Origin of the sequence: Streptomyces sp. SID12488 (genome assembly GCF_010548275.1) — a bacterium.
Lineage (GTDB): Bacteria > Actinomycetota > Actinomycetes > Streptomycetales > Streptomycetaceae > Streptomyces.
Window position 1 is genome coordinate 1 of record NZ_JAAGLT010000015.1, and the last position, 57671, is coordinate 57671.

The following is a 57671-nucleotide window of genomic DNA, read 5'->3' on the forward strand; positions in this document are numbered from 1 at the left end:
ACCCAGGCCCGCCACGAGGCCCTGGCGCTCGGCCTGCGCCGCAAGGACGGGTCGGGCGCGCTGCTGGCCGCACAGGACCGCCTCACCGGGCTGCTCGGCCCGGCGGCGGAACTGCTGACGGTCACCCACGGTCACGAGGTCGCCGTGGCTGCCGCCTTCGGTGCGGGGGCGGACGCGATCGCGGTGACGACCCCGGCCGCCGCGGCAGCCGCGATCCGACTGCTGCGCAAGCAGGACGCGGGACGCGCTTCACTGCTGCTGGCGGGGGCACCGGAGGACGCGGAGGCACCGGCAGCGCCGGGGGGCGGGCCGCAGCCGGGTGGCCCGGTGGGGGAGTGGGACGAGGGCGCACGTGGCTCGGTGGGTTCCGGCTCGGGGGAGCAGGGCGGTCCCGTGAGCGACGGCCGGGCGGGTGCTTTCGGCGTGGGGCAGTGGCCGTCAGCGCCAGCGCACCCCGGCGCCGTGGGCGTGCGCGGTGCCGATGCCCTGGGGGAGGCGGGCCCGGGGCCCGGAGGTCCGGGCGGGGGAGTGGCGCCGGGCGACGGATCCGGCCCGGCCGGGGATGCCGCCTCCGGCGGCGCCGACGCCTCCGACGGTGCCGACGGTGCTGGCGATGCCGGTGCTGTCGACGGGCAGGGCTCCGCGCCCGGCGATCGTCCGGGAGCCCGGGGACGCGGGCCGAGCGGGCCGCCCCTCGCCGCCGACCTGGTCCGTGGCCCCGCCGAACTCATGCCCGCCGTACGCCGGTTGCTGCGCGGGATCGTGGTCGTCGGGACACTCGAAGACGCCGAGGAACTGGTGTACGCGCGGCCGGAGTTGACAGCCGTGACCGCAGAAGGGGACCTGCTGGGCGCCCACTTCGCGCACGGCGGGTCCGCAGGGGCGCCGAGCCTGCTCGAGGTGCAGGCCTCCGTCGACGAGGCCGCCGCCGAGCTCGATGAACTGGCCGTGCGGTGCGAGGAGTTGGCCGAGGCGCAGCGGCTCGCCGGGGAGCGGCGCAAGGAGAGTGCCGCGTTCGTCGAGGAGCTGGGGGAGCGGCGCCGGGCCGCCGACCGGGAGAAGTCGGCCGTAGCCCAGCAGCTCGGGCGGCTCGCCGGGCAGGCCAGGGGCGCCGCCGGAGAGGCCGAGAGGTCCACCGCGGCTGCGGCGCGGGCACAGGAGGCGCTCGACAGGGCCGTACAGGATGCCGAGGAGCTCGCGGAGCGGCTGGCCGTCGCCGAGGAGATGCCCGTGGAGGAGGAGCCCGACACGGGAGTACGGGATCGGCTCGCCGCCGACGGCGCCAACGCGCGCCAGACCGAGATGGAGGCCCGGCTCCAGGTCCGTACGCACGAGGAACGGGTCAAGGGGCTGGCCGGACGGGCCGACTCGCTCGACCGGGCCGCGCGTGCCGAACGGGAGGCACGCGCGCGTGCCGAGGAGCGGCGGGCGCGGCTCAGGCATGAGGCGGCCGTCGCCGAAGCCGTCGGCTCCGGGGCGAGGCAGCTGCTCGCGCACGTCGAGGTCTCCCTCTCCCGGGCCGACGAGGAACGCACCGCGGCCGACGCCGCCAAGGCCCGGCGGGAGCAGGAGCTGACGGCTGCTCGCGCCGCCGGCCGTGATTTCAAGGCCGAACTCGACAAGTTGACGGATTCAATGCACCGCGGGGAGGTACTCGGCGCTGAGAAGAGGCTGCGGATCGAGCAGCTGGAGACCAAGGCGCTGGAGGAACTCGGTGTGGAACCGGAGGGGTTGGTGTCCGAGTACGGCCCGCACCAGCTGGTGCCGGCCTCGCCCCCCGCCGAGGGCGAGGAGTTGCCCGAGGACCCGGAGCACCCGCGCAACCAGCCGAAGCAGTTCCACCGGGCCGAGCAGGAGAAGCGGCTCAGGGCGACCGAGCGGGCCTACCAGCAGCTCGGCAAGGTCAATCCGCTGGCCCTGGAGGAGTTCGCGGCACTGGAGGAACGCCACAAGTTCCTCAGCGAGCAGCTCGAGGACCTGAAGAAGACGCGGATCGATCTGCTTCAGGTGGTGAAGGAGGTCGACGAGCGCGTCGAGCAGGTCTTCACCGAGGCGTTCCGGGACACGGCGGTGCAGTTCGAAGGTGTCTTCAGCAGGCTGTTCCCCGGTGGTGAGGGACGGCTGATCCTGACCGATCCCGACAACATGCTCACCACGGGCGTGGACGTGGAGGCGCGGCCCCCGGGCAAGAAGGTCAAGCGGCTGTCGCTACTCTCCGGCGGCGAGCGCTCGCTCACCGCCGTAGCGTTGCTGGTGTCGATCTTCAAGGCCAGGCCGAGTCCGTTCTACGTGATGGACGAAGTGGAGGCGGCCCTTGACGACACCAACCTTCAGCGGCTGATCCGCATCATGCAGGAGCTCCAGGAAGCCTCGCAGCTCATCGTGATCACGCACCAGAAGCGGACGATGGAGGTCGCCGACGCGCTGTACGGCGTCTCCATGCAGGGCGACGGCGTGTCGAAGGTGATTTCCCAGCGGCTCCGTTAGTCCACCTCGGCTTCGCCGGCCGTCGTCCAGCCGTCTCTTCTTCCCTCTTTTCCTTCTTCAATAGTTGAACGCAAGTTGGCTGTTTATGCCTTCTATCTCACATCGACCGCGCTCTTGACTTGGGAACTTGAAGGCATAGTCTCGGCAATGTCGTTTTTACCTTCAGGTACCACGTACCTGGGAGGGTCCCCCACCCGGCGGCGTTGCCGGTGGCCCGAGGAGTTGTAGTGACCAGCGCTGAGCAGACACTCAAGTCAGGAGCCGGAGCGGCTCATCCCGAGCATCTCGGGCATGTCATCTTCATCGCGGCGGCGGCCGCGATGGGTGGTTTCCTCTTCGGCTACGACAGTGCCGTGATCAACGGCGCAGTCGAGGCCATCCGGACCCGCTACGACGTCGGCTCAGCCGCTCTGGCTCAGGTCATCGCCATCGCGCTGATCGGCTGCGCCATCGGTGCCGCCACCGCGGGGCGCATTGCCGACCGCATCGGCCGTATCCGCTGCATGCAGATCTCCGCCGTGCTCTTCACGATCAGCGCCGTCGGCTCCGCGCTGCCCTTCGCGCTGTACGACCTCGCCTTCTGGCGGATCATCGGCGGCTTCGCCATCGGCATGGCCTCCGTCATCGGCCCCGCCTACATCGCCGAGGTCGCCCCGGCCGCGTACCGGGGGCGGCTCGGTTCGTTCCAGCAGGCCGCGATCGTCATCGGCATCGCCATCTCGCAGCTGGTCAACTGGGGCATCCTGAACGCGGCGGGCGGTGACCAGCGCGGCGAGCTGCTGGGCGTCGAGGCATGGCAGGTCATGCTCGGTGTGATGGTCGTACCGGCGGTGCTGTACGGGCTGCTCTCCTTCGCGATCCCCGAGTCGCCGCGCTTCCTGATCTCCGTCGGCCGGGACGAGCGCGCCCGTGAGGTGCTGCGTGAGGTCGAGGGCGACAGCATGGACCTGGACGCCCGGGTCGCCGAGATCGAGCACGCCATGAAGAGCGAGCACAAGTCGACCTTCCGGGACCTGCTCGGCGGCACCTTCTTCTTCAAGCCGATCGTCTGGATCGGCATCGGGCTCTCGGTCTTCCAGCAGTTCGTCGGCATCAACGTGGCCTTCTACTACTCCTCGACGCTCTGGCAGTCGGTCGGCGTCGACCCGACGGAGTCGTTCCTCTACTCGTTCACCACGTCGATCATCAACATCGTCGGCACCGTGATCGCCATGATCTTCGTCGACCGGATCGGCCGCCGGCCGCTCGCGCTCATCGGTTCCGTCGGCATGGTCGTCGGGCTCGCACTGGAGGCCTGGGCCTTCTCCTACGACCTCGTCGACGGCAAGCTGCCCGCCACACAGGGCTGGGTCGCCCTGGTCGCCGCCCATGTGTTCGTACTCTTCTTCGCGCTGTCCTGGGGTGTCGTCGTCTGGGTCTTCCTCGGCGAGATGTTCCCGAACAGGATCCGCGCCGCCGCCCTGGGCGTGGCCGCCGCAGCCCAGTGGATCGCCAACTGGGCCATCACCGCGAGCTTCCCGTCACTGGCCGACTGGAACCTCTCCGCGACCTACGTGATCTACACGATCTTCGCCGCGCTCTCGATCCCGTTCGTGCTCAGGTTCGTCAAGGAGACGAAGGGCAAGACGCTGGAGGAGATGGGGTAGTCCCACTACCCCGCTACCCCTGAGACTCGGGGGGAAGGGCCAAGTCCCCGCTGCCCTTCTCCCCGTATCCACCGCCGCTTCCGGCTCGGCCACTGCCCGAGCCGGGAGCGGCTTTCGGCAGGTGCGTCAGGCCGCCAGTGCCGGCACCACCCGCTCGCCGAACAGCCGCAGGCTCCGCCACCCCTCCTCCACGGGCATCCCGCCCGACAGCGGATGCAGCACGTAGTTGTCCAGCCCCTGCGCCACGCACTCCTCGGGCGTCAGCATCCGGTAGACGCCCTCGGTACGCAGTTCCCCGACCGTCGTGGCCGCCGACTTCACGGCGGACCGTATGTCGCCGGACTGCCAGGAGGCGTACGTCCGGGCCTCGTGCAGGAAGTGGTGGCCGTACTCGGCCCACGCCCGGTCCGGGTCCTCGGTGATGTGCAGCAGCGGGGTCTCGGCGGCCGGCATCATCGTCCAGCCCTCCGTGCCGTACTCGACCAGCCGCTCCTTGTAGTAGGCCTCCAGCTCGGGCAGGTGCGCGCTGGGGAAGAGGGGGAGCCCGAGACGGGCCGCCCGCCTGGCCGCCGCCTTCGACGAGCCGCCCACCAGGAGCAGCGGGTGCGGGTCGGTGCACGGACGCGGAGTGACCCGTACCGTACGCCCCTGGTACGTGAACTCCTCCCCGGTCCAGGCCTTCAGGAGCGTCTCCAGCAGCTCGTCCTGGAGCTTGCCGCGCCGCTTCCAGTCGGCGCCGAAATAGGCGTACTCCTCGGGCCGGTATCCGATCCCGGCAACCGTGACCAGCCGTCCGCCGCTCAGCAGATCGAGTACGGCGATGTCCTCGGCGAGCCTCAAGGGGTCGTGCAACGGGCCGATCACCGCCGACACGGTCACCGCGATCCGCCGCGTCGCCCCGAACACCGCCCCCGCGAAGGCGAACGGCGAGGGCAGCCAGTTGTTGGCGACGCCGTGGTGCTCCTCGGTCTGGACGGTGGTGATGCCGTGGGTGTCGGAGTACGCGGCCATCTCGATCGCTGCCTGGTAGCGGGCGCGGAGATCGGCGGGAGTGGCGTCGGGGGCGACCAGATTGAAACGTACGACGGTGACGGGCATGGGACCGATCCCCTTCGTCGGCGGTGTGGAGGGGACGGTAACTGACACATCGTCAGGTGGCCAGGGTGTGGGCGTGCGAGGTGCCGAGCGCTGTCGGCGGGGAGGACGGGGCGCGGCCCGCCGGATGGGGCGTTGCCCACTCTGGGGAAGCTGGTCCGCGTACCCGGGCTGCGGCCCCGCGTGGAGAGCGAACGCCTGCGCGGGAGGTCACGCCATACTGGCAGCGTTATGGAAACCATCATCCTTGCTGTAGTCATCGCCGTGGTCGTGCTCGGTGTGCTCGGTGGGCTCGTCGTCGGCAGCCGCAGGAAGAAGCCGCTGCCCCCGGCGCCCCCCACGACACCCGACCTCACCGCCCCTCCGGCCGAGCCGCACATCGGCGACGAGGCCGAGACGCCGCGCGACGAACCGCGCCGCACGATAGAAGAGGTGGATCTCCCGGGGAGTGCGGACGGCTCGTCCGTCGCCGTCGAGGAACCTCCCGTCCCCGTCATCGAGGTGCCGGAGCCCACCGCCGGGCGGCTGGTCCGGCTGCGCGCCCGGCTCTCCCGGTCGCAGAACGCGCTCGGAAAGGGGCTGCTCACGCTCCTCGCGCGCGAGCATCTCGACGACGACACCTGGGAGGAGGTCGAGGACACGCTCCTCACCGCCGACGTCGGCGTCCGGCCCACCCAGGAACTCGTCGAGCGGCTGCGCGAGCGCGTGAAGGTGCTCGGCACCCGTACGCCCGCCGACCTGCGCGCGCTGTTGCGCGAGGAACTGCTCCAGATCCTCGAACCCGGGTTCGACCGGACCGTGAAGACCGACTCGAACCTCGACACGCCGGGCATCGTGATGGTCGTCGGCGTCAACGGCACCGGCAAGACCACCACCACCGGCAAGCTCGCGCGTGTCCTCGTCGCCGACGGGAAAAACGTTGTTCTCGGCGCAGCCGACACCTTCCGGGCCGCCGCCGCCGACCAGCTCCAGACCTGGGGCGACCGCGTCGGGGCCCGTACCGTGCGCGGTCCCGAGGGTGGTGACCCCGCGTCGATCGCCTTCGACGCGGTCAAGGAGGGCATCGAGGCCGGTGCCGACGTCGTGCTGATCGACACCGCCGGGCGGCTGCACACCAAGACCGGGCTCATGGACGAGCTCGGCAAGGTCAAGCGCGTCATCGAGAAGCACGCCCCGCTGGACGAGGTGCTGCTCGTGCTCGACGCCACGACCGGGCAGAACGGGCTCGTCCAGGCCCGCGTCTTCGCCGAGGTCGTCGAGATCACCGGCATCGTGCTCACCAAGCTCGACGGCACCGCCAAGGGCGGCATCGTCATCGCCGTACAGCGCGAACTGGGTGTGCCGGTGAAGCTGATCGGGCTCGGCGAAGGCGCCGACGATCTGGCGCCGTTCGAGCCGGAGGCGTTTGTTGACGCTCTTATCGGAGAGTGATCACGATCTTGATCACCGCCTCCGAAATTTCGTAGGTCCGGGAAGAGTCCTACGAAGAGGTCCACGAAGAGGCGCCCGCCCCCAAGGTGCAGTTGGGGACGGGCGCCCTGCTGTGTCGCCGGCGGTCCGGACCCGGGCGCTACGCCCGCGACCGGTGCGCCACGTACGCCAGCGTCCCCAGCAGCAGCCTGGCCGCCGGAGGCCTGGTCGCCGTGTCCAGGGCGGGCGGGCGCAGCCAGGTGACCGGGCCGAGGCCGCCCCGGTCGGAGGGGGGCGCCGTGAGATACGTACCGGCGCCCAGGCCGTGCAGGTCGAGGGCCGCGTCGTCCCAGCCCATGCGGTAGAGGAGTTCGGGGAGTTCGGCGGCGGCGCCGGGGGCGACGAAGAACTGGGCGCGGCCCTCGGGGGTGGCGGTGACCGGGCCGAGGGGGAGACCCATGCGTTCCAGCCGGACCAGGGCGCGGCGGCCGGCCGGTTCGGCGACCTCGATCACGTCGAACGCGCGGCCCACGGGGAGCATGACCGCGGCGCCGGGGAACTGGCCCCAGGTGTCCGTGACTTCGTCGAGCGTGGCGCCGGCCGCGACCCGGGGCGCGAAGCCCAGCGGGTGGGCGCCCGGCGTGGGGCAGCCGGTCAGGCCGCAGGAGCAGGCGCCGCCCGCCGCGCGGGCGCCGGCGACCACGTCCCAGCCCCAGAGGCCGGTGTACTCGGCCACGGCGGTGCACTCGGACGACCGGCCGCGGCGGCGCGTGCCGGGCCGGATCTCGCGGATACCCCGGCTGCTGCCGATCGTGAAGCCCATGCCCCCTCCAACGGGTCCGACGCACCGGTGGTTACGAGTTGCGACCAGAACGTAACCCTGCGTTTCCGACTGCCCGTCACTCCCGTCCGCCCTCACCCGCTGGGGTCGGCGCCCAGAAGTGCCTCGGGTAGTGCGCTCGGCGGCGTGCGCCCTCGAGTGCATCGCTCCGCTCACTCCCGGCCGTCCTCTGTCAAGTGAATCCTGCGTAGCCGCCCGGGAGTTCATTCGAAGGGGTGGCGAATGGTGGCGTTTCCTGGATCCCCGTGGCCGGAGCCGTGATCGTAGGATTACTTTGAGTGCACGAGGCCTGGGAGCACATGCGCTTGTGGGTATGCCGGAGGCAAGTCGGCTTCCCGTTCGAAGGGTGAGAACTGTCGGACACGGAGCCTATTTACCGGCATTCTGATAGGGCTTGGCGCACTCGGCGACAAGTGGTCTCAGGGATGGGGGCGTTCCAGTGGGCGGCAACGGCGGAAGCGCGACGACACCGGCTAGCGCCGACAAGCGCCCGAATGAGCTGCTCGGCTCGTGGTTCGTGCGCAGCGGCTGGTCCAAGGGCGAGCTGGCGCGCCAAGTGAACCGCCGGGCACGTCAGTTGGGCGCCAACCACATCTCGACGGACACCTCGCGGGTCCGGCGCTGGCTCGACGGAGAGAACCCGCGCGAGCCGATTCCGCGCATCCTGTCCGAGCTGTTCTCCGAGCGGTTCGGCTGTGTCGTCTCCGTCGAGGACCTGGGGCTGCGCGCCGCCCGCCAGTCGCCGTCCGCGTCCGGTGTCGACCTGCCCTGGACGGCCCCGCAGACCGTGGCGCTGCTCAGCGAGTTCTCGCGCAGCGACCTGATGCTGGCGCGGCGCGGCTTCCTCGGGACCGCGCTGTCCCTCTCCGCCGGCCCCACCCTCATCGAGCCCATGCAGCGCTGGCTCGTCCCGGTGCCCCCGGCCCCGCCCGAGGAGCCCGAGCACCCGTCCGCCGCGCGCCGGGCCGGCCGTCTCTCCAAGCCCGAACTGGAGCTGCTGGAGTCCACCACCGCGATGTTCCGGCAGTGGGACGCGCAGTGTGGCGGCGGCCTGCGCCGCAAGGCGGTGGTCGGACAACTGCACGAGGTGACGGACCTCCTCCAGGAGCCCCAGCCCGAGTCGACCAGCCGCAAGCTGTTCAAGGTCGCCGCCGAGCTGGCCGAACTCGCCGGCTGGATGTCGTACGACGTGGGGCTCCAGCCGACCGCCCAGAAGTACTTCGTCCTGGCCCTGCACGCGGCCAAGGAGGCCGGCGACAAGCCCCTGGGCTCGTACGTCCTGTCCTCCATGAGCCGCCAGATGATCCACCTCGGGCGGCCGGACGACGCCCTCGAACTGATCCATCTCGCGCAGTACGGCAGCCGTGACTGCGCGAGCCCCCGCACCCAGGCCATGCTGTATGCGATGGAGGCGCGCGCATACGCCAATATGGGACAGCCCGGAAAGTGCAAGCGGGCCGTGCGGATGGCCGAGGACACGTTCGCGGACGTACACGATTGGGACGAGCCCGATCCCGACTGGATCCGCTTCTTCTCCCGGGCCGAGCTGTACGGCGAGAACTCCCACTCGTTCCGTGACCTCGCCTACGTCGCCGGCCGCAGCCCCACCTACGCCTCCCTGGCCGAGCCCCTGATGCGGAACGCCGTCGACCTGTTCGCGAAGGACACCGATCACCAGCGGTCGTACGCACTGAATCTGATCGGCATGGCCACGGTCCACCTCCTTCAGCGAGAGCCCGAGCGGGCCACGGTGCTGGCCATGGAAGCCATGGAAATCGCCAAGAAGGTGCGCTCGGAGCGCGTCAACACTCGTATCCGAAAAACCGTCGACACGGCCGTACGCGATTTCGGGGATCTCGCCGAGGTCGTGGACCTGACCGACCAGCTCGCGATCGATCTGCCCGAGACCGCCGAGGCGGTCTGAACCCCCGGAACCCCGGCCGCGGCAGGCCTTCCCGACAGCCCGACTCGGCTCCCCCGCCAGGTCATCGGAAGGTCGGCCGCGGTCGGCCCGCGGCCACGGGTGAAGGTTGCGCCACGATAACGATCGGCGCGTCCAACATCCGGCAGTTCATCGATCCGTAACACGCAAGGCACCTTCGTCACTGCGGCGAAACATCGAGGGGCGTCGACCGAAACGGCGCTGCGTCAATGTCTGGCGCATAACCGGCCCACCCCTCAATCCGCTCAGGCTTCGCCCGCACGGGGCCGTACCAATGACGAGGAGACGCCGATGGCATCAGCCGCCATCACGCTAGCCGCAGAGGCTCCCAAGCTCTCGGCCGCCAACACCGGGTTCATGCTGATCTGTTCGGCCCTGGTGTTGCTCATGACCCCCGGACTCGCCTTCTTCTACGGAGGCATGGTCCGCGTCAAGAGCACCCTGAACATGTTGATGATGAGCTTTATCAGCATCGGCATCGTCACCCTCCTGTGGGTGGTGTACGGCTTCTCGATGGCCTTCGGCACCGACAAGGGCGGCTTGATCGGCTGGACCTCGGGTTGGGTCGGTCTCAGTGACATCGGCACGACCGATCTGTGGGACGGCTACAACATCCCGATCCTGACCTTCATGGTCTTCCAGATGATGTTCGCGGTCATCACCCCCGCCCTGATCAGCGGCGCCCTCGCGGACCGCGTCAAGTTCTCGGCATGGGCGCTGTTCGTCGCCCTGTGGGCCACCGTCGTGTACTTCCCCGTCGCCCACTGGGTATGGGGCGCGGGCGGCTGGGCCTTCGAGCTCGGTGTCATCGACTTCGCCGGTGGTACGGCGGTCCACATCAACGCGGGTGCCGCGGCACTCGGCGTGATCCTGGTCATCGGCAAGCGCGTCGGCTTCAAGAAGGACCCGATGCGCCCGCACAGCCTCCCGCTGGTCATGCTCGGCGCCGGTCTCCTGTGGTTCGGCTGGTTCGGCTTCAACGCCGGCTCGTGGCTGGGCAACGACGACGGCGTAGGCACGCTGATGTTCGTCAACACGCAGGTCGCCACCGCCGCCGCCATGCTCGCCTGGCTCGTCTACGAGAAGATCCGCCACGGCGCGTTCACCACGCTGGGCGCCGCCTCCGGCGCGGTCGCCGGTCTGGTCGCCATCACCCCCTCGGGCGGTGCGGTCTCCCCGATCGGCGCCATCGCGGTCGGCGCCATCGCCGGTCTGCTGTGCGCCATGGCGGTCGGCCTCAAGTACAAGTTCGGTTACGACGACTCGCTCGACGTCGTCGGTGTCCACCTCGTCGGCGGTGTCGTCGGCTCCCTGCTCATCGGCCTCTTCGCCAGCGGCAAGGGCCAGTCGGAGGTCGAGGGCCTCTTCTACGGCGGCGGCCTCGACCAGTTCTGGAAGCAGTGCGCCGGCGTCTTCGCCGTCCTCGGCTACTCCCTGGTCGCCTCCGCGATCCTCGCCTTCCTCCTCGACAAGACGATCGGCATGCGCGTCTCCGAGGACGACGAGATCGCCGGCATCGACCAGGCCGAGCACGCCGAGACCGCATACGACTTCAGCGGCGCCGGTGGCGGCGCGGCCCGTACGTCCGTCACGGCGGCCGTCGGTGGCGAGAGCAAGAAGGTGGACGCATGAAGCTCATCACCGCCGTTGTGAAGCCCCATCGGCTCGACGAGATCAAGGAGGCCCTCCAGGCCTTCGGGGTCCACGGTCTGACGGTGACCGAAGCGAGCGGCTACGGTCGTCAGCGGGGCCACACCGAGGTCTACCGCGGTGCCGAGTACACGGTCGACCTGGTTCCCAAGATCCGTATCGAGGTCCTCGCCGAGGACGACGACGCCGAGGGTCTCATCGACGTCATCGTCAAGGCGGCCCGGACCGGCAAGATCGGTGACGGCAAGGTCTGGTCCATCCCGGTCGAGACCGCCGTCCGGGTCCGGACCGGCGAGCGCGGCCCGGACGCGCTCTGAGGCAGGAAAGAAGAACAGGAGTCGCTGGGTGACGAGTACGGACGTGCGTAAGGATGCAGAGGACTCGGGACCCAGCGGCTATGCGGCGGCCCGGCTGCGCCTCCTCACTGAGGGGGCGCGGTCCGGGCCGCCGCGCCGTGCGGCCCTGGCCGAACTGACCGACGAATGGCTGACCGGCCTGTTCACGGCGGCGACCGAGGGACTGCAAGGACTGCGCGGAGTCTCCCTGGTCGCCGTCGGCGGCTACGGCAGAGGTGAACTCTCCCCACGCAGCGACCTGGACCTGCTCCTCCTGCACGACGGCAGCGACTCCGCCGCTGTCGCCGCCCTCGCCGACCGCCTCTGGTACCCCGTCTGGGACCTGGGCCTGGCCCTGGACCACTCCGTCCGGACACAGTCCGAGGCCCGGAAGGTGTCGGGCGAGGACCTCAAGGTGCAGCTGGGTCTGCTGGACGCCCGCCACCTGGCCGGCGACCTCGGGCTCACGGCCGGCCTGCGCACCGCCGTCCTCGCCGACTGGCGCAACCAGGCCCCCAAACGCCTCCCCGAACTCCAGGAGCTCTGCGCCGAGCGCGCCGAGCGCCAGGGCGAGCTGCAGTACCTCCTCGAACCCGACCTCAAGGAGGCCCGCGGCGGCCTGCGCGACGCCACCGCCCTGCGCGCGGTCGCGGCCTCCTGGCTGGCCGACGCCCCCCGCGAGGGCCTCACGGACGCGCGCCGCCGCCTGCTGGACGTCCGCGACGCACTCCACCTCACCACCGGCCGCGCCACCGACCGCCTCGCCCTCCAGGAACAGGACCAGGTCGCCGCCGAACTCGGCCTCCTCGACGCCGACACCCTCCTGCGGCAGGTCTACGAGGCGGCACGCGTCGTCTCGTACGCGAGTGACGTGACCTGGCGCGAGGTGGGGCGCGTGCTCCGATCGCGCGCTGTACGTCCGCGCCTGCGCGCCATGCTGGGCGGCGGCAAACCGGCGCCGGAACGTTCCCCCTTGGCGGAGGGCGTCGTGGAGCAGGACGGCGAGGTGGTCCTCGCCCGCGCCGCGCGCCCCGACCGCGACCCCGTACTCCCGCTGCGCGCCGCCGCGGCAGCCGCCCAGGCGGGCCTCCCGCTGTCCCTGCACGCGGTCCGCCGTATGGCGGCGGCGGCCCGACCGCTGCCGACCCCGTGGCCGGCCGAGGCAAGAGAACAACTGGTCACGCTGCTGGGCTCGGGCCGCCCGACCATCGAGGTCTGGGAAGCCCTGGAGGCCGAGGGCCTGATCACCCACTTCCTCCCTGACTGGGAGCGGGTCCGCTGCCGCCCGCAGCGCAACGCCGTCCACATCTGGACGGTCGACCGCCACCTGATCGAAACGGCCGTCCGGGCCTCCGAGTTCACCCGCCGGGTCAGCCGCCCCGACCTCCTCCTCGTCTCCGCACTGCTCCACGACATCGGCAAGGGCTGGCCCGGCGACCACTCCGTCGCGGGCGAGATCATCGCCAAGGACGTGGCCGCCCGCATCGGCTTCGACCGCGCGGACGTGGCGGTGCTGGCCACGCTCGTACGTCACCATCTGCTGCTCGTCGACACCGCCACCCGGCGTGACCTGGAGGACCCGGCCACCGTGCGCTCGGTCGCCGAGGCGGTCGGCACCCAGAGCACCCTGGAACTCCTCCACGCGCTCACCGAGTCCGACGCACAGGCGACGGGCCCGGCCGCCTGGTCGACCTGGCGCGGTTCACTCGTCGCCGACCTGGTGAAACGGGTCGGCGCCGTCCTCGCCGGGGACGCCCCCGAGGAGCCCGAGGCCGCCGCACCCACCGCCGAACAGGAACGGCTCGCCATCGAGGCGTTCCGCACGGGCGGCCCGGTGCTGTCGCTGCGCGCCCAGACGGAGTCCCCGGCGGAGGCGTCGCCGGAGGAGTCCCCGTCGCCGGACTCGGGGGAACCCGAACCCCTCGGCGTGGAACTCCTGATCGCCGTACCGGACCAGCCGGGCGTGCTGCCCGCCGTGGCCGGTGTCCTCGCCATGCACCGCCTGACCGTGCGCACCGCCGAACTGCGCGCTCTGGACCTTCCCGACGGCGTCGAGGGGGCGGTCCTGCTCCTCGACTGGCGTGTCGCCGCCGAGTACGGCTCCCTGCCCCAGGCGGCCCGCCTGCGCGCCGACCTCGTACGGGCGCTCGACGGCTCCCTGGACATCGCGGGCCGCCTGGCCGAGCGCGACGCGGCGTACCCGCGGCGCCGGGGCGTCGTGGCGCCGCCGGCCCGGGTGACCGTGCATCCGGCCGCGTCGCGGCTGGCCACGGTGATCGAGGTGCGCGCGCAGGACGCCCCGGGGCTGCTGCACCGGATCGGGCGTGCCCTGGAGGACGCGGGGGTGCGGATGCGGAGCATGCACGTCAGCACGCTGGGTTCCAATGCCGTGGACGCCTTCTACGTGACCAGTCGCAAGGGCGTGCCGCTGCCGGGCGACGAGGCGTCGACGGTGGCGCGGAAGCTGGAGGAGACGCTGCGGGCGTCGTGACCACGCGCGCGGGGATTCCCGTCCCCGTCTGCTGATTCAGCAGGCGGGGACGATTTGCTTGCGGGGCCGGATACCCTGGAGAACAGCCCACTCTGCCCCCTACTCCGAGGACCGACGCCGCCGTGTTCGATACTCTCTCCGATCGCCTCTCAGCGACTTTCAAGAACCTGCGCGGCAAGGGGAGGCTGTCCGAGGCGGACATCGACGCCACGGCCCGCGAAATCCGCATCGCGCTCCTCGAAGCCGACGTTGCCCTGCCGGTCGTGCGGACGTTCATCAAGAACGTCAAGGAGCGCGCCCTCGGGTCCGACGTCTCCAAGGCGCTGAACCCCGCCCAGCAGGTCCTCAAGATCGTCAACGACGAACTCGTCACGATCCTGGGCGGCGAGACCCGGCGCCTGCGCTTCGCCAAGCAGCCGCCGACCGTCATCATGCTGGCCGGTCTCCAGGGTGCCGGTAAGACCACCCTCGCGGGCAAGCTGGGCAAGTGGCTCAAGGACCAGGGGCACTCGCCCCTCCTCGTCGCCGCCGACCTCCAGCGCCCCAACGCCGTCAACCAGCTCAGCGTGGTCGCCGAGCGCGCCGGGGTCGCGGTCTACGCGCCCGAGCCGGGCAACGGGGTCGGTGACCCGGTCAAGGTCGCCAAGGACTCCATGGAGTTCGCGAAGACCAAGGTCCACGACATCGTGATCGTGGACACCGCCGGCCGGCTCGGTATCGACGCCGAGCTGATGCAGCAGGCCGCGGACATCCGGGACGCGGTCTCGCCCGACGAGATCCTCTTCGTCGTCGACGCGATGATCGGCCAGGACGCCGTCAACACGGCCGAGGCCTTCCGCGACGGCGTCGGCTTCGACGGTGTCGTCCTGTCGAAGCTCGACGGTGACGCCCGTGGTGGTGCCGCGCTCTCCATCGCCTCCGTGACCGGCAAGCCGATCATGTTCGCGTCGAACGGCGAGAAGCTCGACGACTTCGACGCGTTCCACCCTGACCGGATGGCCTCCCGCATCCTCGACATGGGTGACCTGCTCACCCTGATCGAGCAGGCGGAGAAGACGTTCAGCCAGGAAGAAGCCGAGGCCATGGCCTCCAAGCTGGCGTCCAAGAAGGGCCAGGACTTCACCCTGGACGACTTCCTGGCCCAGATGGAGCAGGTCAGGAAGATGGGCAGCATCAGCAAGCTGCTCGGCATGCTGCCCGGCATGGGTCAGATCAAGGACCAGATCAACAACCTCGACGAGCGCGATGTCGACCGTACGGCGGCCATCATCAAGTCGATGACCCCGGCCGAGCGCCAGGACGCGACGATCATCAACGGCTCGCGCCGCGCCCGTATCGCCAAGGGCTCCGGTGTCGAGGTCAGCGCGGTCAAGGGCCTGGTCGAGCGGTTCTTCGAGGCCCGCAAGATGATGTCCCGCATGGCCCAGGGCGGTGGCATGCCGGGGATGCCCGGGATGCCGGGCATGGGTGGCGGCCCCGGCCGTTCCAAGAAGCAGCCCAAGCAGGCCAAGGGCAAGCAGCGCTCCGGCAACCCGATGAAGCGTAAGCAGCAGGAGCAGGAGGACGCCGCCCGCAAGGCCGCCGGCGCCCAGGGCGCTCCGGGCGGCGCGTTCGGTCTGCCGGGCCAGCAGGCCGCGCAGGACTTCGAACTCCCGGACGAGTTCAAGAAGTTCATGGGCTGAGAAGTCGACCGGCCGGGAAACCGGCCACACGATTCGAGACGTCGGTACGCCGTGCGGGGCGCCTCTCTCCGGAGGGGCGCCCTCGCGCGTTCCGCGCAGCGGCTGCCGCGGGTCACCTCACGCGGTACGGGCGATGAGGTACCGGAAGACGTTCGGCATCCAGATCGTCCCGTCCCGCCGCTGATACGGATGCAGCGCCTCCGCCAGCTCCTTGTCCACCTGCTCCTGGCCGGCCGCCGCGATCGCCGAGTCGAACACTCCCGTCGACAGCAGCCCTCGTACGGCGCTGCCCATGTTCGCGTATCCGAACGGGCAGGACACCCGCCCGGAGCCGTCCGGGCGCAGACCCGCCCAGTGGGCCACCTCCTCCAGGTCGTCGCGGTGCGCTGGGCGCCAACCGCCCGCGCCGCGCAGTGGATCGGCGAGCCTGGCCGCGACCCGCAGTACCGCCGACGTGGCGCAGCGCTCCGGTGGACCCCAGCCCACCAGTACCACCGGCGAGCCCCGCCCGATCGACGGCACCGCCGCCGCGAGCGTCCGGCTGAGCCGCTCGGAGTCGCCCGCGAGACAGCCGATCGGCTCGAACGCGGTCACCAGGGTGTATGCGGGGGAGTCCACCTCCTCGGGGAGTCCCGCCACGAGCTGGGTGTCGCCGCGCGCGCGTGTGAGCGCCGGTTCGGGCAGTAAACGCTCCCGTGCGAGGCTCAGCCGCTGCGGTGAGGATGCCTCGACTCCGGTGACGGCGGCGCCTCTTGAGGCCGCCATCAACAGGGCCAGGCCCGAGCCGCAGCCGAGGCCGAGCAGTCGGGTGCCGGTGCCCACTTCCAGCCGCTCGTAGACGGACTCGTAGAGCGGTACGAACATCCGCTCCTGGATCTCCGACCAGTCACGCGCGCGTGCGCACAGGTCCACGCGGGTCGCCGGACCCGCGTGAGGCAGGTGCTGCCGCACGAGTGTAGGTGTCATCGAAAGCGCCCCAATCCGCCGAGAGTTGCCCTTGTTTCCGATGTGGTGGCCCCCGTGCAGTGCGCGCTCGCACTTCCCCCGTATGCCAGGTAACTCCGCACCCGAGCCGCCGTCCAGGGGTTGTGGGGCTGAGGTTGTGTGCTCGCTGTGCTCACGAAAAGAATTCACATGCCGGCAACGTGAGCCCGTAGCATCCCGCCATGGCAAAGGCACCCGTACTCACGCCGCAGGCAAGTGACTTCCCCCGCTGGTACCAGGATCTGGTGGCCAAGGCCGAGTTGGCCGACAACGGTCCGGTGCGCGGCACCATGGTCATCCGGCCGTACGGGTACGGGCTGTGGGAGCGGATGCAGGCCGAGATGGACACGCGGATCAAGGAGACGGGCGCGCAGAACGCCTACTTCCCCCTGCTGATCCCGGAGTCGTACTTCGCCAAGGAGGCCGAGCACGTCGAGGGTTTCGCGCCGGAGCTGGCCGTGGTCACCCACGGCGGAGGCAAGGAACTCGAAGAGCCCGCGGTGGTGCGCCCCACCTCCGAGATGATCATCAACGACTACTTCTCGAAGTGGGTGCAGAGCTACCGCGACCTGCCCCTGCTGATCAACCAGTGGGCGAACGTGGTGCGTTGGGAACTGCGCCCCCGGATCTTCCTCCGTACGACGGAGTTCCTGTGGCAGGAGGGCCACACCGCGCACGCCACTCACGAGGACGCCCGCGACTTCGCCGCGCACATCCACCGTGACGTCTACGAGGACTTCATGGTGAACGTCCTGGCGATGGACACCGTTCCCGGCCGCAAGACGGTCAAGGAGCGCTTCGCGGGCGCGATCAACACCCTCACCCTCGAAGGCATGATGGGCGACGGCAAGGCCATCCAGATGGCCACCAGTCATGAGCTGGGCCAGAACTTCGCCAAGGCGTTCAACACCCGCTACCTGTCGAAGGAAGGCAGGCAGGAACTCGTCTGGCAGACGTCCTGGGGCTCGACGACCCGCATGATCGGCGCCCTGGTGATGGCACACGGCGACGACAACGGCCTGCGGGTCCCGCCGCGCCTCGCCGCGATCCAGGCCGTGGTCCTCGCGATCAAGGGCGACGAAGCGGTTCTGGCCAAGGTCCGCGAGATCGGCGACCGGCTGAAGGCGGCGGGCGTACGCGTGCACGTGGACGACCGCACGGACGTGCCCTTCGGCCGCCGTGCCGTCGACTGGGAGCTCAAGGGCGTACCCGTACGCATCGAGGTCGGCCCCCGTGACCTGGAGAGCGGCACGGCGATGCTCGTCCGCCGCATCCCGGGCAGCAAGGAACCGGTGAGCCTCGACGCGCTGGTACGGCTGCTGCCCACCGTCCTCGAAGAGGACCAGGCGCTGCTGCTGGCCCAGTCGCGCGAGCGCCGGGAGTCCCGTACATCGGACGTGTCGACGTTCGAGGAGGCCGTCGAGGCGGCGACCGCCGGCGGCTGGGCACGCGTCCCCTGGGCGGTGCTCGGCGAAAAGGGCGAGGCCAGGCTCGGTGCGCACGCGCTGACCGTACGGTGTCTGGTCGCGGCGGACGGGTCGGTGCCCGACGCCGACGACGCACCCGGTAACGTCGCCATCGTCGCCCGCGCCTACTGAGGCAGGAACGAGAGCGACCGAAACGCCTCTTGCGTACCGGGCGAGCACAGGTGCCCCGGCGTGCGGACAGCGTCTACGCGCCGGGTCGTACGTGGGGCTACGCACCGGCTTGGTATGAGCTGTGAGGCTTCTCCGCAGATCAGCGCACCCGCCCTCGTCCGGACGCATCAGCGGCAACTGACGGGTACGTGCAAATTATTTGGGATGGCCCGGAATCGGAACACAGCGGCACTCAGGCTCGTTGTCATTACGTGAGCACGACACAGACACCACCTGTACTCGCCGCAGAACTGGCGCAGGCGTGGGCCGATATTCAGCGGTACCACCCCGAGCTGCCCGATCTTGCCGCGCCCGAGTCCCTGATCGGAGAGTCGTCGTCCGCCTGCGGGCACGCGCTCTCCTTCGAGCGACTGCTTCATGAGGCAGTCCATGGCATCGCCGCCGCCCGAGGAGTCCGCGACACCTCCCGGGCCGGCCGCTACCACAACCGCAGATTCCTCGCGATCGCCGAGGAGCTGGGTCTGGACCACCCCGATGAACCGCATCCCAGCAGCGGCTTCTCGCTGGTCACGCTCAACCCCGAGGCCAAGCGGCGCTACCGCCCCACCATGGAGCGGCTGCAGCGCGCCCTGAAGGCGCACACCGTGGCCACCACCTCGGACACGACCCGCACCTTCCGCGGTCCGGCCGCCCGCCACGGCTCCTCCGGGGGAGGGGTGCGCGTGAAGGCCGTCTGCGACTGCGGTCGCAACGTGCGCGTCGTCCCGTCGGTGCTGGCACAGGCTCCGATCGTGTGCGGCGGCTGCGGCAAGCCGTTCCGCATCCCCGAGATCGTGGGCGCGGGCGTCGCCTGATCCCCTGCTCCGATGCGTGATCGAGCCCGGCATCTCGTGGGTGCCGGATGAACACGTGGGGGAGTGCGCGGTCCGCAGGCGGTCGCGTGTATGGGCACCCGGAGTGCCGGGTGCCCATACAGGCTTGACCAAGTGATGCCCGGGTTCGGTGCGACCCACCGGGTATGGCAGAATGGCCAGCTGTACTCGACAGCCGCACAGGAACCCTCTCGCCTCCGGCTGACGCGTCCATCGGGCACTCGGGTACCGCAACCCCACGCGGCAATCTCGCCGTGCCCAACCACGTCAATTCCAGGAGAATCCACTCCCGTGGCAGTCAAGATCAAGCTGAAGCGTCTGGGCAAGATCCGTTCGCCTCACTACCGCATCGTCGTCGCCGACTCCCGTACCCGCCGTGATGGCCGGGCCATCGAGGAGATCGGCCTGTACCACCCGGTGCAGAACCCCTCGCGCATCGAGGTCGACACCGACCGCGCGCAGTACTGGCTGGGTGTCGGCGCGCAGCCGACCGAGCCGGTTCTCGCCATCCTCAAGCTGACCGGCGACTGGCAGAAGTTCAAGGGCCTGCCCGCCCCGGCTCCGCTGCTCGTGGCCGCTCCGAAGCCCCCGCGTCCGTTGTTCGAGGCCCTGGGCGGCGACAACGAGGGCAAGGGTGAAGCCATCACCCAGAAGAAGAAGGCCGAGAAGAAGGACGAGGCTCCGGCTGAGTCCTCTGCGGCTGCGCCGACCGAGGCCTGAGCATGCTCGAGGAGGCTCTCGAGCACCTCGTGAAGGGCATCGTCGACAACCCCGACGAAGTGCAGGTCGCCTCGCGCGATCTGCGTCGCGGGCGCGTTCTGGAGGTCAGGGTTCACCCCGACGACCTCGGTAAGGTGATCGGCCGTAACGGCCGCACCGCACGCGCCCTGCGAACCGTCGTGGGTGCCATCGGCGGACGCGGTGTCCGTGTCGACCTCGTCGACGTGGACCAGGTTCGCTGATCACCACGTAGCACCGGCTCGGGCCGGGGAGGGCCACTTGGGCCGTCCCCGGCCCGTAGTCGTCTACGGAGTAATGCCGTAGGCACACGACAGGAGATTCCAGAAAGTGCAGCTCGTAGTCGCGCGTGTGGGCCGCGCCCACGGCATCAAGGGCGAGGTAACCGTCGAGGTACGTACCGACGAGCCGGAACTCCGGCTCCCGCCCGGCGCCGTCCTGGCCACCGACCCCGCCACGGCGGGACCGCTGACCATCGAGACCGGCCGCGTCCACAGCGGCCGGCTCCTGCTGCGCTTCGAGGGCGTGCACGACCGGACCGGCGCGGAGGCACTCCGCAACATCCTGCTGATCGCCGACATCGACCCCGAGGAACTGCCCGAGGGCGAGGACGAGTACTACGACCACCAGCTGATGGACCTGGACGTGGTCCTGGTCGACGGCACCGAGGTCGGGCGCATCACCGAGATCTCGCACCTGCCCTCCCAGGACCTGTTCGTCGTGGAGCGCCCCGACGGCAGCGAGGTGTACGTCCCGTTCGTCCAGGAGATCGTCGTGGAGATCGACCTGGAGGAGCAGCGGGCGGTCATCGATCCGCCGCCGGGTCTGATCGACGACAGGGCCGAGGTCGCCTCTTCCAAGGACGGCGAAGACTCCTCGGATGACGAGTCGGATGACGAGGACTCCCCGGGAGCCGACGTCTGATGCGTCTCGACGTAGTCACGATCTTTCCCGAGTACCTCGAACCCCTGAACGTCTCGCTCGTCGGCAAGGCACGCGCGCGTGGACAGCTGAATGTGCATGTGCATCATCTTCGGGACTGGACGTACGACCGCCACAACACGGTCGACGACACACCCTACGGCGGCGGCCCGGGAATGGTCATGAAGACCGACCCCTGGGGCGACGCGCTGGACGACGTACTGGCCGACGGATACGAGACCGGCTCCCAGGCACCCGTACTGGTCGTGCCCACGCCCAGTGGCCGCCCCTTCACCCAGGCGCTCGCCGTCGAACTGTCCGAGCGGCCGTGGCTCGTCTTCACGCCCGCCCGTTACGAAGGCATCGACCGGCGTGTCATCGACGAGTACGCCACGCGGATGCCCGTGTACGAGGTGTCCATCGGCGACTATGTGCTCGCCGGCGGCGAGGCGGCCGTACTGGTCATCACGGAGGCCGTGGCGCGGCTGCTGCCCGGGGTCCTCGGTAACGCCGAGTCGCACCGGGACGACTCCTTCGCGCCGGGTGCCATGGCCAACCTCCTGGAGGGGCCCGTCTACACCAAGCCGCCCCAGTGGCGCGGCCGGGAGATCCCGGACGTGCTGCTCAGCGGCCACCACGGAAAGATCGCGCGCTGGCGCCGGGACGAGGCGCTGCGCCGTACGGCGGTCAACCGGCCCGACCTGATCGAACAGACCGACGCGTCGGCCTTCAACAAGAAGGACCGGGAGACGCTCTCCATCATGGCGTGGCGGCCTTCCGGCGACGGCCGATTTTGGCGCAGGCCAGAGGGCGTGGAAGAATAGGTCGCTGTTGTGCGTCGTCCGGCGTGCGCCCCTGCCACGGGGGGACACGACGCCCGCCCCGGCACGGACAGCAACCTTCCGAGATTCAAGCTCCCGTTGATGACCTGTGGCATCAGCGAAGAAAGCAGACAAAATGTCCAACCTGCTCGACTCCGTCGACTCCGCGTCGCTGCGCGACGACATCCCGGCCTTCCGCCCGGGTGACACCGTCAACGTCCACGTCCGCGTCATCGAGGGCAACCGCTCCCGTGTGCAGCAGTTCAAGGGCGTAGTCGTCCGTCGCCAGGGCGCCGGTGTCCGCGAGACCTTCACGGTCCGCAAGATCTCGTTCTCCGTCGGCGTGGAGCGCACCTTCCCGGTGCACACCCCGATCGTCGAGAAGATCGAGCTGGTCATGCGTGGTGACGTGCGTCGCGCCAAGCTGTACTACCTCCGTGATCTGCGGGGCAAGGCCGCGAAGATCAAGGAGAAGCGCGACAGGTGAGCATTCGGTGAGCCCGATATAAAGAGGGCTCACATCGGGGCCGGATAACATCCTGCCCCGATGGACACCGCAGCACAGCCGACGGAGCGCGACCGCTCCTCCCGCCCTGTTCGATCCGAGGAGATCTCGGACACCGAGGGGCCGGAGGACCGGTCGCGTTTTGCGTTGGTGTCCCGGGCGGCCGAGTGGCTCCCGGGCGGGCGGATCACCCTGACCGTGCTGCTTTTCCTGCTCTTTCTGCTCCTCTTCAGCCGATTCGTCATCCAGCCGTTCGAAATTCCCAGCGGCTCGATGGAGCGCGGATTGAGGATCGGGGACCGCGTTCTCGTAAATAAGTTCGCGTACCGTTTCGGTGCCGAGCCGCAGCGCGGTGACGTCGTCGTCTTCGACGGAACCGGCTACTTCGGGCACGCCGACTACATCAAGCGCGTTGTGGGTGTGGGGAGAGACCACGTGGTCTGCTGCGACAAGGAGGGGAGAATCGAGGTGAACGGCCGGTCGGTCGACGAGTCGACGTTCCTTTACCCCGGTGACAGCCCGTCCACGGTGTCCTTCGACGTCGTGGTGCCCGAGGGCGGACTCTTCGTCCTGGGAGACCACCGCAGTGACTCCAGGGACTCCCGGGACCATCTGGGTTCGCCGGGCGGCGGCATGGTCCCCGTGGGCAGGGTGATCGGCCGTGCCGACTGGATCGGCTGGCCCCGTGAGCACTGGACCCGTCTGGACCGACCTGGCGCGTACGCGCGTGTGCCCGCCGCGGACGGTGTCCATGGGTAACCGCGGCAAGCCGCGCGGGGCGCCCAGCACCGTCGCCGACCAACTGCTGCCCACCGGTTCGCGCCGAGCCTCCGGTGCCGCCGCCAGGCCGGGCCGGGCCGAGCGGCGCAAGCTCCAGCGCAAGGTCAAGGCGCGCAGACGGCGTTCGGCCGTCAAGGAGATACCTCTTCTGGTGGGTGTCGCGGTCCTCATAGCGCTGGTCCTGAAGACGTTCCTCGTGCAGGCGTTCGTGATCCCGTCGGGTTCGATGGAGAACACGATCCAGATCGGCGACCGGGTCCTCGTGGACAAGTTCACCCCCTGGTTCGGCTCCGAGCCCCAGCGTGGTGACGTGGTCGTCTTCAAGGACCCCGGCGGCTGGCTGGACGACGAGCCGACCACCGCGAAGGGCGAGGACCCCATCGTTGTCAAGCAGGTCAAGCAGGGGCTCACCTTCATCGGCCTGCTGCCCTCGGACAACGAGAAGGACCTCATCAAGCGGGTCGTCGCGGTCGGCGGCGACACCGTCAAGTGCTGCGACTCCGAGGGCCGCGTGACCGTCAACGGCATGCCGCTCAACGAGACGACCTACATCCACCCCGGCAACAAGCCGTCGTCGTTCACCTTTGAGGTGAAGGTTCCCGAGGGGCGCCTGTTCGTGATGGGCGACCACCGGGCCAACTCCGCCGACTCCCGCTACCACCGCACCGAGGCGTACAGCGGCACCGTGTCCGAGAGTTCCATCGTGGGCCGGGCCATGGTCATCGCCTGGCCGTTCGGCCACTGGACCCAGCTGGAGGAGCCGGACACGTTCTCCTCGGTGCCGGGTGGGTCGGCCACCGCCCTCGGCTCGTCGCATAGGGTGGCTTCCGCGGATCGGTATGGATCGATCCCGCTCCCGATCCCTGCGGAACTCCCGCTCGTTATGGGAGTGGTGGGCCTGCGTCGCATCCGGCGCGGGCGGCGGTTCGGAGTGAGGAGTGGGTGTGGGGGATTTGGCGGTCGGCGCACGGTCCGGGCAGGACGGTCCCGAGGAACAGCGCCCCGCGCAGCCGGTTCCACCGGCCGCAGAGGACGCGGTCCCCGCCGCGAGTGACCCCGGGGCCCCAGGGCTCGCGGGGAGTGGCCCAGGGTTCTCCGGGGCGGGCGGCGGTGACTCCGGGGATTCCGGGGACGACACCGCGCAGGACCTCGACGAGCCCGGCCACAAGCCCAGGAAGCAGCGCTCCTTCTGGAAGGAGTTGCCGCTGCTCATCGGCATCGCGCTGGTGCTGGCGCTGCTGATCAAGACCTTCCTGGTCCAGGCGTTCTCCATCCCCTCGGACTCCATGCAGCACACGCTGGAGCAGGGCGACCGGGTACTGGTCGACAAGCTCACCCCGTGGTTCGGCTCCGAGCCCGAGCGCGGTGAGGTCGTCGTCTTCCACGACCCCGCCGACTGGCTGGCCGGCGAGCCGACCGTCGAACCGAACCCCGCGCAGCGGGTCCTCGGCTGGATCGGCCTGATGCCGTCCGCCAACGAGAAGGACCTCATCAAGCGCGTCATCGGCGTCGGCGGCGACACCATCGAGTGCAACGGCACGGGCCCGCTGAAGGTCAACGGCAAGGCGCTCGACGAGCCGTACGTGTACGCGGGGAACACCCCGTGCACGATGGACGACCAGGGCGGCCAGTTCAAGGTAACGGTACCCACAGGCAAAATCTGGGTCATGGGTGACCACCGGCAGAACTCGCTGGACTCCCGGTACCACCAGGAGGACAAGAACGCGGGCTTCGTCCCCGTGGACAATGTCGTCGGCCGCGCCATCGTGGTCGCCTGGCCGCCCACCCGCTGGAACACGCTGCCGATTCCCGACACCTTCGACCAGAACCTGAGCGCCGCCGCTCCGGGCGCGCTGGGTCTCGCGGGCGCCGTCCCGCTGGTCCTGTGGCGCAGGCGCCGCGTGGTCGGTCGTACGACTGCTCCCGTTACCGTCGGAAACTCCGGTGTTCCCGGGTCGGGTACCGCCGGGTAGGGTGCCGTCCCAGACAGCCGATCTTCCGTGGCCCGGCCAGTTGGCGCAGGGGCCACGGGGATCGCCTCTCCGAGCTGGGAGAACACTGGGATGAGCAGCACGACGACACGTACGGACGAGGGCCGTGGGCGGCTCGGCAGCAAGCTGTCGGGACTGGTCATGGCCCTCGGCTGTGTGCTCTTCCTCGGCGGCTTCGTCTGGGGCGCGATCCTCTACCGGCCGTACACCGTCCCGACGGACTCCATGTCGCCCACCATCGTGGCCGGCGACCGGGTGCTGGCCCAGCGCGTCGACGGCGGCGAGATCAAGCGCGGTGACGTCGTGGTCTTCAGGCAGGAGAGCTGGGGGGGCGACATGGCCCTGGTCAAGCGGGTCGTGGCCGTGGGCGGCGACACGATCTCCTGCTGCACGGACGGCAAGTTGGTCGTCAACGGCAAGCAGATCCAGGAGTCCTACCTGCGCAAGGGCCAGGACGCCGAGCTGACCGGCATCCCGTCGATCACAGTCCCCAAGGGGCGCCTGTTCATGCTCGGCGACGAGCGCACCGGCTCCCTGGACTCCACGGCCCACCTCACGGAGGCCTTCAACGGCACGGTGTCGCGTGGTTCGGTGGACGCCCGCGTCGACGCCGTGGTGTGGCCGATGAACGGCATGCTGGCCCGTCCCACGGGCTTCGAGTCCCTGGGTGGCCTTTCCACGCCGGGCCCGCTGCGGCTGCTCACCGTCGCGATCGTGCTGGGCGGGGTGCTCGTCCTGGGTGGCGGCGCCTACGGGGCGATCGCCGACCGGGCGGCGAAGAAGCGGCGCGGTGCCCCGGTGGCGGAGCCGGCCGGTGCCCGCTGAGGTGGTGGGCACCGCGGACGACTCGCACGCCGGCGGTATGCGCGAGGTGTCCCGGCTGGTGCTCCTCGATCCGCGGGACCGGATCCTGCTGCTGCACGGGCACGAGCCGGACGATCCGTCAGACGCCTGGTGGTTCACTCCCGGCGGCGGTCTCGAGGGCGACGAGACGCACGAGGAGGCCGCGCTGCGCGAACTCGCCGAGGAGACCGGCATCACCGAGGTCGAACTCGGTCCGGTGCTGTGGCGGCGCAGGTGCTCCTTCCCGTTCGCGGGGCGCCGCTGGGATCAGGACGAGTGGTACTACCTGGCCCGTACGGACAGAACGGAGACCCGGGCCACGGGTCTCACGGAGCTGGAACGGCGCAGTGTCGCCGGAGCGCGCTGGTGGACGTGCCAGGAACTGACCCAGGCACATGAGACGGTGTATCCGACCAGACTCGCCGAGCTCCTGCGCAAGGTGCTCGACGAAGGTCCCCCGGCCATGCCCGAGGTCCTCGAAACGGAAATCGTCTAGAGGCTCGCGGCACTGGCGCACAATAGGGGGACGCACGGCTGAAGGGGAACATGCCATGAGCGCCGAGGACCTCGAGAAGTACGAGACCGAGATGGAGCTGAAGCTCTACCGGGAGTACCGCGATGTCGTCGGTCTGTTCAAATATGTGATCGAGACCGAACGGCGCTTCTACCTCACCAACGACTACGAGATGCAGGTGCACTCGGTCCAGGGTGAGGTTTTCTTCGAGGTGTCCATGGCGGACGCCTGGGTGTGGGACATGTACCGGCCGGCCCGGTTCGTGAAGCAGGTGCGGGTGCTCACGTTCAAGGACGTGAACATCGAGGAGCTGAACAAGAGCGATCTGGAGCTCCCTGGCGGCTGACCGTCACCCGTGCGGGTGGCGGAGTTATCCACAATGCCGAGGTTGTCCACCAAGATCCAATAGCTCGCTGAACTGTCCGCATTGTTGGCGCCGGAGGTGGTGCCGACATGAACACACGCCATGAACAAGGCGGCGGACGGAGCGGTGCGCGGGGCAACGCGCAGCGCGGAGCACTGGGCAGGTACGGCGAGGACCTGGCCGCGCGGCGGCTGACCGAGGCCGGGATGACGGTCCTGGACCGCAACTGGCGCGCCGGCCGGACCGGCGAGATCGACATCGTGGCCCGGGACGGCGACGCGCTCGTCGTCTGCGAGGTCAAGACCCGCCGGGCGACCGGTCCGGCGGGGGCCTTCCAGCACCCGATGGCGGCCGTCACGCCGGTCAAGGCGGAGCGGCTGCGGGGCCTCGCCGAGCGCTGGGTCCAGGAACACGGGGGAGCGCCACCCGGCGGCGTCCGCATCGACCTGATCGGCGTTCTGCTGCCCGAGCGCGGCGCGCCCGTGGTGGAACACGCGCGGGGGGTGGCGTGATGGGGTTCGCCCGTACGTGTTCGGTGGCCCTGGTGGGTGTTGAGGGCGTGGTCGTCGAGGTCCAGGCGGATCTCGAACCCGGAGTCGCCGCGTTCACCCTGGTGGGACTGCCCGACAAGAGCCTGACGGAGAGCCGGGACCGGGTCCGGGCCGCGGTCGTCAACTCGGGAGCCGCCTGGCCGCAGAAGAAGCTCACGGTGGGGCTCAGCCCGGCATCCGTGCCCAAGAGCGGCAGCGGGTTCGATCTCGCCGTCGCTGCGGCCGTGCTCGGGGCCGCTGAGCGGATCGACCCGCGGGTCCTCGCCGACATCGTGATGATCGGGGAGCTGGGCCTCGACGGCCGGGTGCGCCCGGTCCGGGGCATCCTGCCGGCGGTGCTGGCGGCGGCCGACTCGGGATACGAACAGGTGGTCGTACCGGAGTGCTCAGCCGCCGAGGCCGCGCTGGTCCCCGGGGTGTCGGTGCTCGGAGTGCGCAGCCTGCGGCAACTGATCGCCGTCCTCACGGACGAGCCCGTACCCGAGGAGGAACCGGACGAGCACGGCCGCCCGGACCCGCTCATGGCGGGCCTGCGGATGCCGGGCACCGGGGCGGCCACGGGCATGCGCAGCATGGGTTCCGCCCAGTACGACAACGGCCACGACCTGGCCGACGTCGTGGGCCAGCACTCGGCGCGCACAGCGATGGAGGTGGCTGCGGCCGGCGGTCACCACGTCTTCCTGGAAGGGCCACCGGGGGCCGGCAAGACGATGCTCGCCGAGCGGCTGCCCGCAGTCCTTCCCCGGCTCACCCGGGAGGAGTCGCTGGAGGTCACCGCCGTGCACTCGGTCGCGGGCCTGCTGCCACCGGGCAAACCCCTGATCGACACGGCGCCCTACTGCGCCCCGCACCATTCGGCCACCATGCAGGCGCTCGTCGGCGGTGGACAGGGCGTGGCGCGACCCGGAGCCGTCTCGCTGGCTCATCGGGGAATTCTCTTTCTGGATGATGCGACTGACGGGCTATGCACCCTTCAGGCCAGACACATCACCAGAGGGCCGTCAGGTGGGTGTGTAGGCCAGTTTACGCCCGCCCCCGATGACGGGTCAGACCCAGCAGCGTTGAGCCCGCCACGAGGCACACACGCTCTCGGGCACAGTGGATCAGGTGAATTGCGGTCCCCTGGACCGCAAGATCATGACCGCCTACTACCGGTCGAGCAGGGAGCAACCCTCTGTCCCGTCGCCAGACCATGGCAACAGGTGGTGCATCCTCACCGGCCACGCCAAGGACATCGGGCATATTCCGCTCACCACCTTGTCGGCTGATGTCGCGATCTTGAACGCGTAGCGCAGATCGCGGGTGATACGTCGGCGTACATGCCATGCCGCCAGAAGGACTGTGCTGCCCCGATCAGTCGGTAAAATCACCTGATCGGGGCGAAGTTGCCCTTGAGGGGTGGGAGGGGCAGTCAATGCAGGCGCGGCGGATTCATCCTGGGGCGTACGGGGCCCTCATCGAGGCGCTGGCCTCCATCTACTGGTACAAGAAGGACCTCAAGAAGTTCATCCAGACTCGCGCGGTAGAGCACCCGAAGCTCTTGGTCGGCCTCGACTTCGACGGCTACAAGCGTGCTTTCGCCGAGGAGTTCGTTGACCGTCTCATGGCCGACGAGGAGCAGTACCGCGACCTCACCTTGAAGATCATGCTCGAAGTCGCGCAGATGGACAGCTTCCTCAGCCTTAAGCGCCATTCCGACGCGGCGACCCTGCTGCCGGCAGCGCAGGAAGCGGTGGCAGCGCTCGGCACCTGGACCGACAAGTACCAGGGTCTCGTCGCGGAACGCGAAGCCCTGGCCGCCGAGCTGGCCGCCCGCCGTGCGCAGATTGAGGTCCAACAAGGCTTCGCCGGGAAGCTCGCAGCGCTCAAGGATCAGTTCATGGAGCTGGGCAAGATGGAGAACCGGCAGAAGGCCGGACTTCTGTTCGAGCCCTTCCTCAACGAACTGTTCCACCTCTTCGACCTGGAGCCGCGGCTGTCCTACGTGCTGAAGTCGGAGCAGATCGATGGGTCGCTCACCTTTGACACGGACGACTACATCATCGAGGCGAAGTGGTGGAAGGGACCGGTCGAGGTCCAGGACGTCGACAAGTTCGACGCCAAGGTACGGCGCAAGGGTAAGAACGCTCTCGGGCTGTTCATCAGCGTCAACGGGTTCACGGCCGGCGCCCGCGAAGAGTACGACAAGCGGACCTCGTTCATCACGATGGATGGCGGCGACCTGTTCTGCGTACTGGAAGGCCGCATCGCCCTCGATGAGCTCCTCCGCCGCAAGAAGCGTCATGCCAACGAGACCGGCGACTGCTACTTCCCAGCGTTTCTGGCGCTGGCCGATTAGAGCGCAGACTTTCAGCTCTGTACAGCAGTCTATTTCGCCAGGATCCCTCCACGCTATTGCAACTTCCCGCAATATGTGCGATAATGCGTAATTCCAGATTGCGCCCCTGCTGAGTGATAGGGGTGCGGTCTGGAAAATCCAGGCTGCCCGTCAGGCGGAAGGCTTGGGAACATTATGGGGAAGAATACTTCACACACCCTCACTGAGGCATTCGACATATCGAGTAGTCTCACCCTCGAATCTTTCTTCGAGGCAATGCGTTCAGGAACTCGCTATAGTCCGGTCGCCATCAAGATGGATGTAGATGAGCGCATGGTTATCGAAGACTGGATGAAGGGCGCTGACGTCACTATTCAGATGGTTCCTACTCTGCTCAGGACGATTTTCGTGTCAGAGCAGGGGTGCGCTGAATACGAGTTCGAGGGCTGGCTCCTCGGCGACTACCCGGAGCGCATCTGGGTCCAGGGTCAACTCCGTACGGGAGGTGAACCCGGAGTCGTCGACGAGGGCAGCATACGCCGTCTCGTTGCCCATGAAGAAATCGGTACTGACCCCTTCTTCCCGGAGCTCAACCCCGAGACATATTCCTACGAGCTTCCCAATTCGTAGGTACCCAAGGCCACAGTTAGTCTGTGGCCTCTTTCTTTTGTGCCGACTAGTCCCGGTCCGGCGCCGGCCCATCTGGCGATTTCCATTCTGCCCACATGCCGGAGTAGAGATGGGGAACTGGATTGGTGAAGATGTGGGAGTAACTACCATCTTCGGACGCCGGAATTGCAATGTCCTCTCTCCTGTTTGTGCCATGCCACTCCCATATATCGCCGATTGGGTCCCAGGCGTATGCCGTGTCGGGATGATGGCGGCGATCCTGCAGGGCCCCCACCTCCTGCGGTAGGCAATCGGGCTCGAAAATAAAATGCATAGTAATCTTTGGGTACTCTTCCATCGGTCGGAATACGTAGTCCTCGGTCTCGCGCGGGTTCCAAGGAGCGACGGTGAAAGCGAATTGGCGCGTTTCACCCTCTCGTAGTGCGGGCTGGAGTTTGATCTCCACAGTCGGAGTAGTACTCCCTGGTTCGTGATAGCCCGGAAAGAAGTCAATCTGCTTGACGGTGCACCCAAACAACGGGTGTATCTCAACACCTCTTGGCATTCGCTCTGGGAGGTAGTCGCAGGAATCTACAAGCTCGGTGTGGTTGCCTGATATTGATCGGACGGTGCGGCAGATGTCAATGCAGTGCATGACGATACGATCACGCCTATCTCTGTGGAACTTGTAAGTTACCTCTACGTTGCCTGCTGATATTGATACAAGAGGCCGGGGTTGAGGGGGAGCGAGACTCTGAGCAAGAGCTCGCATCAATTGGAGCTCCCCACCTTCCGTCTCGGGCGGCTTTCGACGCCAATCTCGCACATCTCCCGGTGCGTTCACTAGGTTCATTACATGCAGCCGCCGTAGATCGTGAGGCTTATCTACCCAATCCCTACTGCGCTTGAGTAGTACATTGAGCGCCTCGCGTGCCAGGTCGGCACTTATTCGCCTTCGGCGACCATAACTAAAGAGCAAGTCAACGTCCCCGTGTATGTTCAGAATGCCGACGGCAAGAGCGTCATTGATGGCCTCTGCCAGGTCTTCGGGCTCCCCATCCAGATCGGCCTTTTTGGCCACTTGCGGAAGGCTCCGCAATTCCACCTTGCCGATGAGCCGTGTGACCGTCGTTCGGCGGGGGCCTACCAGTTCCTGGAGTTCTCGGGCCAGCCGTTCAACTTCGGCTCGGTACTCGATCACCATGATCACCGCCACAAAGCTGCCACACCGAAACGGTCGCGCCAGCCATCGGCTTCGTATCGGGATGGACTGTTGAGAGGTGGTGCGACCGCGCCACCTCCCCACCAACCCGAAGGGGGTCCTGATGGACCAAAATGAGTGGGCTCGGCGCTTCTGCGTGAGCCAGGCGGCTGTGGCCGCCGTGAAGGAGATCGAGACCTACAGCCTCCACGCTCTCGGCGCGATCGTCACCCGTGCGAAGGACAGCCGATGAGCGACTTCCGTCCCGACCACCGTATCCCTGCCGCCCCGTGGGGCGCTCGTCGAGCGGCAGACATCTACAACGCGGCCATCCAGGCCCAGAAGGAAATGACGCAGCAGCTGCGCTTCGTCAAGAACATGCGCGAGCGCTGGGGCACCCGGGCTCGCAGGGCAGTCGAAGCCGTCGTGGACGGTGTCGAGCGCCGCGTGAAGTTCCTGAAGATCATCGCCGAGGGCGATCCGGCCGTTAACGGCCTGCTGTACAACATCGAGGTCGAGGCCGCCTGGCTTCGCCGCGCGATCGACGCCGGAGGTACGGCCTGATGACGGAGATCGTGCCCCAGGGCAACAACCGGCCGGAGCGCCGCCCGCGGACCCGCGCGGAGAAGCATGAGCTGCGGGTGGCTGAGCTCCGTGCCGACGTCGCCCACATCAATGCCCGGACGGTGGCGGAAGTGGAACTCATTCGAGCTGCGGGTCGGGCCCAGCTCCACCTGGAGCGGGCTCGGTTCACGCGCATGCTCACCCGCGAGGTGGCCGAGCAGTACGAGGCCATGCATCACGAGATCGCCCGCATCCAGCAACGCAATCCTGACGACCTGGGCCTGGCTCTCGGCCTCGCCGAGATTCTGGACGACGGCCAGCAAGCGATGCGCAGCGTGATTCACGACCACATCCGCGACGGTCGGAGGCTCTCGTGAATGTCTTCGGCGACATCATCTCGTGGATCTTCGCCAGTCCTCTGAACCTGGTCATCACTTTCGTTGGCTTGATCGTCCTGGCACACCTGCTTGGGGACTGGCCAGACTTCTCGTCTACTAGCCAGCGGTCCGAGCGCCGGGCCGAGCGCCTCGCCGCGATGGAAGCTGTCCGAGACGCCACGTACAACGCAACCCGCCGTGCAGCCGAAGCCCGGCGGTACGTGACCCGCGAACTGGCCGAGGCTAGTCGGCTCGCCCGACGTCGTCGGGCTGAGGCCCGTCAGCAAGCCGCGAAGACCATCGACAAGGCACGCAAGTTCGCATGGCTGTTCGAGGAGGTCAAGAAGCGTCCCCAGGACAGGGGTGGCAAGTGAGCGGCCCGCCCAGCCGGTGGACGACTCTCATGGTCCTCCTGATCGCCGCCATGGTCGTGGCGCGGTCGCTGGTGGCGGCCCTCGCGCCGGTACTGCCCTGGCTCGCTGTTGCGCTCGTCGGTAGCGGAGGGCTGGGGGTGATCGTGCTGTTGCTGCTCCGCAGGAGCAGCCGGTGGTAGAGCTCTTCGACATCGCCGAGTGGGTTCGCCGCAGCAGGGCAGCGCAGACTCTGCCCGAGAAAGTGCTCGACCCGGCAACCGTCTCCCGACTGGCAGAGCTTGTGCACCTGGCCCTGGAGACGGAGCAGACCCGCCGCTCTGAACGCCGCACCTGGCACAAGTCCAGGAGCCATGCGCCCGTCAGTGCATGCGGATGCCCCGACTCCCACGCGGAGGACGGCAGCCGCCACTGATCGAACTATCCAGCGTCGGGGCAGTTCGTGCTCCGGCGCCTTTTCATTCTCGATCTTCAACAGGGAGAACCTTTGGGCCCTCAGACTTCGGCCGATCGCGGTCGCCGTACGTACCTCGTGCTCTTCCCCCGTGATCTCCACCGCGATGCGGTGCTCGCGGTCCTCCGAGCCCTTTACGGCCCCCTGCGTCCGTCGCTGCTCAACGGTGATGGCACCGTGGCTCTTGAGGTTTACGCCGACGTAGGCGGCATCAAGTTCTTCATCAGCCTGACCGGCAATGTCACGACGGGTATGGACAACCTTCTCCAGACCCACCTGGCCGGCGCCACCGTCACGCCGGCTGACGGCACCGACGACATCATGGTCACGACGCCTTGGTCACGAGTCGTCGAGGTCGGGACATCCAATGCCCACGCGTCGCTGCGGATCGCGTCGTCGGCAGCAGTCACGGCTGGCCTGCTCAGCTGCTTTACGAGCCTGACGAACAACGAAGCCCTCGGGCAGCAATGGATCATCACGGCGGCTCGGCCGCAGGGCATGCCCCCCAACCGTATGTGGACCCGGCGGCCCATCGACGAGGCGGCGCACAAACAGAAGAACGCCGAACCGGTCTTCCTCGCGGTCGGCCGGATGGCAGCTCGTGGGCCTGGTGCAAAAGATCTCCTTGGTCGGCTCCAGGCGCACTACAGCAGCCTGCGCACGCACGGCGTGAGTGTGAAGAAGCGGCGGTTCGTTCGTTCGGTAACCGCTCGCCAGCGCCTCCAGGCGAGGTCGGGCGCACTGGTCTACCCGGCCACCCTCAATGCTGCTGAGCTGGCCGCGGTCATCGGCTGGCCGTTCGGCTCGCCCCAGGTCGCCGGTCTGGCGCTCGGCCACTCCCGCCGACTGGCCCCGAGCTACTCCCTGCCCCGACAAGGGCTGGTCATCGGGACGTCAAACTTCCCCGGTGACATCCGGCCCCTGGCCATCGCGTCCGAGGACCGGGCAGCCCACACTCTGATCGTCGGACCCACAGGCACCGGCAAGAGCACCTTGATCGAGAACCTGATCACGGCCGACATCCGAGCCGGCGCGGGGCTCGCTTACATCGACCCCAAAGGCGACTCTGTTCGGCGCATCCTCGATGCCGTACCGCGTGAACGCCTATCCGACGTCTTGCTGTTCGACGTCACCGACCTTGAACGGCCCATCGGTTTCAACGTGTTGGCTGGAGAACGCGCCGACCGGGTGGCTGGCCAGCTCATGCTCGTCTTCGACAAGCTCTTTGGCCTGTCCATCAACACCCCACGCGCCTATGACGTATTGCGTAATACCCTCATGACACTCGCTGAGTGCGGCTACACCGTGATCGAGGTACCGCTCGCCCTCCTGCCTGGTCCCCGAGGCCAGGCCTTCCGCGACACCCTGACCGGCCAGCTGCGTAACCCTGAACTGCTGGACTTCTGGCGGTGGTTCGACGGACTCAGCAGCCGTGAGCAGTCCGAGACCGGAGCCCCCATCACGCGTCGGCTGCGTCCCTTGCTTCTCTACCCCGAACTGCGGGCGACGTTCGGCCAGGTTCAGTCCGGCCTCGACCTGGCGGCGGCCGTGGCCGAGCGCAAGATCGTGCTCATTCCGCTCAACAGCGCGCAGCTCCACGAGGAAGCCGCCCTCATCGGCACGCTGTGCCTGAACGCGTTGTGGAACGTCATCCAGGTCACAGAGAGAGCCGAGAACTTCGCCTTGTACGTCGACGAGTTCCGTGACCTGATCAACCTGCCGATCTCCTTCGGCGACATGCTCGCCAAGGCCCGCGGTCACCGTCTCCCCATCACCGTGGCGACGCAGGATGTCAGCCGTCTGACCGACGGCATGCGCAAGGACGTCATGAACAACGCCCGGACGAAGATCTTCTTCCAGCCAGCGGCTTCGGACCTGTCCCTGTTGGGCCAGGAACTGGGCGGCATGGCGACCGCGGCCGACCTGGCCAACCTTGGCCCGCGCGAAATCATCGCTCGCATCTATGTCGATGGCGTGGCGACACCGCCCGTCACTGGCCGGACCCATCCGCCGCCCGAGCCTGTCGGTCTTGGACAAGCAGCCAAGAGCGCTTCTCGCTCTCGCTATGGCCGCCCCCGGGGCGAGGTTGAAGCGGAGATCGACGAGCGGCTGAGGCTGGCGACACGGCGGGTAGGTCGTGCGACCGGGAACGGGACGGCCCCGGAGCCGAGTCCGTCGGACCAGATCGGCTGGGAGGACTGGGACCTGTGAGTATCACGTCGAGCTACCTGAACCAGTTGGCGCCGCAGCTCAGTGCACGAGACCTGGCCATCATCTACGAGGTCGGACGCTTCAAGCTGATGACCGGCGGCCACCTGGAGCGCCTGTTCTTCGCCGACTGCTCCGACACCAGCCGGACCCGGAACCGACAGGCCGTGTTGCGCCGGCTGACTCAGCACCGTGTCCTCGCCCGAGTCGGAGAGCGGAGGGTCGGCGGTGCCCAGCGCGGTTCCGCCGCGTTCCTCTACGCCCTCAATGTCGCCGGGCAGCACCTCAGCCAAGCCACCAGCACGCGGCCTCGGCGACCGTACTCCTGGTACGAGCCGACGATCGCGCACTTCCTCGCCATTGCCGAGCTGTACGTCATGCTCCGAGAGGCCGACCAGTCCGGGCTGTTCTCGCTGCTCGACTTCCAGACCGAACCGTACTGCTGGCGCACCTTTGGCCAGCGAACTCTCAAGCCTGACGCCTTCGCGCAGATCGGGATCGTGCTGCCCGATGGCCGGCGACGCAAGGGCAGCTTCTTCATCGAGGTGGACCGGGCCAACCAGTACGGCGCGAAGATCGAGACGAAGGTGCCACAGTACGTGGCGTACTACCAGCACGACCGTCTTGCCCAACCGGATCGGGCCTTCCCACGCATCGTCTTCCTGGCCCCGAACGATCAGCGCGCCGGGTACCTCGGCCAACTCGTCCAGGGCCGACCGGAGGTTCGTCAGCTTTTCTCCGTTGGGCTGCTGGAGGACCCGATAGCGACTCTCATGCGGTTTTAGGGCCGGCACATCAGGCATACGCCAGGGCTGCTGGCGAGACCATAGACGATCACGACTCAGGCTGGTTCACTATCCTGCATGTTGTAGGAACTTCAGTGAAACAGAGCTGATGGGGGCTGCTGTGCGCTTCACTGTCTTGCCAGCCGGCGTCTGGCCGCCGCAAGGAACCACCTCTTGTTCCTATCTCGTGATGGATAATTGGGATGACTGGTTCCGCTACAGCACGCTCTATCACCTCTACTACTGTGACGAGCGAGGCGACGTTGAGCAGATCGGCCAAGTGAAAATTGGCCAATTCAACATGGCGACCGACCAGCGGGCGCCCGATCTTCCGACCACCTTCGAGCAGCTGAGTGACGACTTCTTCTCTCTCGGACAGGACGACAGCTACTACCGGAGTCTCAACAAGCTAGGCGACAGCGTTCGTGACGAAATCCTCCGAGCGCTGCACGATGTAGCTCTGGACGGGGACCTATTCGTTCGGTCACTCAGCGAAGACGTGACTGGTACGTCATTGCTGCGCTCGGTGACGCCAACTACTGTGGAGGGGCAGTTCCGACGGTTGGCCACAGGTGGCGCACGACTCTCCCGTTACGAGTTCACCTACACGTTGCCCCCAGACCCGCAAGCAGAGGGTGACCCGGTATCTCTAGGGTTCGAGGTAGAACCAGACTCGGAGCCGCCGACCAACATCCACGTCCTCATCGGCCGCAACGGTGTTGGCAAGACACATCTCCTTAACCATATGGCCCGTGCTCTGGCGGATGATCGTGCGACAGCGGAGGAGGTCGGAACATTCGAGGTCGACGCTTCTGATACCAGCGGAAAAACCTTTGCCAACCTGGTCTCTGTGACGTTCAGCGCGTTCGACCCATTCGAGCCGATCAGCACACCTCGGAACAGGGCCACGGGGCTCCAATACACCTACATCGGCCTTAAGCGTATTCGCACCAGTCTCACGGATAAGCCGCAACCGCCCAAAGATCCCAGTGCCTTTGCCCGCGAGTTCAGCACGAGCGTCAAGGTCTGTGTGAAAGGAGCGCGCTTTGCCCGGTGGCGCCGAGCGCTCCAGATGCTGGAGGCCGACCCGATTTTCAGCGATGCGAGAGTGGCGGACTTGGCCGACTCTGCGGCTAACGAGAGTGAACTTAGTGGGCGAGCGCTACTACTCTTCCGGAATCTCAGTTCGGGCCACAAGATTGTTCTGCTGACCATTACTCGCCTCGTCGAAAGCGTCGAGGAACGATCCCTTGTCCTGCTCGATGAACCGGAAGCTCATCTACACCCACCGCTTCTCGGAGCGTTCATCCGAGCCCTATCTGACCTGCTGATCAATCGGAATGGTGTAGCCATCATCGCGACCCATTCGCCCGTCGTGTTGCAGGAGGTTCCTCAGCAGTGCGCATATAAGCTCCGTCGCTCTGGCCGTCAAATGGTAGTAGATCGGCCGGAAATCGAAACCTTCGGCGAGAACGTTGGCGTACTTACCCGCGAAGCGTTTGGGCTGGAGGTCACCCGTTCTGGATTTCATCGCCTCTTGGGTGAAGCTATCGTGTCGAACAGCAGTTATGAAGACATCATCGAGCGGTTTGGAGGCCAGCTTGGCGGTGAGGCGAAGGGAATTGTCCGGGGCCTAATCGCTGCCCGGGATGCGGAGGACGGCTTCTGATGTGGAAGGTCGATCCTCCAGAGCACACAGCAGCCTTTAGCTACAGAACATGCACCAGTCGTATCCAGGTTAAGGAGCTTAGGGATCGCCTCAAAGAAGCAGAGGACGAGGTGGTCGCAGCAGCCGATGAGTATGCCGAGGCGGCAGAGACGCTAACACTCCATACACTGGAGCCCGGCGATTTTACCCTTGATACGGTCAGTTGCGACGAGATGATAGCGCTGTACAAATACCGCTTGGTCCAGAAAAAGGCTGTAGGACGCTTCATCTATGATGACTTGATCCTGGCCGCCACCCATGGGCGTTGCCCTCTCTGTGGGCAGCGTGCGGTATCAACCCTCGATCATCACCTGCCGAAGACGCTATACCCAGCTCTTGCTGTCGATCCGCTCAATCTGATCCCGGCCTGCTCTGACTGCAACAAGCTAAAATCCAACGCTGCGCCGACCTGCGCGGAGGACGAGCCACTCCACCCTTACTTCGACGATATCGAGGACGATCCGTGGCTATGTGCCGCGGTCGTGAATGTAGCCCCTGCGGCCGTACGCTTCTACGTGGGTCCTCCACTGGAATGGCCCGAGACCCTAGCCTATCGAGCGCATCGGCACTTTAAGATGTTTAAGCTTGCAAGTCTGTACGCATCCCAGGCTGCCCAGGAAATCAACAACATCAGATACGCACTGTCGCAGGTGTTCGATAGGGGCGGTGCCAATGAGGTGCAGAGGCATCTTGAGGAACAGGCAGATAGCCGTCGGGCTGCGCACATCAATAGTTGGCAGACCGCGACATACACAGCGCTCGCGGATAGTGCATGGTTCTGCCAGGGCGGTTTCGCTGAGTAAGGCTGTCAGGCGCGTCTGCCGCTGGGCACCCAGGTAGCAGGCTCGCTGCCTTGCACTTCGTTGGGCTCCTGGACCTGGATCACCTTGGTGCCAGACCCTTCGACGAGTTGCTACCCCTACGCGCCGGCCTACGCGCCGGCCTACGTGTCGGCCTACGTGTCGAGCGGGACCATCACGACGCTGAGCTGCGACGACGGACGATTTTGCCGCGGATAACCTTCGGTCCTCCTGCTAACTACTCGCCGATCGTCAGCCAGTCGTCGCCTATGCCGTCAAGGTCGTTCGTCCTCCCCTTCCGCTGCTTAGCTCTCGGGTGAGGGCGCTCCACCGTGACGGCGTCTCCTACTGGCCCGTATCGGTCTCGTAGTTAGCAGGAGGACCGAGTCATCGTGAAGCGTTACGTCGATATGGAAACCGGCGAGATCATCGATGCGGTGAGATTCCAAGCAATGCAGGCACGGCTGGTGATGCAATCCCGGCCACTGCGTGAACTGCGAGAGTCCCACACTCAGAAGCAGTCCTGGAGCGAGTGGGCGCTGAAGCTGGTCCGCCACTTCGCAACGCTGCTGGTGCTTGTCGCTGTGCTCGGATTCATCCTCCTGAGTCGCTGACTACGACACATAAATATAAGGAGGATTCCACCATGGAAACTACCTACCCCTGCAACATCAACGAAGTCGAAGCATCGGTGTTGGTGCCCGTCTGGTATCACTGCGACGCCAATGGCCAGCCAACCAGTGTGGCGAGTGACCGGGAAGACCTGGTCGAATGGGTGTCTGAGTACGGCGAGGCCGGAGATTACTTCTGCGCTTGCGGCAAGACGTTTCAGTCCTGGTCGGACATCATGGACCACGTAAGTTCGCCACAGGCGATGGCGGTGGCACGATGACGTGCCGAGAGCGGAGACTCGCCAAGGCTGAGCGATTACAGGGCTGGGCTGACAGCCGGGAGAGAAAGGCGGCTGCATCGCATGATGCGGCCCGCCGGCATCGAGGTCGTACCGCTCGGCCAGCCCATCCTGGCCGGCCATCACTCAGAGCGCCACGGCCCTCGTGACCAGGCGCGGTTCAATGCCGACATGCAACGCCAGCAAATCCGCTGGAGTGCTGGTACCTGAAGGTGTTCCCCTAAGAGATTCACTGGATCGGCCAGCTCTGCCGGAGGGGGCCATGCGAGTGATTCCGTATCCCGCTGCTAGGGGAAGGTACCGGGCAAGCGAGTTTCGTGTGTGAAAGTGGATCCATGGCTACGGGAAGCGACGGGGAACCGAAATGACGACACCCACTCGGGTTGCTGAAGTAGACAACCGGCTGGGCTCGATCTCTCAGATCCTGTCGGCTGCCTTCGTAGCCGTTGCGGGTATTGGTACCGCATTCGGCCTATCGCAGGACACTCTGATCGTCGCTGTTAATAACGACGTTGGTCGTTTTTGGGGTGTAGCATTTTGTGCCCTTGGCGCTATCGCTCTGAGTATCGGAGCACTCTTTTGCGCCAAATCCACGGGGGGGAACGTCCTCCAACTTTTCCTCTTGATCCTTGGCGTCCTCCTGTACCTGACGGCGTTGCTGCTCGCTATCACCTTTGTTGCCGAAGCGGCCAGGAGTAACGGGCGCCCTAATCTTTCTGATGTTAAAATCGAGAGTAATAAACATTTGACAGTAAGCTTCACGGTTCATGCTGACGGTGTCCCTAATCACAATCAAATTATTGTTGAGGCTGAGGCTGTTCGCGACAATGCAGTTGTCGGTCCGAAGCCTCTCTACCGCGGGCTGATGCGTCCGGATGACCTAGGGGACGTAGAGCAGAAAGTCAGTTTCTTGGTCACGCCAGGAGACGCTACAAGTCTGATCATTCGTGCCCGGCCTTCCGGTGAATATAAGGATGGGACGGATTGTGACGCTACCCAGACAGCGAAAGTAAATCTGAGTTGTGCGGTCATCCAGCTGCCGAAGTAGCCATCTAGCTGCGCTTACCTCATTCCGCTTTACCTTGTTAACGGTGCGTGGTAAGTGGCATAATTGAATGGCGCCCTTTTGGAGTAGCAATTCCCGAGAGGGCATCAGATGAACCAAAATCACGAGTGGTGTGCGCATGCATGGTCGCCGTGGCGATCTAAGAGTATCGTGGCATACGTAGTTCCAGACCCTAGGCCCGGTAGAACTGGTGTCGCTGAGTCGCAGACGCTAGAGCGTAAATGCTACATATGTGAGATCGAGGAGTCTGTGACAGCCTTCATGTCGCCGAAACAGTGGCGGTAGGAGGGCTATCCCTAACCCGAGACCTGCGATCACGTAAGTGGTCCAAATGGTCTCGGGTTTTTCATTGTTCCTGGGTGGGTTCGACGAGATAGCGCCCCCCAGTGGTTTCCACTTCAATTTGTGATGTTTTATAGTGGCCGGCAAATATTTGCACAATAGCAAGGATTCTTTCGTCTCCGGGGCTAGAAATTTCATGAAGCTCGCCAAGCTCCGATATTTCTGAGTCCAGAACCGCCGAAACCGTGATCGCGCTTGGCCACTTGAGGACGTTCAGCTTTTGATCGCCCGGATTAAGAAGGATAGGGTGCCGAGGTTCCACCCACAAATCTTCTACTGTATCGCCGTCGGGACCCTGCAAGGGATGGATTTCACTGCCTCCGCCAGTTTGGGTTCCAATACCGAAGCTTCGCACGGTCGTTGGTTGCCTACCTCTATTGCACATGTATATGTAGATAAGTTTCAAGTCTGTACCGCTCTCCACCACGATTCGAGGACCGCTCCGAGCGAAGTACCAGTACGTAAGTCCGACACCTACAGCTGTAGCGACATTGGCGATCATCGCAATAATCGCTGCTGTAGTTAGTAGACCATCGGAGAGAGCGAGTACCTGCATGTCATGGCCGTTTCGGAATGAGCCGAAGACACAGCTTCATCTGCACTTTCCCCGACGAAGTCCTCGATCGGCAAATGTGATTGGTTCCAGGTTCGGCTGTGCAAATGTCGTTGCCGTCAAGGAAGCAGCTTTTGTCCCGTACCCAGAGGAAAGGCCCTTTAAATTCTCCCTCTTCATTGTCCGCCTCAACGCTCACCACATCCATGGGCCTTGATGGCCGACGGATGGGTTCTTCTTCATGCTGCTGCTTGGTATCCTCTGATTCGGAAGATAGTTCTCCCGAGATTTCCTCACCTTCGCTATGGCGCACAAATAGCATGATTCGCTGGTTTTTGCTGGATTCGTTGGGAAACACCACGATGTCTCCACCTGGTCCGTCCAGGTAGTGGCCTTCCAGCCAGACCGACGAGCCGGGATCGCCTATTTCGTCCCCCTGGACGAAATCTCCGTCTGAAGTCTCCGGCGTGAATGCTGGCCGGATGAACAATTTGGCTTTGTCCATCCATTCCTCATCGGCCGGGATGAAACCCTTAGGAGCTTGATCCGATTGATGCCACTTAAAACCGAGAGCATCGACCACGGTACGCAGAGAGAGTGGATTATCGCGAACTGCGGCCAAAACATTCTTAGGGTCGCTGAAGTCGCATCGGAGGGGAATGATGTTCGTCACGGCTACCTCCCGGTTCTATCAATTCTCCCTCCCCTCCCCGCTGCTGTCCACTGGCGAGTGGGTGATCTTGCGGATGCGGAATTGATTAAGGTGAGTTATAATTTATGTTTTTCACTGGCGGAATTTACGCTCCAAGGTGGACGTCGCCAGATATAGAATTGCAAAAGTATTGACTTTTCGCCTTTGGTGTGCTATAAACAATGGGCATCTTGTGGCGAACCAAAAGCGCAATTTGCATAAATGTCACCCATCCGCTCCGGCGAGATGTGTTGTGGCTAAGGGGGGTGGATGCTCTATGTGGCTCCACACAATCTTCGTACCGTCTCGGTAGTTGTCCCTCGTCCGCGTCCTCCGTTTAGTGGAGGTCGTCCATGAGAGACACGAGCCTGCTCGTCGCAAGCGCCGCGCTCTTTAGCGCCACCATCGGATTCATTTTTATTCTGCGCTATCGCGATCAGCTTTCCCGAGACACTAGCCGTGTGACCTACCGGCTCGACTTCCCACGTGACCTGACCATCCAGCAGGTGACAGCCTTCCTGCACGCCCTCACTCGGCTGCGACCGTCGCGAGGCTGGCTCTACGGTCGGGACAGTGCGGTCTTCGAGTGGGTCGGCCGGCCCGGCAGGATCGAGTACCGATTACGTGTGCCCGAGCACCAGGCCGACGTACTGCTACGGCAGCTGCGCGGCATCGTGCCCAATCTGCGTACCGCCCCCATAGACGCTCCAGCCTTGCCCCGAGTGCGCTGGTTGCGGCGCATCCACCTCACCACCACTGCCCGCCCCCTGCGGACGGACTTGGCCGAGGCATTCGCCACCAGTCTGCTCAGCACGCTTCAGCCGCTTGGCCGAGACGAGCTGCTGCTCTACCAACTGGTCGTCTATCCCGTCCGCACCCCACAGCCATCCGTGCCGCATCGCAGCACCACTGGCACGCAGGTGGGACCGGCCTGGCTCCATCGGCTCGGTCAACTGCTGACCGCCGCTCCACCTGCCCCGGTGGACAAGCAGGCCGCGGCCGACTTCAAGGCCAAGACCGCCGAGCCTTGGTTCGGAGTGGTCGGCACCGTCGGGGCCACTGCGGCTGACCGTCCTCGTGCTCACCTCCTGGTGGGCCGACTCATGGCCACGCTGCATCAGCTCGACCAGAACGGTGCTGCCCTCGTTCCACGCTGGCTGCCGTCCCGTGCTGCCGATTGGCTGGCCCGGGCCGCCACGAGAACCGGTACTGCTCGCATCCACGTCAATGCCCGGGAGGCAGCGACCCTGCTGAGCTGGCCGTTGGGCGGGCCGACCGTTCCGGGGCTGACACTCAAGGGTGGCCGGACCTTCCCGCCCTCATCGGAGTTGCCGTCGTCTGGCCGCATTCTCGGAACTGCGACGTACGACGGGCTGCAACGGCCCATCGCCATCGCAGCAAGCGATGCCCTGATGCACCAACTGATCACCGGGCCCACAGGTTCCGGCAAGTCCACGTTGCTGCTCAACGAGTTGACCCAGGACATCCAAGCCGGCCGAGGCATCGTCCTGCTCGATCCCGGCGGCGACCTGGCCCGCGACGTGGCCGACCGCATCCCCGAGCACCGTACGGGCGACCTGATCTACGTGGACGCCGCCGACGACCAGTTGGTGGGCATCAACCTTTTGGACTGCGCGCCGGAAGATGCCGAGCTCGTGGCCGACCAGATGTTGGAGCTCATCCGCGCCAATGCTGACAGCTGGGGTCCTCGCCTGGAGGAACTGCTTAAGGCAAGTCTCGTGCTCCTGGCCGCCACGCCGGGCATGACTCTGGTGGAGCTGCCGCCCGTCCTGACCGACTACGGCTTTCGTGCTTCCCTGCTGGCCGACCTCGATCCTGCCTTCGCCCCGACCGTGGGAGCTTTTTTCTCTCGCTTCAACGGCTGGAGCGAAGGTGAACGTGGCCAAGCCGTCTCCGCGGTCATCAACAAGGTGTCGCCCCTGACCGACCGACGCCAGCTGCGCGCCATGATCGGTCAATCCCATCCGGCCTGGACCATGCAGGACGTCATCGATCAGGGCAAGATTCTGCTGGTAGCCCTGCCGTCTGGTCTGGCTGGCTCGTACGCCGTTGACCTGCTCGGCGGGATGATCATCAGCATGGTGTGGAACGCGGCTATGCGTCGTGCCGCCGTCGCTCGCGAACACCGCCGTCGGACGTCCCTGTACATCGACGAGGCTGCGCGCTTCCTGCGCAGCGGCGTCGACCTAGCCGACATGCTGGCTCGGGCCCGCGGCCACGCTCTTGAAATTGTCGCCGCGCTTCAGCACATCACGCAGGCTCCTGCTCGACTCCGGGCCGCCCTACTGAGTGAAGCCCGGACCAAGGTCGTGTTGCAACCCGGAGCCGATGATGCCGTCACCCTGGCCCGTGCCCTGGGTCCGCTGGTGAAGCCTGAGGACCTGCTGACCCTGGAGCCGCGTACTGCCGTCGTTGTGATTGTCGTCGGTGGGCAAGTTAGCCCGCCCGTCACCATCGCCACCAACCCACCACCCGAAGCTACTGGGTGGGGAGAGGCTGCCCGCGCTGCCTCTCGCCTGGCCTACGGCCGGGACCGCACCGCGGTGGAGCATGAGATTGCGGCCAGGCAGGATGCCGTACGGCCAACCCCTGGGCCGCGTTTGGCCCGCCCGAGCGCGTAGGTCCCTGTCGCTAACCCTGTCCCAACGTGTCAGCGCTGCGCGGCCGTTCCTATCTGTTGATCCCGCCACCGTGCGTACGACATTTAGACGTTCCTCATTGACCAACGTCGCTAACCCCTAACTCCGAGGAGTCCGCGCTATCGGTTCTGCCACCCATCCACCCTTGATCCTCAGCCGTCTCAGCCGGCTGGACGAAGACCTCACCTCGCGTGAGCGCCTGGTCCTGGAGACGCTCGCCATCACGCGAGTGGTGACGGCAGAGCACATTGCGTACGTCGTCTTCGGGGATGAGGAGCGCGCGACCGCTCACCGTCTGGCCCACCGGCATCTCCAGCGCCTAACCAAGTTCGGTCTGGTGCGTCGATTCGCCAACGCTTCCTCTGGCCGCAAAGCTGGCCCAGCTGGCTACGTGCACGTCCTGACCAGTGCGGGACTCACTCTGACCGGGCACGCCAGCGGTCCCGGCGCTGGCCAACGTCGAGCCTGGCGACCGTCGCCTCCCAAGCTCAGGCACTGGCTCGCCATCTGCGATCTCTACGTCAGGCTGGTGATCGAAGCCCGCAACGGCGGCCCTGCCGTGCGCCAGTTCCTGGTCGAGGCCGATGCCCGGCGCACCTACTGGGACTCTGCTGGCCGCAGGCGCTCGATCCAACCCGATGCCCTGGTCCGGCTCGTCGCCGGCGACCTGGAGTTGTCCTGGTTCGTCGAGATCGACCTGGCCACCGAGAGCCCCGCCATCCTGGCGAACAAGTGTCGTGCCTACTGCGCCTTTGAACTGTCCGGGCTGGAGCAGGAGCGCCACGGAATCTTCCCCGGCGTGCTGTTCATCGTCCCGGACGACCACCGCGCCCGACGCATCGCTCGCGTCATCGCCGACCAGCCGCCCGAGGCCCGAGGACTCTTCCGGGTCACGACAGAGGCTGCCGCTCTGGCCGCCCTGCGCGCCTCCGGCTCCTGACCCCGACTTGCTCTGCCCGTCCACACCACCTACGAGAAAGGAGTCCGCCATGCCGCGTACTCACATGACCTTGCCTGAAAAGCCCAGATGTAAGCACGAAGTGCACCGAAGTCGGCCGCGTTCCTCCGTCGACATCGCGGCGTACTTCTACGGCGAGCAGACCGTCTGCCCCGACTGCGTGAAAGACCTCGCGATCCCGTACTACCAAATTTCCAACCCGGACCGATCGACCGAGGACATCCTCAACGAGGCCGCCCTCAAGGCTCGGATCGACCGTCACGCTGAGGACAGCTTCAACTCGCACGAGTTCCCCAAGGTGATCTTCGCGCCGGATATCGCCGGTGGCGACTACTGCTTCGTCTGTCTTCGTTCCTTGTGACCGCCCAGGCGGACGTCCACCTGACCAGCTGTTCCAGGCCGGCTGGCTGGGCGGGCGTCTGCCCGGGGCCCCTTGAGTACTGAGCCTCACTACCGAAATCAGTGCTCGTTCTTTTCCATTCGGAAGGAGTCAGCCATGACTGAGCTGACCACCGAAGCCCTGCGGACGCTTCCGCCGCAGGACCTGGCCGAGCTGCTGCCGGCCGCTGTCCAGATCGGTGAGGTGAACGGGGTCGTCCTCCGGGTCGCCGACACCGACCTGATCGAGGTCTACTTCGCCGGACGTATCTCGGTGTACAGCACCAAAGTCCTGGAGATCCAGCCCGTCACTCACCCAGTGGCGCGTGCGGCTGCCCTGCGTGATGCCGTCGAGGCCCTGTCCATCTGCCGCCAGGTCGCCATTCAGGCGCACGCCGATCAGCGCCAGTCCCACATCGAGGTGCTGGAAGCTATCCGGCAGTACGCCGTCGACCGGCACGAAGAGGGAGAAATCTGCCGCGGCGGCCTGGAGGACTTCTTGATCTCCTTCGGTTTCGTGCCGTACGAGAGCCGTGTCCGGGTCGAGTACACCATCACCGGCAGCTACGAAGTCAATCCCGGCAACGAAGCCGCCGCCGAAGAAGACGCCCTGAAGTACCTCCGGCCCGACCTGTCGGGCCTCGACGACGTCGATGACGACACCTCCACGTACGAGGTCTCGGGAGTCCAAGTCTCGGAGGCGTAGCCCGCCAAGGGGCAGCTTCCCAGGCGGCCCATCTGACACCAGCGGCGGTCCCACCTGTTGCTGGTGTCTCCCCAGCTACCTGGCATCCCCATAGAGAGGAGTCATGTCATGGACCTCACCCTGAAGATCACCTTCGAGCCCGAGGACGGTTCAGACGCACTGCTGGCCCGTTGTTGGCTGGCGGAGCAGATCCGGTTCTTCACCGGTCTGCCCATCACCGGCTACGCCAACGCCCTCCACCCAGCAGCCAACTTCCACATCACCGAGCTGACGTACGTCGACAGCGACTGACTGCACCTTCCACATCCCATCCGGGGAGTCCGGGCACCTCCAGGTGCTCAGACTCCCCGGTCCCATTTCTCGACCCACGAAAGGACGCCCGTCATGCCTGCCAACGTCGAGTCGATGTTCTCCGTCAGGGAGATGCCCTGGCACCGTGAAGGGCTGGTCCTCGACCAGCACCCCAAAACCTGGGACGAGGCACGGCAGCTCGCCGGCCTGACCTGGGACCCCATCACCGAGGCCGTCTACGAACTCCGCGGCATTGATGAGTACGGTCAGCCGATCTACGCGCCCATCAAGGGCTGGCAGCGCATCGCCCGCTCCGACACCAGCGCCACCCTGTGGATCAACCGGGACTCCTACGCCGTCATCGATCACGGCGAGATGGGCGCCATTGTCGAAGCCGTTCTGGCTCAACCGAACGTTACGTGGGAGACCGCGGGCGTCCTCGATGAGGGTCGCTCCGTCTGGTGCCTGGCCCTGCTGGACGAGCCCATCGTCCTGCCCGGCGACGACACCATTACTCTGCCTTACCTCGCCATCACCAACCGGCACGGACTACCCGGAGGCTGCACCGCCCGCGCGACCGCCGTCCGCATCGTCTGCGGCAACACCTTCCGCGCCGCAGAGCTGGAAGGAGACCGCACTGGCACCACCTTCTCGTTCGTGCACAAGCACGGCTGGCGTAACCGCGTCGACGAAGCCCGCGACGCTGTCACCGGCGCTCGGCGCGAGATGCGGGCTTATGAAGAACTGGCGCGCGAACTGCTGACGTTGCCCGTCTCTACCCGGCAACGCGAGCTGTTCGTCAGGGAGTTCATCCCTATGCCGCCCGCCGGCCTTGTCACCGACCGGGTTACTAATAACGTCGAGGAAGCCCGCCAGGCCGTCCGCGCCATCCTGGCCTCCCCGACCACCGCTCCCGTCGCCCACACTGCCTACGGGCTCGTACAGGCCGCAGGAGAGTACCTGGACCACGTCCGACGTTCCCGCACCTGGGAAACCAAACTCAACCGGACGCTCATCAAGCCCGAGCCGCTCAAAGCTCAAGCCCTGAAGGTCGTACGGCAGATTGTCAACGTCTGACTTCATACCAAAAAAGCCTCCTCGGTATAACCGAGGAGGCCGCTTCAATATTGCAGTGATTCACCACTTCGTGGCATAAAGGAGGTACTGCCAGTTGATTAATGCCAAGAAGCGGGAAGAAGATGCGCTGGACGCTGCTCAAAAGCTGGCGGCACGCGAGCTAGGAACGGGCGACTCGCTGGTTGATTATGTGAAAGTTTTATACGCAATGGATCAGGAGTCCAAGCTAGCTAAGCGATTACGGGGAGAGGGTGATGACAAGCGATGATCTTTTAAAGCAGCAACTGGATCAGGTGGAGCGGCTAGTTGTAAGTCAAGAGCCGTGGCTCTTGCTGGTGGCTCGCGTATCCGATCCTGAGCAGGTTGACGCCCTGCCGGCCCAGGAGAAACGTCTCAGAGCCTATGCGGCATCAAAATCGATGCCGTCCATATATGTTGAATTTGACGAGTCAGCCTACAAGGGCAGGCGACTGCGCTTTAGGGAACTCGTGATCGATCCCATCACTAGAGCGCAATCGCTCGTCATTGTTGTCTTCGACAAGATTGACCGTTTCAGTCGAGACTCGTCAAGCCTTGAGAAGGTACTCTTTGAAGACCTTCGAAAGAAGGGGAAGATTGAACTGCACTTCCCATCAGATAACTTATACGTCCACCAGGACTCGCCAGCCCCTGACTTGTTTCGACTCAACATCGGTGTCGCTTTGTCCAGCTACTTCTCTGGCTCCATTCGCGACAACGTGCGGCGACGCTTTGAGGAAATTGTCGAGGGGAGACGTGAGTGGATTAGTCGTGCTCCGTATGGATACAGGAACATCGACACGGGGATTCCTGTTGACGGACGAGTCGAACGAGGAAAGAAACGTAAGACCAAGAAGGATATAAAGCCGGACGAGGAACTGCGTAATTTTGTTGTCATGGCGTTCGAGCTTCGGGCAACAGGAATGTCCCTTAAAGCTGTAACGGCTCGCTTGAAAGAAGCGGGCATGGTGTCAAGAGGGAAGCATAAGCCGATTACCGTAGAGCAGATTCACCGCATACTGTCCACTCCGTTCTATGCGGGCTTCATGTCGTACCGAGGAAACCTCTATCCGCACCGCTATGCCCGAATGATTCCGGGGTGGCTTTGGTACAAGGTTCAATCGGTTAACAAGCGGCGATCGGCGAAGCGGACGAAGTATGCGTCCAAAGAGCACCTGTATCGAGATTTTATAACGTGCCACGTGTGTGGCTATACAGTGCTGACAGACGGGCCCAAGAAAGAGAAGTACTACTACCTCAAATGCACGGAATACGGTGAGCCTCATGGTGCCAAGTGGGTCAATGAGGATGTGATTACGAGGCAGATTGCAGAACGACTCTTTGGAGCCTTACTGATTCCGGATAGCACCGCCGGCTGGCTCTTAAAGAAGTTGGAGGAAGGCGAGGAAACAGATCTTCAGCACCAGATTCGCAAGGCTCGGCAGCTACGGACCGACCGGAATCATATTGATGACGAGATCATGGACATGTTCCGTGACCGCGAGAGTTTCAAGATTAAGCCGGAGCTCTTCAACCGGATCGTAGCGGAGAAGAATGCGCGTCAGGCTGGGATTGACCGCGAGATAGAGAGCTACACGAAGGAAGATAGAGGGAGGTTAACCGCGACCGTAGCTGACCTCATACGGCTGGCGAGGAGTGCCGCTGAGCTTTTTATGGATCGTGACGTCTCGATAGAACTGAAGCGTCGACTGCTTCGCATTCCACTCTCGAACTTAACTTGGGATGGGAAAAATGTGTACTTCAAGCTGAAAGCACCATATGAGGCGATCCTTTTGTGCCAAAAAAACCAAATATGGTACCCCTTAGCGTCCAAGTTTAGAACTGAGCTGAGAGGCGAGATTCTAGACCTTAGCGATGACATGGACTTCCGTATGCTGCGGGACGACGTGCTGTAAGAAGAAGCATGGCTTACGTCCGGACTGCCTCGCCTCTAATACGCCGAAGTCAGTAAAGGGCGTGTCCTCGTCTCTCACGTTCGCTGTCGTAGCTGACTTGCCACACGCCTCACAGCGACGGCGATCGGATGTGTGGGCGAGAGACGGGAACAATCGGCTTCGAGACCGGGGAGCCGCTGCAGCGCCTCATCATGTTGCCCTGCCTCCACCAGGAGTTGAACCACCGCCTTGCGTCGGTCCAGCACGGTGAGATCCTCCGGCCCCAGCGTGATGGCACTGTTTCGAACGGCAGCTTCTAGAAGGGCTAGGCCTTCATCCTGAGCTCCTGCTGAAAACGTGCTGGTAGCGATTCCAAATTCCATGCCGAGAACAATACGATGATTGTGTCCCAGTGCTTCCGCTGCCCTATTCGCCAATTGTTCGTAGAGGTGGCGGGCCTCAGAGTAGCGGCCGCTGCGCATGGTGAAGAAGGCGACCATGCTTTCAGCTATTAGTGTCTCCTCATGGTCAGTACTGAACTCTTGTATAAGAGCTTGCATCCTTTGTTGTGCGACGATTAACCCTTCCTCTGCGGGACGCATGGGCTCGCCTGATTCCCACAAGATTGCCTCGGCTTCACCGATACCTGCTTGAGCCGCACGTCGCATCGCCGGGACGGCAAGCATGAATTGCCCCGCTATCACCGCATTATAGGCAATCGTGTACGCCTCGTGGATTGGGGCAAGCTCCATGACTGCCACCCAGACTGCTTCAGGTATGGACTCCTGTACGGAAAGGTCGATCAAGTAGTCGAAAGCCATGTATCCATGTTCGGCGTCGCCGAGCAAGAGGCTGTTCGCGCCCGCAGGGAACGTGGGGGTCAGAGCCCAGTGCAGCGCCTCCGAGAGCGGTTCGGGACGCAATTCCACTCCACCGCGGCGAGCAAGGTAGCCCTCGTGAAGTTGCTGGAGAATCTCCGCGGGTAAAGGACGGTGGTAGCCAGTGCGGCGGGCGTCGACAGCCGTTGCAACTAGGGCCGCCCCGCGAGGGTGGTGTCCTGGGATCCAAGCATGCTGCCAGGCTTCGACTAGTTCCGGGCCGGCCGCCAGCAGTTCGGCTACCCCGAGACGCTCATCACCGGCCAATGCGCGGACCAGTCGGGGATCGGCGACCACCGCTCGGGCCCGCTCGCGCTCGGCATGCGTCCAGCGTCTTTCGACGTGGACCACCTGGGCTTGTCGCAGTACGGCCCTACCCTGGCGCCAGACTTCTTGCGCGCTCCCGGAAGTCTCGGTCTCCGCACGATCCCGGTAGCGGTCGTACTCGTGGCTGCGCATGGTGGCCAGGACCAGCACCTGCCGGTCCAGCAGTAGTAGGCGGTGCAAAGTGGAGGTGGTCAGCCCTCCCGGCCCCAGGAAACGTTCCAGATCATCCAGCCACACTATGCAGCGGTGGACTGCTCCCCAGTCGCTTAGCAACACTTCCACGGCCTCTCGCATGGAAGGAGCCGCGAAGTGATAATCAGGGTGCAGGAGTCGCATCGCCTCGAAGGCGGCTCGGGTTTTGCCGGCGGTGGATTCGCCGATCAGTAGGACGAAGCCGCCGCGTCGTAGGGCGGCGTGCAGGTGTGGCTCGATGTCCCGCGTGACGTACGCCGGGACGCGGTCGATGGTGCCGCCCTGCTCAATAGTCTCGGCTGGATGCACTCCCACTGCGATCGGATCGTGCATGTCCCGGACCAGCGGAAATCGGCCTTCCGGCGAGGGAACGTCCAACGCGCGGGACCGATGGTGAGCCGACTCGGCCTGCCGCTGCATCTGCGTCTGCACGCCGACGGCAACGGCACTCACCACCGCCGCGACCGCAGCCCCCAGCACCCCCGCCCATGCTTCCGACCCCCACAGCGCAGTGAATAGTCCGATCAACGCGCTGACAGTCGCCATGGCCACCAAACGCAGCCACCGGTACGGCCCCCTCGTGGCCCCCACAGTTCCCCCGCCTTCCATGGAAGAGACGCTTTCGAAGCCTTCCCCCAGAACGTCTCACCAAATCCGTAGCCTTTACTGACTTCGGCGTATTAGGGTCCGTCCGGTCTGTTGAGAGCGAGGCCGGTTCCGGTGATCGGGTGGGCGGGCAGTCAAGCGGGGACTCGTCGTGAAGGAGGGCGAGCGCGACGGCTGGCTGCTTCTGCACTGTGAGAGGGCGGAATGAGAGTGCATAGGAGTTTTGTCGTCACCTGAACGTGTGGCGGTGCAGCATCCTGGCCGGTCGGGGGCCATGGGCATGTTGGGCTGGTCGCCGTGAGTGAGCGCAAGCCCTACAAGACCGACGTGAGCGACGAGCAGTGGGCGCTGGTCGAGCCGGTGATCGCCGCGTGGAAGGCCGCGCATCCCTCGGTCAGCGGCCATCAGGGCCGGTACGCGATGCGGGAGATCGTCAACGCACTGCTCTACCAGGGCCGGACCGGCTGCCAGTGGGAGCTGCTCCCGCACGACTTTCCGCCGCCCGGCGCGGTGAAGTACTACTTCTACACCTGGCGTGACGACGGCATCGATCAGACCATTCACGACCTGCTGCGCTGGCAGGTGCGGGAAATGGCGCGCCGGAAGGCGGACCCGAGCCTGGTGGTGCTCGATACCCAGAGCGTGCACGCGGCGGCCGGAGTGCCCGCCGGGTCGACGGGGCGTGATGCGGCAAAAAAAGTACCGGGCCGCAAGCGCGGCCTGGCCGTTGACGTTCTGGGGTTGGTGATCGCGGTGGTCGTTGTGGCCGCGTCGGCGCACGAGAACGCCGTCGGGATCGCGCTGCTGGACAAGGTCGCCGCCGACACCGACGCCGTGGAGAAATCCCTGGTCGACCAGGGTTTCAAGAACGCCGTCGTCGCGCACGGGGAGAAGGTGGGCATCGAGGTGGAGGTCGTGGAGCGTAATCCCGCGCAGACCGGGTTCGTTCCCCAGGCCAAGCGGTGGGTGGTGGAGCGCGCGTATGGGATCTTGATGCTGCACCGCAGGCTGGTGCGCGACTACGAGCATCTGCCCCGCAGTTCGGAGTCGCGGGTGTACTGGGCGATGACCGCAGTGATACTGCGCCGGCTGACCGGGGCGACCGTGCCGGCCTGGCGCACCGCATGACCGGCGGGAACAGATCACGCAGCTGACCACACAGCTCGACGAACTCGGCCGGGCCGCCGAGGAAGTCCGGATCACCCGCAAGACACTGCTGGGGCTGCCCGACCCGCAACCGCCCGCGCCGCCGGCACCGAAGCTACCGGATCATCCGGCCTACCAGCAGATCATGGCGGTGTTCACCGCGGCCGACCATCCGCTGCGGGCCCGGCAGGTGTGCGAGGCGATGGACCTGACGGTCGCACCCAACAACATCAACAACGTCCGCCTGAAGCTCAAACGGCTGGCCGACCGCGGAATCCTGACCGAGACCGAGCAGGGCTTGTTCACCCAGCCCCGGCCGTAGCCGACCGACGCCGCCGCGACCTTCCCGCTCGCCCCACACGAAACCAAGAATCGGGCATCAGGTCTGATACCACCCCCTGAGGACCGGCGCGATCTGGAATGTGCACATCGCTTTATTGCGTGAGCCGCAATTGCAACTTCCAGCCCCCGTTTCCTCCTGGAACTAGCCGCCAGTATCCGCTCCGCATGTGGGCGCTTTGGTCACCACGGGTTCGGCCCGGGCCTGCCCGTAAGACCGTGTTAGATCCCGACCCCAAACCCCAGGCTGGAGACGTGCCCCTTCATCAAAGCCCAGCCGACTCAGCTGTACGCCATTACGCCTCCACGGCACACCCTCGCGATCCACGAAATGTAGGTTCATCACGAAAGCCGATATTTTAGGGTTAGGCTTCTCCCACTCCCCTTTCTTCGTCTCCTGGTACCTCAACGTGCCCAGCTCGAAGGTCACTTCCGAGCAAGGCGCCATATCTCCCTGCCATAGTGAGGAATTCACCTCTCTATGGGCGGTGGATTGGGGCATGGGGATCATCAGGATCAGGGACAGGTTTACACTGGTCACAGGGTCCGGCGATCTGTTCATCAGGCGCAGGATCGCCGCACCATTCGGAGCTTTGCTACTCCAGAAGGCGACGCGTGTGGCCTGGTCACGAGACTTCAACTCGGCATCTTCCCGCGACTGATCAAGCTGATCCCGCGAAACCATGGCTCCGTAGTAGGTTGCGACAGCCGTGAACAGCAGGCTTCCAATGCCCGCGCCGACCCCAACGACAGCGCCCCACCTGGTCCAGTCGATATGGGGCCTCCAAGTCCGTTGCGGAGGTTCACCGACATCCCGCACCCGCGCTCTCACTCGGTCTGGCCCAGGCCTCCTTCGCGCTGTGCGCAGTCGCGCCCTTCGTTCCACCACGTCCCCCATTCCCTCCCTCAGCGGTGTTTTGCCGAGGGACACCAAAACGCGCGGTCACGCCCCCTGGAGTGGCGTATTGATGGCCACTCGGTGATCCAGTTTCAGGCTATGCGGTGAGTTCTGTGGGGATGGCGGGATCGTCGGATTCTGACTCGATCGGGTGGAGTCGGGCCTTGGCCAGCAGTTCGCGGCCCATGTAGCAGCGGGCTTCGGTCCATTCGTTGTTCTGCTCGGCCGGGCCCCGTCGTGCGGGCAGGGACGCTGGCCCCCACGTGAACACTCTGCGTGTCGAGCACCACGAAGCTCTGGTCGATTATTCGGCGCTTCTTCTCCCGCACCTGCCAGCGCAGCAGGGAATGGATGGCCTGCTCGGTGCCGTCGTCGCGCCACTTCGCGAAGTAGTAGTACACGGCGCCGCGGGTGACAGGTCGTGCGGCAGGAAGTCCCACCGACAACCGGTCTGGGACTGGTTACAAGATCGCGTTCACGATCTTCAGCATCGTGTACGGGCCCTCATGGCCGCCGGCCGAGCGGTGCCCGGCCTTCCACCCGGCGATCACGGGCTCGATCAGAGCCCACCGCTCATCGGATAAGTCGCCCTTCTGAGGCTTGCGCTCACTCACCCCGACACCCCGGCACGGCCAAGCCCACCGACCGGACCGAATGCCGCAGACCCATACGATCAGGCGACCCCTAACCGGAAGTTAACTCACGTATCACCCTCTGAGTGCTTTCTGTGGGCCCAGCGCGACCGGATACTACGCTCGCAGCCGCAGAGAGGCACCCTCACTGCCACCATCCGCAGGAAAAGGGCGATCCGGGTTGGTGGGGCCGACCGGACAGAGAGACGCTTTCCTCAGGGCGTTGCCCTGACAGGCGATTCCCTCTGACCGCCGCAAGGGAGTGCACACCATGGGTTCCTCTCTCAAGTCCTTCAACATCGACAATCACTTCGTCCGGCACGCGAACTTCCTGGGCGAGCTGTCGGCCGTCGCGAGCGATCTGGACCGCGCCGACGCCACCTTCGACATGGTGAACGGCCTGGCGGACCACAACCTCGTGTCCTTCCGGTCCGTCAACTTCCCCCTCCACTTCCTGCGGCACCAGGACTTCCGCGTCAAACTCCACGAAGGCCCGAACCCCCCGCTCGTTCCCCCGGGGTCGGTACCCCCGCCCGAGTCCCCGGACATGCAGCTGATGCGGAAAGACGCCACGTTCGCCATGGTTCCCGGACTCGCGAACCCGAACGCGGTGTCGTTCCGGTCTTTCAACTTCCCCAACCGGTTCCTGCGGCACAGGGATTTCCACCTCTTCGTCGAAGAGGTGGACAGTGACCTAGCTCGGAAGGACGCGACGTTCACGGTGGTCCCCGGCCTGTCCCCGGAGCCGCCGGGACCGCACTAGGAGCTGTTCGGGGTTCGGATCATGTGGTCGACGTGAGGTGCTTCAGCCACATGATCGAGCCTCGGAGGTGGAGTCCGGCCTCGAAGCTCTCCGGGCTCTTGTCGTAGCGGGTGGCCACCCCGCGCCAGGTTTTGGCCTTCTGAAAGCAGCGTTCAACGGTGTTTCTCTCTTTGTAGAGGTCGGTGTCGTGGCTGACGGGCCGGCCGCCCTTGCTGCCTCTCCTCTTGCGGTTGGTGGCCTGGTCCCTCTTCTCCGGGATGACGGCCTTGATGCCACGCTTGCGCAGGTACGCCCGGTTGTCCTTGGCCGAGTAGGCCTTGTCGGCGGCGACCGCGTCCGGGCGGGTGCGTGGGCGGCCGACCGGCCCCGGGACCCTGATCTTCTCCAGCACGGCCTTGAACTGCGGGCAGTCAGCTGCCTGACCGGGTGTCAGGACGAACGCCAGCGGCAGCCCGGCCGGGTCGACCGCGGCATGGACCTTGCTGCTCAGACCGCCCCGGGACCTACCGAGTCCGGCAGCCTTCGCACGGACCTTGCGACGCCGCCGCTTCGCGGCACGATCCGCACCCGCCCGGTGTGCACCGGCCGCGTCCGCCCCGGCTTGCGTTGCACCACCCGCCACACCGGCGGCTGGCACGCCAGCGCAACCCCCTTTTCCTCGGTCAGCGCCTGCTCCAGGGCGTCCAGGGTCTCCCCGGCGACGGCCAAGAGGTCCTTCACGCGCTCACCCGCGACGGTAGGGACGCGTTACGTCAGCGTGTCCTGGCGGACAGCTGGCGTCGGCCAGTTGGACTTCGTGGTCGGCGATGCGCTTGTCGGCGAAGCGGACGCTGTCGCGGGCGGGCCGCAGCTCGGTGACGGAGACGAGCTGCGTGCCGAGGGTGATGGCAGCTGTACGGAGAGTTGACTTGAACCTCTACAAGCCCCCATCCTGATAATGCCCTGAGGGGGGATTATGGTAGAGCGTCCTCAAGCAAACGATCCCGTACAATGCGTCTATTGTTCGACTGTTGGAGTGTATGGCAGTGACGGCAATTTCGGGATCAAGGATAACGCTGTCGGAATAGCTGCCATTTTCTATAACTCTGTGAAGCCGTGGAATCTGTTTCAAAGTCCTCACTGACAACACTAAGCTCACCGAGTCTCATGGGCTCTACGTCTGCCTGAGCTGCGGACACAAGCAAGCTCGCTGCCCTCGGGACGCTTGCCACCAGTGGAACTCGGTTCGACTAGCTGACGTAGGAACTCACGTTACGTGCCGCAGCTGCCAAATTGACTTCTTGCTGTGGTCCTGAATCGGGTCAGTTGCGATTCGCTCCCGTATAGCTCATCGAGCGTCTACGCCTGCCCCTGGGATCTAACACGGCAGCTGTAGTTCGTGAGGGAGGGGCCTGGGAGTGGGGCCGCACTGCGGTCGGGAGTAGCAAGGTACACGCAGCGCCTTGGATCTTGGGGAGGTCTGACGAAGGTACACGACCGCTGGGGTATGACGAGAGTGGTACGGAAGTTGCACAAGGACGGACCTGCAACGGTGCTGGTTCTGCCCGCCCCGCTCAATAGTGGCTGATTGACGGACAGGGCGCGTCCCGCCAAACGGCGGTCCGTCATCCTTCATACGTGACTGACACCGAGCCCAGCGGCGGCCCAATTCCGGGAAGCGGTCCGCCGACTCTTCCCGCTGGAGCCGAGGGCTGGAAGTCCCGCCTCATGCGAGGGTTTTCAAGGCTGAGGGTCCTCTTCCGGGAGGAGAGCCGGTTCCTCTTCTGGGCCGTCTTCTGGAATCTCGTTACCAGCCTTGGCTCGGCCGTCGTGCTGGCGGTCTGGTTTCACTCCGGCGTCATCGAGGCGGCGGGGGGTGGAGGCGTATCTCTGGCGCTCTTCATCACGGCG

57 protein-coding genes and 2 pseudogenes (1 of these 59 running past the window's edge) are annotated in these 57671 nt (G+C 65.8%); 50 read left to right on the forward strand and 9 right to left on the reverse strand.

Translation table 11 applies throughout. The annotated features are described in order from the left end of the window. Both G3I56_RS22465 and G3I56_RS22470 read left to right on the forward strand, forming a co-directional pair. Positions 1–2487, forward strand: a 2487-nt coding sequence (locus tag G3I56_RS22465) for an AAA family ATPase (RefSeq protein ID WP_164411682.1), incomplete at its 5' end; no start/stop codon positions are given. A gap of 227 nt (positions 2488–2714) precedes the next feature. Then, positions 2715–4133, forward strand: coding sequence for a sugar porter family MFS transporter (locus tag G3I56_RS22470; protein ID WP_164411684.1), 1419 nt, complete (start codon positions 2715–2717; stop codon positions 4131–4133). A 126-nt stretch (positions 4134–4259) separates the two neighbouring features. On the opposite strand, the gene G3I56_RS22475 is transcribed toward G3I56_RS22470, so the two are convergent. Beyond that, positions 4260–5231, reverse strand: coding sequence for an LLM class flavin-dependent oxidoreductase (locus tag G3I56_RS22475; RefSeq protein WP_164411700.1), 972 nt, complete (start codon positions 5229–5231; stop codon positions 4260–4262). A gap of 228 nt (positions 5232–5459) precedes the next feature. On the opposite strand from G3I56_RS22475, the gene ftsY reads away from it, so the two are divergent. Beyond that, entirely contained in the window at positions 5460–6659 is a 1200-nt protein-coding gene (gene ftsY / locus G3I56_RS22480) for a signal recognition particle-docking protein FtsY (protein ID WP_164411701.1), read from the forward strand. Positions 6660–6798: 139 nt separating this feature from the next. On the opposite strand, the gene G3I56_RS22485 is transcribed toward ftsY, so the two are convergent. Then, entirely contained in the window at positions 6799–7461 is a 663-nt protein-coding gene (locus tag G3I56_RS22485; RefSeq protein WP_164411703.1) for a bifunctional DNA primase/polymerase, read from the reverse strand. A gap of 457 nt (positions 7462–7918) precedes the next feature. Between G3I56_RS22485 and G3I56_RS22490 the strand changes: the two genes are divergently transcribed. The 5 genes from G3I56_RS22490 to ffh all read left to right on the forward strand — a co-directional run bounded on the left by G3I56_RS22490 (position 7919) and on the right by ffh (position 15579). Continuing rightward, complete coding sequence (locus G3I56_RS22490; RefSeq protein ID WP_164411705.1) at positions 7919–9403, forward strand: hypothetical protein; 1485 nt, start codon at positions 7919–7921, stop codon at positions 9401–9403. A 309-nt stretch (positions 9404–9712) separates the two neighbouring features. Continuing rightward, on the forward strand, positions 9713–11053 hold the full coding sequence (locus G3I56_RS22495; protein WP_164411707.1) for an ammonium transporter: 1341 nt from the start codon (positions 9713–9715) through the stop codon (positions 11051–11053). Next, complete coding sequence (locus G3I56_RS22500; protein WP_164411711.1) at positions 11050–11388, forward strand: P-II family nitrogen regulator; 339 nt, start codon at positions 11050–11052, stop codon at positions 11386–11388. The genes G3I56_RS22495 and G3I56_RS22500 overlap by 4 nt, the downstream gene beginning before the upstream one ends. Positions 11389–11416: 28 nt before the next feature. Beyond that, positions 11417–13897 carry a [protein-PII] uridylyltransferase gene (locus tag G3I56_RS22505; RefSeq protein WP_164411713.1) on the forward strand — a complete coding sequence of 827 codons (2481 nt, stop codon included), beginning with the start codon at positions 11417–11419 and terminating at the stop codon, positions 13895–13897. A gap of 122 nt (positions 13898–14019) precedes the next feature. Then, entirely contained in the window at positions 14020–15579 is a 1560-nt protein-coding gene (gene ffh, locus G3I56_RS22510) for a signal recognition particle protein (protein ID WP_164411715.1), read from the forward strand. A gap of 117 nt (positions 15580–15696) precedes the next feature. Here the strand turns inward: ffh and G3I56_RS22515 are convergent, their stop codons facing one another. Continuing rightward, positions 15697–16545: a class I SAM-dependent methyltransferase gene (locus G3I56_RS22515; protein WP_164411717.1), complete on the reverse strand. Its 849-nt coding sequence runs from the start codon at positions 16543–16545 to the stop codon at positions 15697–15699. A gap of 200 nt (positions 16546–16745) precedes the next feature. Here G3I56_RS22515 and proS point away from each other — a divergent pair, with 200 nt between their 5' ends. From proS to G3I56_RS22600, 17 genes and pseudogenes are all read left to right on the forward strand, one after another. Beyond that, positions 16746–18161: a proline--tRNA ligase gene (gene proS, locus G3I56_RS22520; protein WP_164411719.1), complete on the forward strand. Its 1416-nt coding sequence runs from the start codon at positions 16746–16748 to the stop codon at positions 18159–18161. 251 nt (positions 18162–18412) lie between these two features. Continuing rightward, positions 18413–19015, forward strand: coding sequence for a hypothetical protein (locus G3I56_RS22525; RefSeq protein WP_164411721.1), 603 nt, complete (start codon positions 18413–18415; stop codon positions 19013–19015). 309 nt (positions 19016–19324) lie between these two features. Then, a complete protein-coding gene (gene rpsP, locus G3I56_RS22530; RefSeq protein WP_164320829.1) occupies positions 19325–19753 on the forward strand; it encodes a 30S ribosomal protein S16 in 429 nt (142 codons plus the stop codon). Between the two features lie 2 nt (positions 19754–19755). Then, positions 19756–19995 (forward strand): RNA-binding protein, encoded by a 240-nt coding sequence (locus G3I56_RS22535; protein WP_006373563.1) that lies wholly within the window; start codon positions 19756–19758, stop codon positions 19993–19995. Positions 19996–20101: 106 nt separating this feature from the next. Next, entirely contained in the window at positions 20102–20695 is a 594-nt protein-coding gene (gene rimM / locus G3I56_RS22540; RefSeq protein ID WP_164411723.1) for a ribosome maturation factor RimM, read from the forward strand. Further along, positions 20695–21516 carry a tRNA (guanosine(37)-N1)-methyltransferase TrmD gene (trmD, locus tag G3I56_RS22545; protein WP_164411725.1) on the forward strand — a complete coding sequence of 274 codons (822 nt, stop codon included), beginning with the start codon at positions 20695–20697 and terminating at the stop codon, positions 21514–21516. Before rimM ends, trmD begins: the two co-directional genes overlap by 1 nt. A gap of 133 nt (positions 21517–21649) precedes the next feature. Further along, on the forward strand, positions 21650–22000 hold the full coding sequence (gene rplS, locus G3I56_RS22550; protein WP_164411727.1) for a 50S ribosomal protein L19: 351 nt from the start codon (positions 21650–21652) through the stop codon (positions 21998–22000). A 60-nt stretch (positions 22001–22060) separates the two neighbouring features. Further along, complete coding sequence (gene lepB, locus G3I56_RS22555; RefSeq protein WP_164411729.1) at positions 22061–22777, forward strand: signal peptidase I; 717 nt, start codon at positions 22061–22063, stop codon at positions 22775–22777. Beyond that, entirely contained in the window at positions 22770–23852 is a 1083-nt protein-coding gene (gene lepB / locus G3I56_RS22560) for a signal peptidase I (protein ID WP_164412066.1), read from the forward strand. The genes lepB (G3I56_RS22555) and lepB (G3I56_RS22560) overlap by 8 nt, the downstream gene beginning before the upstream one ends. Next, the gene (lepB, locus tag G3I56_RS22565; RefSeq protein ID WP_343240029.1) at positions 23743–24771 is read left to right on the forward strand and encodes a signal peptidase I; all 1029 of its coding nucleotides are present in this window, start codon (positions 23743–23745) and stop codon (positions 24769–24771) included. Before lepB (G3I56_RS22560) ends, lepB (G3I56_RS22565) begins: the two co-directional genes overlap by 110 nt. A gap of 90 nt (positions 24772–24861) precedes the next feature. After that, a complete protein-coding gene (gene lepB, locus G3I56_RS22570; RefSeq protein WP_164411740.1) occupies positions 24862–25614 on the forward strand; it encodes a signal peptidase I in 753 nt (250 codons plus the stop codon). 37 nt (positions 25615–25651) lie between these two features. After that, positions 25652–26128, forward strand: coding sequence for an NUDIX hydrolase (locus G3I56_RS22575; RefSeq protein WP_164412070.1), 477 nt, complete (start codon positions 25652–25654; stop codon positions 26126–26128). Positions 26129–26183: 55 nt separating this feature from the next. After that, on the forward strand, positions 26184–26492 hold the full coding sequence (locus G3I56_RS22580) for a DUF2469 domain-containing protein (RefSeq protein WP_003965949.1): 309 nt from the start codon (positions 26184–26186) through the stop codon (positions 26490–26492). Between the two features lie 107 nt (positions 26493–26599). Next, positions 26600–27022: a YraN family protein gene (locus tag G3I56_RS22585; protein ID WP_164411743.1), complete on the forward strand. Its 423-nt coding sequence runs from the start codon at positions 26600–26602 to the stop codon at positions 27020–27022. After that, a pseudogene (locus tag G3I56_RS22590) lies at positions 27022–28011 on the forward strand (ATP-binding protein); the annotation flags it as partial. The gene G3I56_RS22585 and the pseudogene G3I56_RS22590, both read left to right, overlap by 1 nt. Before the next feature lie 464 nt (positions 28012–28475). Then, positions 28476–29399, forward strand: coding sequence for a restriction endonuclease (locus G3I56_RS22595; protein WP_164411745.1), 924 nt, complete (start codon positions 28476–28478; stop codon positions 29397–29399). Positions 29400–29711: 312 nt separating this feature from the next. Then, the gene (locus G3I56_RS22600; protein ID WP_164411747.1) at positions 29712–30008 is read left to right on the forward strand and encodes a hypothetical protein; all 297 of its coding nucleotides are present in this window, start codon (positions 29712–29714) and stop codon (positions 30006–30008) included. 46 nt (positions 30009–30054) lie between these two features. Here G3I56_RS22600 and G3I56_RS22605 read toward each other — a convergent pair whose 3' ends face one another. Beyond that, positions 30055–31197, reverse strand: a complete 1143-nt coding sequence (locus G3I56_RS22605) for a hypothetical protein (RefSeq protein WP_164411749.1) — start codon at positions 31195–31197, stop codon at positions 30055–30057. Between the two features lie 115 nt (positions 31198–31312). On the opposite strand from G3I56_RS22605, the gene G3I56_RS44780 reads away from it, so the two are divergent. The 13 genes from G3I56_RS44780 to G3I56_RS22670 all read left to right on the forward strand — a co-directional run bounded on the left by G3I56_RS44780 (position 31313) and on the right by G3I56_RS22670 (position 40413). Beyond that, positions 31313–31441 carry a hypothetical protein gene (locus G3I56_RS44780; protein ID WP_275406795.1) on the forward strand — a complete coding sequence of 43 codons (129 nt, stop codon included), beginning with the start codon at positions 31313–31315 and terminating at the stop codon, positions 31439–31441. Then, on the forward strand, positions 31438–31752 hold the full coding sequence (locus G3I56_RS22610) for a hypothetical protein (RefSeq protein ID WP_164411751.1): 315 nt from the start codon (positions 31438–31440) through the stop codon (positions 31750–31752). Before G3I56_RS44780 ends, G3I56_RS22610 begins: the two co-directional genes overlap by 4 nt. After that, positions 31752–32129: a hypothetical protein gene (locus G3I56_RS22615; protein WP_164411753.1), complete on the forward strand. Its 378-nt coding sequence runs from the start codon at positions 31752–31754 to the stop codon at positions 32127–32129. The genes G3I56_RS22610 and G3I56_RS22615 overlap by 1 nt, the downstream gene beginning before the upstream one ends. Beyond that, the gene (locus G3I56_RS22620) at positions 32126–32503 is read left to right on the forward strand and encodes a hypothetical protein (RefSeq protein WP_164411755.1); all 378 of its coding nucleotides are present in this window, start codon (positions 32126–32128) and stop codon (positions 32501–32503) included. The genes G3I56_RS22615 and G3I56_RS22620 overlap by 4 nt, the downstream gene beginning before the upstream one ends. Beyond that, positions 32500–32682 (forward strand): hypothetical protein, encoded by a 183-nt coding sequence (locus tag G3I56_RS22625; RefSeq protein WP_164411757.1) that lies wholly within the window; start codon positions 32500–32502, stop codon positions 32680–32682. The genes G3I56_RS22620 and G3I56_RS22625 overlap by 4 nt, the downstream gene beginning before the upstream one ends. Next, positions 32676–32915: a hypothetical protein gene (locus G3I56_RS22630; RefSeq protein ID WP_164411759.1), complete on the forward strand. Its 240-nt coding sequence runs from the start codon at positions 32676–32678 to the stop codon at positions 32913–32915. The genes G3I56_RS22625 and G3I56_RS22630 overlap by 7 nt, the downstream gene beginning before the upstream one ends. 117 nt (positions 32916–33032) lie before the next feature. Then, positions 33033–35165, forward strand: a complete 2133-nt coding sequence (locus G3I56_RS22635) for a type IV secretory system conjugative DNA transfer family protein (protein WP_164411761.1) — start codon at positions 33033–33035, stop codon at positions 35163–35165. Beyond that, positions 35162–35947 (forward strand): replication-relaxation family protein, encoded by a 786-nt coding sequence (locus G3I56_RS22640; protein ID WP_164411763.1) that lies wholly within the window; start codon positions 35162–35164, stop codon positions 35945–35947. The genes G3I56_RS22635 and G3I56_RS22640 overlap by 4 nt, the downstream gene beginning before the upstream one ends. 121 nt (positions 35948–36068) lie before the next feature. Next, entirely contained in the window at positions 36069–37616 is a 1548-nt protein-coding gene (locus tag G3I56_RS22645) for an ATP-binding protein (RefSeq protein WP_343240030.1), read from the forward strand. Continuing rightward, entirely contained in the window at positions 37616–38458 is an 843-nt protein-coding gene (locus G3I56_RS22650; RefSeq protein ID WP_164411768.1) for a hypothetical protein, read from the forward strand. The genes G3I56_RS22645 and G3I56_RS22650 overlap by 1 nt, the downstream gene beginning before the upstream one ends. Positions 38459–38847: 389 nt before the next feature. After that, a complete protein-coding gene (locus tag G3I56_RS22655; RefSeq protein ID WP_164411770.1) occupies positions 38848–39069 on the forward strand; it encodes a hypothetical protein in 222 nt (73 codons plus the stop codon). 32 nt (positions 39070–39101) lie between these two features. Further along, positions 39102–39347, forward strand: a complete 246-nt coding sequence (locus tag G3I56_RS22660) for a hypothetical protein (RefSeq protein ID WP_164411772.1) — start codon at positions 39102–39104, stop codon at positions 39345–39347. Positions 39348–39729: 382 nt separating this feature from the next. Then, positions 39730–40413 (forward strand): hypothetical protein, encoded by a 684-nt coding sequence (locus G3I56_RS22670; protein WP_164411776.1) that lies wholly within the window; start codon positions 39730–39732, stop codon positions 40411–40413. Between the two features lie 364 nt (positions 40414–40777). On the opposite strand, the gene G3I56_RS22675 is transcribed toward G3I56_RS22670, so the two are convergent. Continuing rightward, positions 40778–41128 (reverse strand): hypothetical protein, encoded by a 351-nt coding sequence (locus G3I56_RS22675; RefSeq protein WP_164411778.1) that lies wholly within the window; start codon positions 41126–41128, stop codon positions 40778–40780. 202 nt (positions 41129–41330) lie between these two features. Beyond that, positions 41331–41999 carry a hypothetical protein gene (locus tag G3I56_RS22680; RefSeq protein ID WP_164411780.1) on the reverse strand — a complete coding sequence of 223 codons (669 nt, stop codon included), beginning with the start codon at positions 41997–41999 and terminating at the stop codon, positions 41331–41333. Positions 42000–42370: 371 nt separating this feature from the next. Here G3I56_RS22680 and G3I56_RS22685 point away from each other — a divergent pair, with 371 nt between their 5' ends. The 8 genes from G3I56_RS22685 to G3I56_RS22720 all read left to right on the forward strand — a co-directional run bounded on the left by G3I56_RS22685 (position 42371) and on the right by G3I56_RS22720 (position 50021). Next, positions 42371–44659, forward strand: coding sequence for a hypothetical protein (locus G3I56_RS22685; protein ID WP_164411782.1), 2289 nt, complete (start codon positions 42371–42373; stop codon positions 44657–44659). A 163-nt stretch (positions 44660–44822) separates the two neighbouring features. After that, complete coding sequence (locus tag G3I56_RS22690) at positions 44823–45617, forward strand: replication-relaxation family protein (protein ID WP_164411784.1); 795 nt, start codon at positions 44823–44825, stop codon at positions 45615–45617. Positions 45618–45666: 49 nt separating this feature from the next. Further along, positions 45667–45996, forward strand: coding sequence for a hypothetical protein (locus G3I56_RS22695; protein WP_164411786.1), 330 nt, complete (start codon positions 45667–45669; stop codon positions 45994–45996). Positions 45997–46131: 135 nt separating this feature from the next. After that, a complete protein-coding gene (locus G3I56_RS22700; RefSeq protein WP_164411788.1) occupies positions 46132–46719 on the forward strand; it encodes a hypothetical protein in 588 nt (195 codons plus the stop codon). 108 nt (positions 46720–46827) lie between these two features. After that, positions 46828–47010, forward strand: a complete 183-nt coding sequence (locus G3I56_RS22705) for a hypothetical protein (RefSeq protein ID WP_164411789.1) — start codon at positions 46828–46830, stop codon at positions 47008–47010. A gap of 93 nt (positions 47011–47103) precedes the next feature. Continuing rightward, on the forward strand, positions 47104–48087 hold the full coding sequence (locus tag G3I56_RS22710; protein WP_164411791.1) for a DUF932 domain-containing protein: 984 nt from the start codon (positions 47104–47106) through the stop codon (positions 48085–48087). A gap of 94 nt (positions 48088–48181) precedes the next feature. Continuing rightward, positions 48182–48355, forward strand: coding sequence for a hypothetical protein (locus G3I56_RS22715; protein WP_164411793.1), 174 nt, complete (start codon positions 48182–48184; stop codon positions 48353–48355). After that, complete coding sequence (locus G3I56_RS22720; protein ID WP_164411794.1) at positions 48342–50021, forward strand: recombinase family protein; 1680 nt, start codon at positions 48342–48344, stop codon at positions 50019–50021. Before G3I56_RS22715 ends, G3I56_RS22720 begins: the two co-directional genes overlap by 14 nt. Before the next feature lie 74 nt (positions 50022–50095). On the opposite strand, the gene G3I56_RS22725 is transcribed toward G3I56_RS22720, so the two are convergent. After that, a complete protein-coding gene (locus G3I56_RS22725) occupies positions 50096–51943 on the reverse strand; it encodes a hypothetical protein (protein WP_164411796.1) in 1848 nt (615 codons plus the stop codon). 357 nt (positions 51944–52300) lie between these two features. Here G3I56_RS22725 and G3I56_RS22730 point away from each other — a divergent pair, with 357 nt between their 5' ends. Beyond that, positions 52301–53131: an IS5 family transposase gene (locus G3I56_RS22730; protein ID WP_164411798.1), complete on the forward strand. Its 831-nt coding sequence runs from the start codon at positions 52301–52303 to the stop codon at positions 53129–53131. 163 nt (positions 53132–53294) lie between these two features. Next, positions 53295–53471 (forward strand): hypothetical protein, encoded by a 177-nt coding sequence (locus G3I56_RS43255; RefSeq protein WP_203690442.1) that lies wholly within the window; start codon positions 53295–53297, stop codon positions 53469–53471. Between the two features lie 1376 nt (positions 53472–54847). On the opposite strand, the gene G3I56_RS22735 is transcribed toward G3I56_RS43255, so the two are convergent. Continuing rightward, the gene (locus tag G3I56_RS22735) at positions 54848–55000 is read right to left on the reverse strand and encodes a transposase (protein WP_164411800.1); all 153 of its coding nucleotides are present in this window, start codon (positions 54998–55000) and stop codon (positions 54848–54850) included. Positions 55001–55289: 289 nt separating this feature from the next. Between G3I56_RS22735 and G3I56_RS22740 the strand changes: the two genes are divergently transcribed. Next, positions 55290–55781, forward strand: coding sequence for an AbfB domain-containing protein (locus G3I56_RS22740; protein ID WP_164411802.1), 492 nt, complete (start codon positions 55290–55292; stop codon positions 55779–55781). 19 nt (positions 55782–55800) lie between these two features. On the opposite strand, the pseudogene G3I56_RS22745 reads toward G3I56_RS22740, so the two are convergent. Further along, positions 55801–56343: pseudogene (locus G3I56_RS22745) on the reverse strand (IS5 family transposase); the annotation flags it as partial. 1055 nt (positions 56344–57398) lie between these two features. Between G3I56_RS22745 and G3I56_RS22750 the strand changes: the two are divergent. Continuing rightward, positions 57399–57671, forward strand: partial view of a hypothetical protein gene (locus tag G3I56_RS22750; protein WP_164411805.1) — the 5' end (the start) only. 486 nt of this gene lie beyond the right edge of the window; the window shows 273 of its 759 coding nt (coding positions 1–273); the start codon lies at positions 57399–57401; the stop codon falls past the right edge of the window.

Coding starts and splice junctions, on each gene's coding strand:
- G3I56_RS22475 (WP_164411700.1), bottom strand. CDS start 5,231: ATGCCCGTCACCGTCGTACGTTTCAATCTGGTCGCCCCCGACGCCACT.
- ftsY (WP_164411701.1), top strand. CDS start 5,460: ATGGAAACCATCATCCTTGCTGTAGTCATCGCCGTGGTCGTGCTCGGT.
- G3I56_RS22485 (WP_164411703.1), bottom strand. CDS start 7,461: ATGGGCTTCACGATCGGCAGCAGCCGGGGTATCCGCGAGATCCGGCCC.
- G3I56_RS22495 (WP_164411707.1), top strand. CDS start 9,713: ATGGCATCAGCCGCCATCACGCTAGCCGCAGAGGCTCCCAAGCTCTCG.
- G3I56_RS22500 (WP_164411711.1), top strand. CDS start 11,050: ATGAAGCTCATCACCGCCGTTGTGAAGCCCCATCGGCTCGACGAGATC.
- G3I56_RS22515 (WP_164411717.1), bottom strand. CDS start 16,545: ATGACACCTACACTCGTGCGGCAGCACCTGCCTCACGCGGGTCCGGCG.
- proS (WP_164411719.1), top strand. CDS start 16,746: ATGGCAAAGGCACCCGTACTCACGCCGCAGGCAAGTGACTTCCCCCGC.
- G3I56_RS22535 (WP_006373563.1), top strand. CDS start 19,756: ATGCTCGAGGAGGCTCTCGAGCACCTCGTGAAGGGCATCGTCGACAAC.
- trmD (WP_164411725.1), top strand. CDS start 20,695: ATGCGTCTCGACGTAGTCACGATCTTTCCCGAGTACCTCGAACCCCTG.
- rplS (WP_164411727.1), top strand. CDS start 21,650: ATGTCCAACCTGCTCGACTCCGTCGACTCCGCGTCGCTGCGCGACGAC.
- lepB (WP_164411729.1), top strand. CDS start 22,061: ATGGACACCGCAGCACAGCCGACGGAGCGCGACCGCTCCTCCCGCCCT.
- lepB (WP_164412066.1), top strand. CDS start 22,770: ATGGGTAACCGCGGCAAGCCGCGCGGGGCGCCCAGCACCGTCGCCGAC.
- lepB (WP_164411740.1), top strand. CDS start 24,862: ATGAGCAGCACGACGACACGTACGGACGAGGGCCGTGGGCGGCTCGGC.
- G3I56_RS22575 (WP_164412070.1), top strand. CDS start 25,652: ATGCGCGAGGTGTCCCGGCTGGTGCTCCTCGATCCGCGGGACCGGATC.
- G3I56_RS22580 (WP_003965949.1), top strand. CDS start 26,184: ATGAGCGCCGAGGACCTCGAGAAGTACGAGACCGAGATGGAGCTGAAG.
- G3I56_RS22585 (WP_164411743.1), top strand. CDS start 26,600: ATGAACACACGCCATGAACAAGGCGGCGGACGGAGCGGTGCGCGGGGC.
- G3I56_RS22595 (WP_164411745.1), top strand. CDS start 28,476: ATGCAGGCGCGGCGGATTCATCCTGGGGCGTACGGGGCCCTCATCGAG.
- G3I56_RS22600 (WP_164411747.1), top strand. CDS start 29,712: ATGGTTATCGAAGACTGGATGAAGGGCGCTGACGTCACTATTCAGATG.
- G3I56_RS44780 (WP_275406795.1), top strand. CDS start 31,313: ATGGACCAAAATGAGTGGGCTCGGCGCTTCTGCGTGAGCCAGGCGGCT.
- G3I56_RS22610 (WP_164411751.1), top strand. CDS start 31,438: ATGAGCGACTTCCGTCCCGACCACCGTATCCCTGCCGCCCCGTGGGGC.
- G3I56_RS22615 (WP_164411753.1), top strand. CDS start 31,752: ATGACGGAGATCGTGCCCCAGGGCAACAACCGGCCGGAGCGCCGCCCG.
- G3I56_RS22650 (WP_164411768.1), top strand. CDS start 37,616: ATGTGGAAGGTCGATCCTCCAGAGCACACAGCAGCCTTTAGCTACAGA.
- G3I56_RS22660 (WP_164411772.1), top strand. CDS start 39,102: ATGGAAACTACCTACCCCTGCAACATCAACGAAGTCGAAGCATCGGTG.
- G3I56_RS22670 (WP_164411776.1), top strand. CDS start 39,730: ATGACGACACCCACTCGGGTTGCTGAAGTAGACAACCGGCTGGGCTCG.
- G3I56_RS22685 (WP_164411782.1), top strand. CDS start 42,371: ATGAGAGACACGAGCCTGCTCGTCGCAAGCGCCGCGCTCTTTAGCGCC.
- G3I56_RS22695 (WP_164411786.1), top strand. CDS start 45,667: ATGCCGCGTACTCACATGACCTTGCCTGAAAAGCCCAGATGTAAGCAC.
- G3I56_RS22700 (WP_164411788.1), top strand. CDS start 46,132: ATGACTGAGCTGACCACCGAAGCCCTGCGGACGCTTCCGCCGCAGGAC.
- G3I56_RS22705 (WP_164411789.1), top strand. CDS start 46,828: ATGGACCTCACCCTGAAGATCACCTTCGAGCCCGAGGACGGTTCAGAC.
- G3I56_RS22710 (WP_164411791.1), top strand. CDS start 47,104: ATGCCTGCCAACGTCGAGTCGATGTTCTCCGTCAGGGAGATGCCCTGG.
- G3I56_RS22720 (WP_164411794.1), top strand. CDS start 48,342: ATGACAAGCGATGATCTTTTAAAGCAGCAACTGGATCAGGTGGAGCGG.
- G3I56_RS22725 (WP_164411796.1), bottom strand. CDS start 51,943: ATGGCGACTGTCAGCGCGTTGATCGGACTATTCACTGCGCTGTGGGGG.
- G3I56_RS43255 (WP_203690442.1), top strand. CDS start 53,295: ATGGCGGTGTTCACCGCGGCCGACCATCCGCTGCGGGCCCGGCAGGTG.
- G3I56_RS22740 (WP_164411802.1), top strand. CDS start 55,290: ATGGGTTCCTCTCTCAAGTCCTTCAACATCGACAATCACTTCGTCCGG.